The 54,597-nt window shown below is 50.6% G+C and carries 49 protein-coding genes; 32 read left to right on the forward strand and 17 right to left on the reverse strand.

Annotated elements, in window-relative coordinates; genetic code table 11:
• Positions 1-41 precede the first annotated feature (41 nt).
• The 6 genes from ynfE (at position 42) to clcB (ending at position 8,544) form a co-directional block, all read left to right on the forward strand.
• Positions 42-2,468 carry a selenate/tellurate reductase subunit YnfE gene (gene ynfE / locus E0D98_RS02665; protein WP_000041556.1) on the forward strand — a complete coding sequence of 809 codons (2,427 nt, stop codon included), beginning with the start codon at positions 42-44 and terminating at the stop codon, positions 2,466-2,468.
• Between the two features lie 60 nt (positions 2,469-2,528).
• On the forward strand, positions 2,529-4,952 hold the full coding sequence (gene ynfF / locus E0D98_RS02670; RefSeq protein WP_072095381.1) for a selenate/tellurate reductase subunit YnfF: 2,424 nt from the start codon (positions 2,529-2,531) through the stop codon (positions 4,950-4,952).
• Between the two features lie 10 nt (positions 4,953-4,962).
• Positions 4,963-5,580: a DMSO reductase like molybdoenzyme iron-sulfur subunit YnfG gene (gene ynfG / locus E0D98_RS02675; protein WP_000213028.1), complete on the forward strand. Its 618-nt coding sequence runs from the start codon at positions 4,963-4,965 to the stop codon at positions 5,578-5,580.
• Position 5,581: 1 nt separating this feature from the next.
• A complete protein-coding gene (ynfH, locus tag E0D98_RS02680; RefSeq protein WP_000526492.1) occupies positions 5,582-6,436 on the forward strand; it encodes a selenate reductase membrane anchor subunit YnfH in 855 nt (284 codons plus the stop codon).
• Positions 6,437-6,478: 42 nt separating this feature from the next.
• Complete coding sequence (gene dmsD, locus E0D98_RS02685) at positions 6,479-7,093, forward strand: Tat proofreading chaperone DmsD (protein ID WP_000148710.1); 615 nt, start codon at positions 6,479-6,481, stop codon at positions 7,091-7,093.
• A 158-nt stretch (positions 7,094-7,251) separates the two neighbouring features.
• Positions 7,252-8,544 carry a voltage-gated ClC-type chloride channel ClcB gene (gene clcB, locus E0D98_RS02690; protein ID WP_001315626.1) on the forward strand — a complete coding sequence of 431 codons (1,293 nt, stop codon included), beginning with the start codon at positions 7,252-7,254 and terminating at the stop codon, positions 8,542-8,544.
• Here clcB and bioD read toward each other — a convergent pair.
• The 3 genes from bioD to E0D98_RS02705 form a co-directional block, all read right to left on the reverse strand.
• Positions 8,497-9,192 (reverse strand): dethiobiotin synthase, encoded by a 696-nt coding sequence (bioD, locus tag E0D98_RS02695; RefSeq protein WP_000919226.1) that lies wholly within the window; start codon positions 9,190-9,192, stop codon positions 8,497-8,499. The two genes, clcB and bioD, sit on opposite strands and share 48 nt — an antisense overlap.
• 124 nt (positions 9,193-9,316) lie before the next feature.
• Positions 9,317-10,537, reverse strand: coding sequence for a sugar metabolism global transcriptional regulator Mlc (gene mlc, locus E0D98_RS02700; RefSeq protein ID WP_000225276.1), 1,221 nt, complete (start codon positions 10,535-10,537; stop codon positions 9,317-9,319).
• Between the two features lie 134 nt (positions 10,538-10,671).
• Positions 10,672-11,565 carry a LysR family transcriptional regulator gene (locus E0D98_RS02705; protein ID WP_001019530.1) on the reverse strand — a complete coding sequence of 298 codons (894 nt, stop codon included), beginning with the start codon at positions 11,563-11,565 and terminating at the stop codon, positions 10,672-10,674.
• Between the two features lie 106 nt (positions 11,566-11,671).
• Here E0D98_RS02705 and E0D98_RS02710 point away from each other — a divergent pair, with 106 nt between their 5' ends.
• The 4 genes from E0D98_RS02710 (at position 11,672) to E0D98_RS02725 (ending at position 14,754) form a co-directional block, all read left to right on the forward strand.
• Positions 11,672-12,925 carry an MFS transporter gene (locus E0D98_RS02710; RefSeq protein WP_000091849.1) on the forward strand — a complete coding sequence of 418 codons (1,254 nt, stop codon included), beginning with the start codon at positions 11,672-11,674 and terminating at the stop codon, positions 12,923-12,925.
• Positions 12,926-13,348: 423 nt separating this feature from the next.
• On the forward strand, positions 13,349-13,657 hold the full coding sequence (gene asr / locus E0D98_RS02715) for an acid resistance repetitive basic protein Asr (RefSeq protein WP_001342195.1): 309 nt from the start codon (positions 13,349-13,351) through the stop codon (positions 13,655-13,657).
• 92 nt (positions 13,658-13,749) lie between these two features.
• Positions 13,750-13,833: a hypothetical protein gene (locus tag E0D98_RS02720; protein ID WP_000233090.1), complete on the forward strand. Its 84-nt coding sequence runs from the start codon at positions 13,750-13,752 to the stop codon at positions 13,831-13,833.
• Positions 13,834-13,932: 99 nt separating this feature from the next.
• Positions 13,933-14,754: a serine protease gene (locus E0D98_RS02725; protein ID WP_001260849.1), complete on the forward strand. Its 822-nt coding sequence runs from the start codon at positions 13,933-13,935 to the stop codon at positions 14,752-14,754.
• Positions 14,755-14,792: 38 nt separating this feature from the next.
• On the opposite strand, the gene mdtI is transcribed toward E0D98_RS02725, so the two are convergent.
• Complete coding sequence (gene mdtI, locus E0D98_RS02730; RefSeq protein ID WP_000046661.1) at positions 14,793-15,122, reverse strand: multidrug/spermidine efflux SMR transporter subunit MdtI; 330 nt, start codon at positions 15,120-15,122, stop codon at positions 14,793-14,795.
• Positions 15,109-15,474, reverse strand: a complete 366-nt coding sequence (gene mdtJ / locus E0D98_RS02735; protein WP_000276149.1) for a multidrug/spermidine efflux SMR transporter subunit MdtJ — start codon at positions 15,472-15,474, stop codon at positions 15,109-15,111. The genes mdtI and mdtJ overlap by 14 nt, the downstream gene beginning before the upstream one ends.
• Positions 15,475-15,885: 411 nt before the next feature.
• Between mdtJ and tqsA the strand changes: the two genes are divergently transcribed.
• Positions 15,886-16,920 (forward strand): AI-2 transporter TqsA, encoded by a 1,035-nt coding sequence (tqsA, locus tag E0D98_RS02745; protein WP_001118241.1) that lies wholly within the window; start codon positions 15,886-15,888, stop codon positions 16,918-16,920.
• A gap of 24 nt (positions 16,921-16,944) precedes the next feature.
• On the opposite strand, the gene pntB is transcribed toward tqsA, so the two are convergent.
• Positions 16,945-18,333, reverse strand: coding sequence for a Re/Si-specific NAD(P)(+) transhydrogenase subunit beta (pntB, locus tag E0D98_RS02750; RefSeq protein WP_000014036.1), 1,389 nt, complete (start codon positions 18,331-18,333; stop codon positions 16,945-16,947).
• A gap of 10 nt (positions 18,334-18,343) precedes the next feature.
• Positions 18,344-19,876, reverse strand: coding sequence for a Re/Si-specific NAD(P)(+) transhydrogenase subunit alpha (gene pntA / locus E0D98_RS02755; RefSeq protein WP_001295398.1), 1,533 nt, complete (start codon positions 19,874-19,876; stop codon positions 18,344-18,346).
• A 523-nt stretch (positions 19,877-20,399) separates the two neighbouring features.
• On the opposite strand from pntA, the gene ydgH reads away from it, so the two are divergent.
• The 3 genes from ydgH (at position 20,400) to folM (ending at position 23,671) form a co-directional block, all read left to right on the forward strand.
• The gene (gene ydgH, locus E0D98_RS02760) at positions 20,400-21,344 is read left to right on the forward strand and encodes a DUF1471 family protein YdgH (protein ID WP_000769322.1); all 945 of its coding nucleotides are present in this window, start codon (positions 20,400-20,402) and stop codon (positions 21,342-21,344) included.
• A gap of 185 nt (positions 21,345-21,529) precedes the next feature.
• Positions 21,530-22,912, forward strand: a complete 1,383-nt coding sequence (locus tag E0D98_RS02765) for an amino acid permease (RefSeq protein WP_000412392.1) — start codon at positions 21,530-21,532, stop codon at positions 22,910-22,912.
• A 36-nt stretch (positions 22,913-22,948) separates the two neighbouring features.
• Entirely contained in the window at positions 22,949-23,671 is a 723-nt protein-coding gene (gene folM / locus E0D98_RS02770) for a dihydromonapterin reductase (RefSeq protein WP_000513673.1), read from the forward strand.
• On the opposite strand, the gene E0D98_RS02775 is transcribed toward folM, so the two are convergent.
• A complete protein-coding gene (locus E0D98_RS02775) occupies positions 23,668-24,003 on the reverse strand; it encodes a GlpM family protein (RefSeq protein ID WP_050877205.1) in 336 nt (111 codons plus the stop codon). The two genes, folM and E0D98_RS02775, sit on opposite strands and share 4 nt — an antisense overlap.
• 128 nt (positions 24,004-24,131) lie before the next feature.
• Between E0D98_RS02775 and rstA the strand changes: the two genes are divergently transcribed.
• The 3 genes from rstA to tus all read left to right on the forward strand — a co-directional run bounded on the left by rstA (position 24,132) and on the right by tus (position 27,161).
• Positions 24,132-24,851, forward strand: a complete 720-nt coding sequence (gene rstA / locus E0D98_RS02780; RefSeq protein ID WP_001092504.1) for a two-component system response regulator RstA — start codon at positions 24,132-24,134, stop codon at positions 24,849-24,851.
• A gap of 3 nt (positions 24,852-24,854) precedes the next feature.
• Positions 24,855-26,156, forward strand: coding sequence for a two-component system sensor histidine kinase RstB (gene rstB / locus E0D98_RS02785; protein ID WP_000732487.1), 1,302 nt, complete (start codon positions 24,855-24,857; stop codon positions 26,154-26,156).
• A 75-nt stretch (positions 26,157-26,231) separates the two neighbouring features.
• Entirely contained in the window at positions 26,232-27,161 is a 930-nt protein-coding gene (gene tus / locus E0D98_RS02790; protein ID WP_000135179.1) for a DNA replication terminus site-binding protein, read from the forward strand.
• On the opposite strand, the gene fumC is transcribed toward tus, so the two are convergent.
• Both fumC and fumB read right to left on the reverse strand, forming a co-directional pair.
• Entirely contained in the window at positions 27,158-28,561 is a 1,404-nt protein-coding gene (fumC, locus tag E0D98_RS02795) for a class II fumarate hydratase (protein ID WP_001099124.1), read from the reverse strand. The two genes, tus and fumC, sit on opposite strands and share 4 nt — an antisense overlap.
• 142 nt (positions 28,562-28,703) lie before the next feature.
• Positions 28,704-30,350: a class I fumarate hydratase gene (gene fumB, locus E0D98_RS02800; protein ID WP_000066628.1), complete on the reverse strand. Its 1,647-nt coding sequence runs from the start codon at positions 30,348-30,350 to the stop codon at positions 28,704-28,706.
• A 198-nt stretch (positions 30,351-30,548) separates the two neighbouring features.
• Here fumB and manA point away from each other — a divergent pair, with 198 nt between their 5' ends.
• Together manA and E0D98_RS02810 are read left to right on the forward strand one after the other, a co-directional pair.
• Positions 30,549-31,724: a mannose-6-phosphate isomerase gene (manA, locus tag E0D98_RS02805; RefSeq protein WP_001170701.1), complete on the forward strand. Its 1,176-nt coding sequence runs from the start codon at positions 30,549-30,551 to the stop codon at positions 31,722-31,724.
• A 100-nt stretch (positions 31,725-31,824) separates the two neighbouring features.
• On the forward strand, positions 31,825-33,333 hold the full coding sequence (locus E0D98_RS02810; RefSeq protein WP_001043339.1) for a YdgA family protein: 1,509 nt from the start codon (positions 31,825-31,827) through the stop codon (positions 33,331-33,333).
• 225 nt (positions 33,334-33,558) lie between these two features.
• Here E0D98_RS02810 and uidC read toward each other — a convergent pair whose 3' ends face one another.
• From uidC to malI, 6 genes are all read right to left on the reverse strand, one after another.
• The gene (gene uidC, locus E0D98_RS02815; RefSeq protein WP_001227018.1) at positions 33,559-34,824 is read right to left on the reverse strand and encodes a glucuronide uptake porin UidC; all 1,266 of its coding nucleotides are present in this window, start codon (positions 34,822-34,824) and stop codon (positions 33,559-33,561) included.
• Between the two features lie 38 nt (positions 34,825-34,862).
• A complete protein-coding gene (gene uidB, locus E0D98_RS02820) occupies positions 34,863-36,236 on the reverse strand; it encodes a glucuronide transporter (RefSeq protein WP_001075893.1) in 1,374 nt (457 codons plus the stop codon).
• Positions 36,233-38,044 carry a beta-glucuronidase gene (gene uidA, locus E0D98_RS02825; RefSeq protein ID WP_000945878.1) on the reverse strand — a complete coding sequence of 604 codons (1,812 nt, stop codon included), beginning with the start codon at positions 38,042-38,044 and terminating at the stop codon, positions 36,233-36,235. Before uidA ends, uidB begins: the two co-directional genes overlap by 4 nt.
• Before the next feature lie 388 nt (positions 38,045-38,432).
• Entirely contained in the window at positions 38,433-39,023 is a 591-nt protein-coding gene (gene uidR, locus E0D98_RS02830; RefSeq protein WP_000969095.1) for a DNA-binding transcriptional regulator UidR, read from the reverse strand.
• Between the two features lie 228 nt (positions 39,024-39,251).
• On the reverse strand, positions 39,252-40,019 hold the full coding sequence (hdhA, locus tag E0D98_RS02835) for a 7-alpha-hydroxysteroid dehydrogenase (protein ID WP_000483362.1): 768 nt from the start codon (positions 40,017-40,019) through the stop codon (positions 39,252-39,254).
• A 111-nt stretch (positions 40,020-40,130) separates the two neighbouring features.
• Positions 40,131-41,159: a mal regulon transcriptional regulator MalI gene (gene malI, locus E0D98_RS02840; RefSeq protein ID WP_000179513.1), complete on the reverse strand. Its 1,029-nt coding sequence runs from the start codon at positions 41,157-41,159 to the stop codon at positions 40,131-40,133.
• Positions 41,160-41,333: 174 nt separating this feature from the next.
• Here malI and malX point away from each other — a divergent pair, with 174 nt between their 5' ends.
• The 3 genes from malX (at position 41,334) to add (ending at position 45,213) form a co-directional block, all read left to right on the forward strand.
• On the forward strand, positions 41,334-42,926 hold the full coding sequence (gene malX, locus E0D98_RS02845; RefSeq protein WP_050877206.1) for a PTS maltose transporter subunit IICB: 1,593 nt from the start codon (positions 41,334-41,336) through the stop codon (positions 42,924-42,926).
• Between the two features lie 9 nt (positions 42,927-42,935).
• On the forward strand, positions 42,936-44,108 hold the full coding sequence (gene malY / locus E0D98_RS02850) for a bifunctional maltose regulon transcriptional repressor/cystathionine beta-lyase MalY (RefSeq protein WP_000459406.1): 1,173 nt from the start codon (positions 42,936-42,938) through the stop codon (positions 44,106-44,108).
• Positions 44,109-44,211: 103 nt separating this feature from the next.
• Positions 44,212-45,213, forward strand: coding sequence for an adenosine deaminase (gene add / locus E0D98_RS02855; protein ID WP_000567490.1), 1,002 nt, complete (start codon positions 44,212-44,214; stop codon positions 45,211-45,213).
• 34 nt (positions 45,214-45,247) lie between these two features.
• Here add and E0D98_RS02860 read toward each other — a convergent pair whose 3' ends face one another.
• The gene (locus E0D98_RS02860) at positions 45,248-46,288 is read right to left on the reverse strand and encodes an oxidoreductase (RefSeq protein WP_131890486.1); all 1,041 of its coding nucleotides are present in this window, start codon (positions 46,286-46,288) and stop codon (positions 45,248-45,250) included.
• A gap of 242 nt (positions 46,289-46,530) precedes the next feature.
• Here E0D98_RS02860 and blr point away from each other — a divergent pair, with 242 nt between their 5' ends.
• The 10 genes from blr (at position 46,531) to nth (ending at position 54,138) form a co-directional block, all read left to right on the forward strand.
• Positions 46,531-46,656 (forward strand): division septum protein Blr, encoded by a 126-nt coding sequence (blr, locus tag E0D98_RS02865; RefSeq protein WP_001300888.1) that lies wholly within the window; start codon positions 46,531-46,533, stop codon positions 46,654-46,656.
• A gap of 272 nt (positions 46,657-46,928) precedes the next feature.
• Positions 46,929-47,144 (forward strand): transcription modulator YdgT, encoded by a 216-nt coding sequence (ydgT, locus tag E0D98_RS02870; protein ID WP_000217950.1) that lies wholly within the window; start codon positions 46,929-46,931, stop codon positions 47,142-47,144.
• Between the two features lie 85 nt (positions 47,145-47,229).
• Positions 47,230-47,670 (forward strand): DUF2569 domain-containing protein, encoded by a 441-nt coding sequence (locus E0D98_RS02875; RefSeq protein ID WP_000214176.1) that lies wholly within the window; start codon positions 47,230-47,232, stop codon positions 47,668-47,670.
• Between the two features lie 76 nt (positions 47,671-47,746).
• Positions 47,747-48,328, forward strand: a complete 582-nt coding sequence (gene rsxA / locus E0D98_RS02880; RefSeq protein WP_000133193.1) for an electron transport complex subunit RsxA — start codon at positions 47,747-47,749, stop codon at positions 48,326-48,328.
• A complete protein-coding gene (rsxB, locus tag E0D98_RS02885) occupies positions 48,328-48,906 on the forward strand; it encodes an electron transport complex subunit RsxB (protein WP_000991809.1) in 579 nt (192 codons plus the stop codon). Before rsxA ends, rsxB begins: the two co-directional genes overlap by 1 nt.
• The gene (gene rsxC, locus E0D98_RS02890) at positions 48,899-51,121 is read left to right on the forward strand and encodes an electron transport complex subunit RsxC (RefSeq protein WP_096955445.1); all 2,223 of its coding nucleotides are present in this window, start codon (positions 48,899-48,901) and stop codon (positions 51,119-51,121) included. The genes rsxB and rsxC overlap by 8 nt, the downstream gene beginning before the upstream one ends.
• Complete coding sequence (rsxD, locus tag E0D98_RS02895) at positions 51,122-52,180, forward strand: electron transport complex subunit RsxD (RefSeq protein ID WP_000231922.1); 1,059 nt, start codon at positions 51,122-51,124, stop codon at positions 52,178-52,180. It abuts the gene before it with no gap.
• 3 nt (positions 52,181-52,183) lie between these two features.
• Positions 52,184-52,804, forward strand: a complete 621-nt coding sequence (gene rsxG / locus E0D98_RS02900; RefSeq protein WP_000920784.1) for an electron transport complex subunit RsxG — start codon at positions 52,184-52,186, stop codon at positions 52,802-52,804.
• 3 nt (positions 52,805-52,807) lie between these two features.
• Complete coding sequence (rsxE, locus tag E0D98_RS02905) at positions 52,808-53,503, forward strand: electron transport complex subunit RsxE (RefSeq protein WP_001289669.1); 696 nt, start codon at positions 52,808-52,810, stop codon at positions 53,501-53,503.
• Positions 53,503-54,138 carry an endonuclease III gene (gene nth, locus E0D98_RS02910; protein ID WP_001030339.1) on the forward strand — a complete coding sequence of 212 codons (636 nt, stop codon included), beginning with the start codon at positions 53,503-53,505 and terminating at the stop codon, positions 54,136-54,138. The genes rsxE and nth overlap by 1 nt, the downstream gene beginning before the upstream one ends.
• Positions 54,139-54,597 lie beyond the last annotated feature (459 nt).

Here is a 54,597-nt window from a genome sequence, read left to right on the forward strand (position 1 = left end):
ATATAAACATTTATATAACGATAAAGAACAGGGAGTGAGTTATGTCCAAAAATGACCGAATGGTGGGCATCAGCCGCAGAACACTCGTTAAATCAACCGCGATAGGTTCTCTGGCGCTGGCTGCAGGCGGTTTTTCTTTACCGTTCACCCTGCGCAGTGCAGCGGCAACGGTACAACAGGCCAGCGAAAAAGTGATCTGGGGTGCCTGTTCCGTCAACTGTGGTAGCCGCTGTGCACTTCGTCTACATGTTAAAGATAATGAAGTGACCTGGGTGGAAACTGACAATACCGGCAGCGATGAGTACGGCAACCATCAGGTACGCGCCTGTTTGCGCGGTCGCTCCATCCGCCGGCGTATTAATCATCCCGATCGCTTGAATTACCCAATGAAACGCGTGGGTACACGCGGTGAAGGCAAATTCGAACGGATTAGCTGGGATGAAGCCCTGGATACTATCGCCAGTAGCCTGAAAAAAACCGTCGAACAATATGGCAATGAGGCTGTATATATTCAGTACTCTTCGGGGATTGTTGGCGGCAATATGACCCGCTCTTCGCCATCAGCCTCGGCGGTCAAACGCCTGATGAACTGCTACGGCGGTTCACTCAATCAGTATGGCTCCTACAGCACCGCGCAAATTTCCTGTGCCATGCCCTACACCTACGGCAGTAATGATGGCAACAGCACCACGGATATTGAAAACAGCAAGCTGGTCGTGATGTTTGGTAACAACCCGGCAGAAACCCGCATGAGCGGCGGTGGCATCACTTATCTTCTTGAAAAAGCGCGCGAGAAATCGAACGCCAAAATGATTGTTATCGATCCGCGATATACCGATACGGCTGCTGGTCGTGAAGATGAATGGCTCCCTATTCGCCCGGGCACCGATGCCGCGCTGGTTGCGGGTATTGCCTGGGTATTGATTAACGAAAATCTCGTTGATCAACCTTTTCTCGATAAATACTGCGTCGGCTATGACGAAAAAACCTTACCCGCAGATGCACCCAAAAATGGTCACTATAAAGCCTATATTCTTGGTGAAGGTGATGATAACACAGCGAAAACGCCGCAGTGGGCTTCGCAAATTACCGGTATCCCGGTAGACCGTATCATCAAACTGGCGCGTGAAATTGGCACAGCAAAACCCGCTTATATCTGCCAGGGCTGGGGGCCGCAACGCCAGGCAAACGGCGAACTGACTGCACGCGCTATTGCTATGTTACCTATTTTGACGGGCAATGTCGGCATCAGCGGCGGAAATAGTGGCGCGCGTGAATCGACCTATACCATTACCATAGAACGCCTGCCGGTGCTGGATAATCCGGTCAAAACGTCAATCTCCTGCTTCAGCTGGACAGATGCTATCGATCATGGTCCGCAAATGACGGCAATCCGCGACGGCGTCCGCGGCAAAGATAAACTGGATGTGCCCATTAAGTTCATCTGGAACTACGCGGGAAATACCCTCGTTAATCAGCATTCTGACATCAACAAAACGCATGAAATTCTGCAAGACGAATCGAAATGCGAAATGATTGTGGTCATCGAAAACTTTATGACCTCATCGGCAAAATATGCCGACATTCTGCTGCCAGACCTGATGACCGTTGAGCAGGAAGATATTATTCCTAACGACTACGCCGGTAACATGGGATATCTCATTTTCCTCCAGCCAGTCACCAGCGAAAAATTCGAACGTAAACCGATTTACTGGATCCTGAGTGAAGTCGCGAAACGTCTTGGACCTGACGTCTATCAAAAGTTCACTGAAGGTCGCACGCAGGAACAATGGTTACAACATCTGTACGCCAAAATGCTTGCCAAAGATCCGGCGTTACCGTCTTACGACGAACTGAAAAAAATGGGTATCTATAAGCGTAAAGATCCCAATGGTCATTTTGTCGCCTACAAAGCATTTCGTGACGACCCCGAGGCAAATCCACTTAAAACACCTTCCGGTAAGATTGAAATTTATTCCAGCAAGCTGGCGGAAATTGCCCGTACCTGGGAACTGGAAAAAGATGAAGTGATAAGCCCACTGCCAGTTTATGCCTCTACCTTTGAAGGCTGGGACTCCCCTGAACGTAGAACCTTCCCACTTCAACTGTTTGGTTTCCATTACAAATCCCGTACTCACTCGACCTACGGCAATATTGATCTCCTGAAGGCTGCCTGCCGTCAGGAGGTGTGGATCAACCCTATAGATGCGCAGAAACGTGGGATTGCCAACGGCGATATGGTGCGGGTGTTTAACCATCGTGGCGAAGTTCGGCTACCAGCCAAAGTGACACCACGTATTCTCCCTGGAGTTAGCGCTATGGGCCAGGGAGCCTGGCACGAGGCCAATATGTCTGGCGATAAAATCGACCATGGCGGCTGTGTGAATACGCTAACCACTCTGCGCCCTTCACCACTGGCGAAGGGAAACCCGCAGCACACTAATCTGGTCGAGATCGAAAAAATATAACCCACTACAACCATAAATTCTGGCATGACATTTTGTTTGAAAAGCAATAAGTGAGTAATTATGAAAATCCATACCACAGAGGCGCTCATGAAGGCTGAAATCAGCCGTAGAAGTCTGATGAAAACCTCCGCACTTGGCAGTCTCGCGCTGGCAAGCAGTGCTTTCACTCTGCCATTTTCCCAAATGGTTCGGGCGGCAGAGGTTCCGGTAGAAGAGAAAGCGGTCTGGAGTTCCTGCACCGTTAACTGCGGGAGCCGCTGTCTGTTACGTTTGCATGTGAAAGATGACACCGTGTACTGGGTGGAGTCTGATACGACAGGTGACGACGTCTACGGTAATCATCAGGTTCGCGCGTGTTTACGCGGGCGCTCTATCCGCCGACGGATGAATCATCCTGATAGGTTGAAATATCCCATGAAGCGCGTCGGCAAGCGCGGTGAAGGTAAATTTGAACGGATAAGTTGGGACGAAGCCCTGGATACCATCAGTGATAATCTTCGGCGGATCCTAAAAGATTACGGCAATGAGGCTGTACATGTCCTGTACGGAACAGGTGTAGATGGCGGAAATATCACCAACTCAAACGTCCCGTACCGTCTGATGAACTCTTGCGGTGGTTTTCTCAGTCGCTATGGCAGCTACAGTACCGCACAGATCAGTGCCGCAATGAGTTATATGTTCGGTGCCAATGATGGCAACAGCCCGGATGATATCGCCAATACGAAACTGGTCGTTATGTTCGGAAATAACCCGGCAGAAACGCGGATGAGCGGCGGTGGTGTCACTTACTACGTCGAGCAAGCCCGCGAACGTTCAAACGCACGCATGATCGTCATCGATCCACGTTATAACGACACTGCTGCCGGGCGTGAAGATGAATGGCTGCCCATTCGCCCTGGCACCGATGGCGCACTGGCCTGTGCGATTGCCTGGGTACTGATTACTGAAAACATGGTCGATCAGCCATTTCTCGACAAATATTGTGTTGGTTACGATGAAAAAACGCTGCCCGCCAACGCACCACGTAACGCGCATTATAAAGCCTATATTCTGGGCGAAGGGCCTGACGGCATAGCTAAAACGCCGGAATGGGCAGCAAAAATCACCAGCATCCCGGCAGAAAAAATTATCCAGTTGGCACGAGAGATCGGTTCAGCAAAACCTGCTTATATTTGTCAGGGTTGGGGGCCACAACGACATTCCAACGGCGAGCAAACATCCCGCGCTATTGCCATGCTTTCCGTTCTCACCGGCAACGTCGGCATAAACGGCGGCAACTCAGGCGTACGCGAAGGTAGCTGGGATCTGGGGGTAGAATGGTTCCCGATGCTCGAGAATCCTGTTAAAACGCAGATTTCCGTCTTTACATGGACAGATGCCATCGACCATGGTACGGAAATGACCGCGACCCGTGATGGTGTTCGTGGAAAAGAAAAACTGGATGTCCCCATCAAGTTTTTATGGTGCTACGCCAGTAACACATTGATCAATCAACATGGCGACATCAATCACACCCATGAGGTGCTTCAGGATGACAGCAAGTGCGAGATGATTGTTGGCATTGACCACTTCATGACGGCCTCGGCTAAGTATTGCGATATCCTGTTGCCCGACCTGATGCCAACAGAGCAAGAAGACCTTATCTCTCATGAATCTGCAGGGAATATGGGCTATGTGATCCTCGCCCAACCCGCAACCTCAGCAAAATTTGAACGCAAACCCATCTACTGGATGCTGAGTGAAGTCGCCAAACGCTTAGGACCAGACGTTTATCAAACCCTTACTGAAGGTCGCAGTCAGCATGAATGGATCAAATATCTCCATGCGAAAACGAAGGAACGTAACCCTGAGATGCCCGACTACGAGGAGATGAAAACGACCGGGATCTTTAAGAAAAAATGCCCGGAAGAACACTACGTCGCTTTCCGCGCATTCCGTGAAGATCCACAGGCAAACCCGTTGAAAACACCTTCGGGGAAAATCGAAATTTATTCTGAACGACTGGCGAAGATTGCAGATACCTGGGAATTGAAAAAAGATGAAATTATTCATCCCCTTCCTGCGTATACCCCAGGTTTTGATGGCTGGGACGATCCCCTGCGGAAAACCTATCCACTGCAGTTAACGGGCTTCCATTACAAAGCGCGTACCCACTCCAGCTACGGCAATATTGATGTGTTACAGCAGGCCTGCCCACAAGAGGTGTGGATCAACCCCATTGATGCTCAGGCACGCGGTATCCGTCATGGCGATACCGTGCGGGTATTTAACAATAATGGAGAAATGCTGATTGCCGCAAAAGTGACTCCGCGTATTCTGCCTGGCGTTACCGCCATCGGGCAAGGTGCGTGGCTTAAAGCGGATATGTTTGGTGACCGGGTCGATCACGGCGGCAGTATCAATATTCTGACCTCTCACCGCCCTTCACCGCTGGCAAAGGGAAACCCGTCGCACAGCAATCTTGTCCAGATCGAAAAGGTTTAAGGAGTAGCCCATGACCACACAATATGGATTTTTTATCGATTCCAGCCGCTGTACTGGCTGTAAAACCTGCGAACTGGCGTGCAAAGATTTTAAAGATCTTGGCCCGGAAGTCAGTTTCCGCCGTATTTATGAATACGCTGGCGGCGACTGGCAGGAAGATAATGGCGTCTGGCACCAGAACGTGTTCGCTTATTATCTCTCCATCTCCTGTAACCATTGCGATGACCCCGCATGTACAAAAGTCTGCCCCAGCGGCGCAATGCATAAGCGTGAAGATGGCTTTGTGGTGGTTGATGAAGATGTTTGTATCGGCTGCCGCTACTGCCACATGGCTTGTCCGTACGGCGCGCCACAGTACAATGCTGAAAAAGGGCACATGACGAAGTGCGATGGTTGTTATTCGCGCGTCGCCGAGGGGAAACAACCCATATGTGTCGAATCCTGCCCGCTGCGTGCACTTGAGTTCGGTCCAATTGAAGAGCTGCGCCAGAAGCACGGCACTCTTGCTGCCGTCGCGCCACTGCCGCGCGCGCATTTCACAAAACCCAATATCGTTATCAAACCTAACGCCAACAGCCGCCCGACCGGCGATACCACTGGTTATCTGGCTAATCCGGAGGAAGTGTAAAATGGGAAATGGATGGCATGAGTGGCCACTGGTTATCTTTACCGTATTGGGTCAATGCGTAGTAGGCGCGCTGATTGTTAGCGGAATTGGCTGGTTCGCCGCCAAAAATGACGCAGACCGTCAGCGTATTGTCCGTGGCATGTTTTTCCTCTGGCTGTTGATGGGCATCGGGTTTATTGCCTCTGTCATGCACCTGGGATCGCCACTGCGAGCGTTTAACTCGCTGAATCGAATCGGAGCTTCTGGTCTGAGTAACGAGATTGCTGCCGGTTCCATATTTTTTGCCGTTGGCGGACTATGGTGGCTGGTGGCGGTCATCGGTAAAATGCCGCAAGCGTTGGGGAAACTCTGGTTACTTGTCAGCATGGCGCTCGGCGTCATTTTCGTCTGGATGATGACCTGCGTGTATCAAATCGACACCGTGCCAACCTGGCATAACGGTTACACTACGCTGGCTTTCTTCCTGACGGTATTGTTGAGCGGTCCAATACTTGCTGCCGCAATTCTGCGGGCAGCCCGCGTTACATTTAATACCACACCATTTGCCATCATTAGCGTTCTGGCGCTGATCGCTTGTGCCGGGGTGATTGTGCTGCAAGGTTTGTCTCTGGCGTCTATTCACTCATCCGTGCAACAAGCCAGCGCACTGGTACCAGATTACGCCTCCTTACAGGTCTGGCGTGTGGTATTGTTATGCGCAGGTCTTGGATGCTGGCTTTGCCCGCTCATTCGTCGCCGTGAACCTCACGTTGCCGGACTTATTCTGGGGCTAATCCTCATACTTGGCGGTGAGATGATCGGGCGTGTGCTCTTTTATGGCCTGCACATGACAGTAGGAATGGCTATTGCAGGTTAACAAATTGGTGCGGGGCAACCCGCACATTTCAGGATGTTAGGAATGACCCATTTTTCACAGCAAGATAATTTTTCTGTCGCGGCGCGCGTGTTGGGCGCGCTGTTTTATTACGCTCCAGAGAGTGCGGAAGCCGCACCTCTGGTTGCGGTACTCACCAGTGACGGCTGGGAAACTCAGTGGCCTCTACCAGAAGCGTCATTAGCGCCGCTGGTGACGGCTTTTCAGACACAGTGTGAAGAGACTCACGCCCAGGCCTGGCAGCGTTTGTTTGTCGGCCCGTGGGCACTGCCGTCTCCGCCGTGGGGGTCGGTCTGGCTGGATCGCGAATCTGTGCTGTTTGGCGATTCAACATTGGCACTTCGTCAGTGGATGCGCGAGAAAGGCATTCAGTTTGAAATGAAGCAAAACGAACCGGAAGATCATTTTGGTTCACTGCTGTTGATGGCTGCGTGGTTGGCGGAAAATGGTCGCCAGACAGAATGCGAAGAATTGCTGGCATGGCACCTTTTTCCGTGGTCAACACGTTTTCTTGATGTTTTTATCGAAAAAGCAGAACACCCTTTCTACCGTGCACTGGGTGAACTGGCTCGCTTAACGCTGGCGCAATGGCAATCACAACTGTTAATTCCTGTCGCGGTTAAACCGCTGTTTCGATAGGATCACCGTAATATTGCCGGATGGTGACGATTACGCGCAATCCGGCAATAATAGGTTACAGTGTCACGTTTTTTTATCTCTTAAAGCACGCACTGCTTTTGCGGCTGGCCTCTTTTGCCGCAAAATAGTCGCCCGTGTTTCATTGCCCATTTCTGCTCATGCATCATCTACACATCTATCCGGATCTGCGCACTATGTTCCGCCGTCTGCTTATCGCAACAGTCGTCGGTATTCTCGCGGCCTTTGCCGTTGCCGGGTTTCGTCATGCGATGCTGCTACTGGAGTGGTTGTTCCTCAATAATGACTCCGGCAGTCTGGTCAATGCAGCGACAAACCTTTCCCCCTGGCGACGGTTGCTAACTCCGGCGCTCGGCGGACTGGCGGCGGGTTTGTTGCTGATGGGCTGGCAGAAATTTACCCAACAACGCCCTCATGCGCCGACCGATTACATGGAAGCGTTGCAAACCGATGGACAGTTCGATTACGCAGCAAGCCTGGTTAAATCGCTTGCCTCGCTGCTGGTAGTAACCAGCGGCAGTGCAATTGGTCGCGAAGGTGCGATGATTCTTTTAGCTGCCCTTGCCGCCTCCTGTTTTGCCCAACGTTTTACGCCACGCCAGGAGTGGAAATTATGGATCGCCTGTGGGGCCGCGGCGGGAATGGCTGCGGCCTATCGTGCCCCGCTTGCTGGCAGTTTATTTATCGCCGAAGTGCTGTTTGGCACTATGATGTTGGCCTCTCTCGGCCCGGTGATTATTTCCGCCGTCGTGGCATTGCTGGTTAGCAATCTGATTAATCATAGCGACGCGTTACTCTACAACGTACAACTCTCAGTGACGGTTCAGGCTCGTGACTATGCGCTGATTATCAGTACAGGTGTGCTGGCAGGTCTGTGCGGACCACTGTTGTTAACGTTAATGAACGCCTGCCATCGTGGATTTGTGAGTCTCAAACTTGCGCCGCCCTGGCAACTGGCACTAGGCGGGTTGATCGTGGGTCTGCTTTCCCTGTTCACACCTGCAGTGTGGGGCAACGGCTATAGCACCGTACAATCCTTTTTAACCGCCCCACCACTGTTAATGATCATTGCCGGGATCTTCCTTTGTAAACTGTGTGCCGTGCTGGCGAGTAGCGGTTCCGGCGCACCCGGTGGGGTCTTTACACCGACGCTATTTATCGGTCTTGCCATTGGCATGTTGTATGGTCGTAGCCTGGGATTATGGTTCCCTGATGGCGAAGAAATTACGCTTTTACTCGGATTGACCGGGATGGCGACACTGTTGGCGGCAACCACGCACGCGCCGATTATGTCGACGTTGATGATATGTGAAATGACTGGGGAGTATCAGCTACTCCCCGGTTTATTGATTGCCTGCGTCATTGCGTCGGTAATTTCGCGGACGTTACACCGTGACTCTATCTACCGCCAGCACACTGCGCAGCATAGCTAAGCGGATGTATTGCCCCAGTTCTCGCTGTTCGGCGCGCGGCAGATAAGGCAGTTCACCAATGAGCGGTGCCGGAAGTTTTTTACCCAGCACATCAATGATTTCCGCATAATGCGCCAGTCCTGGGTTGATTCGGTTAGCCACCCAGCCAATGAGCGGCAGCCCGTCGTTGGCAATCGCCTGAGCTGTTAGCAGTGCATGGTTAATGCAACCTTCCTGAATACCGACAACCATCAACACCGGCAACTGTTCCTGCACCACCCATTCAGAGAGTGGACGCAAATCATTCATCAGACTGCGCCAGCCGCCAGTCCCTTCTACCACGACATGATCGACTTTATCGGTCAGGTTTGCCAGGCCGTTTGAAATGAGGGTGTAATTGATTGGGCAACTGTGCGCCACGCTACTTTCTTCTTCGCTTAACGCGATAGGATTAACTGCTTCATAAGGCAGTTCGATGGTTGAAACACTCTGCAACACCAGGGCATCTTTATTACGCAGCCCTTCGGGTGTCTCTTTGCTCCCCTTCGCTACGGGTTTATATCCCGCAACCGTTTTTCCCTGGGAGGCTAACGCTTGTAGCAATGCGCGGGAAACCACCGTTTTCCCTACAGAAGTGTCTGTACCGGTAATAAAGAAACGCTTCAGCATCACTAACTCCACCGTTATGCTTCACAAATATAAACCAGGAAAATAATTAACCTTGAAAGTCTAAGTTATGCTTTCCTGGCCCAAATTGAGATAGCGCAAATTTTGGTAGAACAGTTAAAAAATGTTAACCCTGCAACAGACGAATCAACAAAGAACCGTTATACATCGCGTCTTTTACCAGTGCAGCGCCTGCCATCGTGCCCTGGTTAGAAAACTGAGTACTCTCAACGCTAATGTGCTGACTATACGCAGGAAGGGCCTGCTGACGGATGCTGTCTGAGATGACCGGGAAGAGGATATCTGCCGCTTTACTTAACGGTGAACCAATCAGTATTTTTTGTGGGTTAAATAAATTCACCATGATGGCAAGAATGCGCCCTACATGCGCGCCCACCCCGGTAATGATGTCTTTTGCCAACAGATCGCCGCGCAATGCCGCCTGACACAATGAGTCCACGGTTAACGGTTGTCCATGTAACATCGAGCTCATGGATTGATTAAGACGCAGCTGTGCCAGCTCAAGAATACTGTCCACACTGGCGATGGTTTCGAGGCAGCCGTGATTCCCGCAATAACAGCGTTTCCCATACGGGTCGACCTGTGTGTGGCCTATTTCCACGAGACTACTGCTGCCTGCGTGTAGCAGATGACCATCGGTAATGACGCCCGCCCCCACGTTGTGATCGATAACCACCTGAATCACATCGCGCGCCCCGCGTGAGGCACCAAACAAGGCCTCTGCCATCGTCCATGCGCTGATATCATGCTGAATATAAACCGGAACGCCGGTATGCTGCTCCAGCGCCTCGCCGAGCGGCATCTCTTTTACATCCTCATAGAACGGCATGCGATGTACAATGCCATTTTCCGTATCAATAATTCCCGGCAGGGTTATGGCAATCGAAGTTAGACGCTCAAGTTTTTTCTGGTGGCGGATAAAAAACTGATCGATATGGGAAATGATACGATCCAGCAATGGCGAGTCATCTTTTAACGCCAGTTCCTGCGACTCTTCCACCACCAGTTTGCTGCTCAGATCGCGCAGAGCAAGGAAAATCTCCCCGCGACTAATGCGCAGAGAAAGATAGTGCCAGGCTTCAGTTTCAACCACCAGCCCCACCGCCGGACGGCCACGGTTCCCCGCTTCTTTGATTTCCAGCTCTTGCACCAGGTGTGCTTCGAGCATCTCACGGACAATTTTAGTGATACTGGCAGGAGCCAGCTGCGCCAGACGGGAAAGATCGATACGCGAGACTGGACCAAGCTGATCAATCAGGCGATATACCGCGCCCGCGTTGGTCTGCTTTATTTGATCAATGTGCCCAGGCTGGTTTTCAGCAACCACCGCATACTCCCTATATTTTCGCGCTCCGAAATAATCTGTAGGGTATGGTGAAGCACTTCAATACGTGTCGTCAAATTTTTACTTAGGCATGTGATTAACAGCACATTTTTCGGGCTTTTTCGCTGAAATTTCCCTCACCTGAGAGCATTCAGCAGATGAATACGAAAGTTACGCGCAGCTGGACTTTGTTCATGATGTTTCGGCCAGACCAACCACATTTCAGAAACCGCATCCTCTTCAGCAATCGGCACCCAGCGCATTTCGTTGAGCTGAACACGTTTAAATGAAGCAGGCAAAATTGAAACACCCAGACCGGCGGAAACCAGACCGATGATGGTCATTGCCTCGCCCACCTCCTGAGTGATGACGGGCGTCAAATGGTAACGTCGCATCAGTCCGAGAATATCGTCATACAGCCCTGTCCCGACGTGCGGATCAAAAAAGACAAAGGGTTCTTTCGCCAGTTCAGCCAGCGTTACATTCGGGTTATTTGCCAGGGGATGATCGTGCGGGATCATCGCCATAAGCGGTTCATGGACGATGACTGCGTGTTCAAGCGTCTCCGGTAACGCTGTGTTACGCAGCAATCCCATATCCAGCGTTCCTTCAATGAGCGGAGCGATTTGCTCACGAGTGTTCATTTCGCGAGTTTGTAAATGGACATCAGGATAATCACGGCGAAACAGCGATAACGTATCGGACACCGCCCGAATAAAAGGAGCGGACGAAGTAAAACCAATACGCAACTCCCCCGCTTCACCCTGATGCAGCCTTTCAGCGCGAGCGGCAGCGTCATCCACCATAGACAGGATTTGCCGACTATCTGCAAGAAACTGTTTTCCTGCTGCCGTCAGCAATACACTGCGATTGGTTCGTGCCAGCAGTCGGGCACCAATTTGTTGCTCCAGCGCCTGAATCTGCTGACTTAGCGGCGGTTGCGAAATATTCAGGCGGGCAGCGGCGCGCCCGAAATGCAGCTCTTCCGCAACAGCAACAAAGTAACGCAGATGACGAAGTTCAATATTCATATTTAAAACATCTTATTTGAGATTATTAATATATTAGACAGAACAATTCGATTTTCCTACCCTATGTATAAGCCTGATCCACAGGCATATTTAGCAAGGATTTCAAGTGAGCCGTACTACAACTGTTGATGGCGCTCCGGCAAGCGACACTGACAAGCAAAGCATTTCTCAGCCAAATCAATTTATTAAACGCGGTACGCCGCAATTTATGCGCGTCACCCTGGCGCTGTTCTCTGCCGGACTGGCAACCTTCGCACTTCTCTATTGTGTGCAACCTATCCTTCCGGTGCTTTCGCAGGAGTTTGGCTTAACGCCCGCGAACAGTAGTATTTCACTGTCCATTTCCACGGCGATGTTGGCTATTGGTTTGCTGTTTACTGGCCCCCTATCCGATGCCATTGGTCGCAAACCAGTGATGGTCACGGCGCTACTGTTGGCCTCCATTTGTACGTTACTTTCGACAATGATGACCAGCTGGCACGGCATTTTGATTATGCGCGCCTTGATTGGGCTTTCGTTAAGTGGCGTGGCAGCTGTTGGCATGACTTATCTTAGCGAGGAAATCCACCCCAGTTTCGTGGCCTTTTCGATGGGGTTGTATATCAGCGGCAACTCAATTGGCGGCATGAGCGGACGCTTAATTAGTGGTGTCTTCACGGACTTTTTCAACTGGCGAATTGCTCTGGCGGCAATCGGTTGTTTCTCGCTGGCCTCGGCGTTGATGTTCTGGAAAATCCTCCCTGAATCACGCCATTTTCGCCCGACTTCGCTGCGCCCTAAGACGTTGTTTATCAACTTTCGTCTGCACTGGCGTGACCGGGGATTACCGTTATTGTTCGCAGAAGGCTTTTTGCTGATGGGGTCGTTCGTCACGCTGTTTAATTACATCGGCTATCGGTTGATGCTCTCCCCCTGGCATGTCAGTCAGGCCGTGGTTGGCTTATTATCGCTGGCTTATTTGACCGGTACATGGAGCTCACCCAAAGCCGGAACCATGACCACCCGCTATGGGCGCGGTCCGGTGATGTTGTTTTCGACGGGAGTTATGCTATTTGGTTTACTGATGACCTTATTTAGCTCGCTGTGGCTGATCTTTGCCGGAATGTTACTCTTCTCAGCAGGATTCTTCGCAGCCCACTCAGTTGCCAGCAGCTGGATCGGCCCCCGCGCAAAACGCGCTAAAGGCCAGGCCTCCTCGCTGTATCTGTTCAGTTACTATCTGGGATCGAGTATTGCCGGGACGCTGGGTGGTGTTTTCTGGCATAACTATGGCTGGAACGGCGTCGGCGCATTTATTGCTCTGATGCTGGTCATTGCTCTGCTGGTCGGGACGCGTTTGCATCGTCGTCTGCACGCCTGAAAAATAAGTCCGGACTGCGGTAAATACCCGTCCGGACTTATTGCCTGCTCAAACCAACGTTAATAGCCATCCTAAAATAGACGAAGCGCCAGCCAATTCCCGCAGCGCGTCTAGCGTCATCAGGATTATAAGTACCCAAATAAACGGATTCATTTTGCTGTGTGTCATTTATTACTGATGCGCAGTTATTCTACCGCTTTGTAAGTAGTAAAATAGTTAACCCGATCAAGACTACTATTATTGGTAGCTAAATTTCCCTTAAGTCACAATACGTTATTATCAACGCTGTAATTTATTCAGCGTTTGTACATATCGTTACACGCTGAAACCAACCACTCACGGAAGTCTGCCATTCCCAGGGATATAGTTATTTCAACGGCCCCGCAGTGGGGTTAAATGAAAAAACAAATTGAGGGTATGACAATGAAAAAAGTATTAGCTCTGGTTGTTGCCGCTGCTATGGGTCTGTCTTCTGCCGCCTTTGCTGCAGAGACTGCGACCACACCTGCTCCGACTGCGACGACCACCAAAGCAGCGCCGGCGAAAACTACACATCATAAAAAACAGCATAAAGCAGCACCTGCCCAGAAAGCGCAGGCGGCTAAAAAGCATCATAAAAATACGAAAGCTGAACAGAAAGCCCCTGAACAAAAAGCGCAGGCAGCGAAGAAACACGCCGGGAAACACAGCCATCAGCAACCGGCAAAACCTGCTGCACAACCCGCAGCGTAAGTTTTCAACAGTAATGCTGGCGCGCCCCCTCGCGCCTGAAAATTACGGTGCTAAGCGGATAACGTTTAGCACCGCCTTTAGCGGAGGGTAGTATGGTGGGCCGTTATCGCTTTGAGTTCATTCTTATCATCCTTATTTTATGCGCACTGATTGCCGCCCGTTTTTATCTTTCCTGACTGTAGTTATCTGATTTTACTCCCACTTTCATCCCGTCCCGTCTATAGTATTTATGAGGGTTTGCTTTTAATAATCATAATTACCCACCAGAGTGTGATATGCGTACAACCATTGCTGTAGTGTTGGGTGCAATTAGTTTGACGTCTGCTTTTGTGTTTGCAGATAAACCAGACGTTGCCAAATCGGCAAACGATGAGGTCAGCACCCTGTTTTTTGGTCATGATGATCGTGTGCCAGTGAATGACACGACCCAATCACCGTGGGATGCGGTTGGGCAACTGGAAACGGCCAGCGGCAATTTATGTACGGCGACGCTGATTGCACCCAATCTGGCATTAACGGCAGGACACTGTTTATTGACACCTCCAAAGGGTAAAGCCGATAAAGCAGTGGCGCTGCGTTTTGTGTCAAATAAAGGTCTTTGGCGCTATGAGATCCACGACATAGAAGGCCGCGTTGATCCGACACTGGGAAAGCGGTTAAAAGCAGATGGGGATGGTTGGATTGTACCTCCCGCAGCCGCGCCGTGGGACTTCGGATTGATTGTGCTACGTAATCCCCCTTCTGGCATTACGCCGTTGCCGTTATTTGAGGGAGATAAAGCCGCGCTTACCGCCGCATTGAAAGCGGCAGGTCGTAAAGTGACTCAGGCAGGATACCCTGAAGATCATCTCGATACGTTGTACAGTCATCAAAACTGTGAAGTGACTGGCTGGGCGCAAACGTCGGTGATGTCACATCAGTGCGATACCTTGCCGGGTGACAGCGGTTCGCCTCTGATGTTGCATACCGATGACGGCTGGCAATTAATTGGGGTGCAAAGTTCGGCTCCTGCCGCGAAAGATCGCTGGCGCGCCGATAACCGGGCCATTTCTGTTACCGGTTTTCGCGACAAGCTGGATCAACTGTCGCAAAAATAATGTTCAAACGCTGCCCGACAGCGCGGGCAGCGTCTTCATCAGGCAAGTTTCACCATGATCATTCCAGCCAACAGCAAGACCAGGCCAATCCAGCCTTTACGATTTAACCGTTGACCAAACAAGATCCAACCTGCGGCTAACGTGGCGGCAATACCAAACCCGCCCCACAATGCATAAGCGACAGACAAGTCGATCCCTTTAACGGCCTGAGAAAGCGCACTAAAGGCAGCCAGCACCGCCGCCAGGGAGAGCAAGCCAAATATTTTGCGACGAAAGCCGTCAGAAAATTTCAAAAAGACGTTAGCAACGATTTCCAGCACGATTGCCAATGCCAGCCAGGCGGCGTGAACCCATTCAAACTGCGCCATGGTTCACCTCCAGTTCAGGTTTACGCGCTTTACGGGTACCTGATTTTATCAACACAATCCCGGCGACCAGGGTGGTTAACCCGGCAATTTTCATCAGCGATAAACTTTCGTCGAATAACAAAACGCTGAACAAGGTAATAAATAAAATACCGATACCTTCCCACAACGCATAAGCTACGCCTAAGGCGATTTTTTTAACGGCGAAAGAGAGAAATATATACGACAGAGAAATCATCACCAGCATTAAAATAAAGCCGCCATTTCCCTCACTGACGCTCGCCCATTTCATTGACAGCGTACCGGTAATTTCTGTAGCAATAGCCAGACCTAATAAAATCCAATAAATATACATTGTCCTTCTCCTGCAAGAGAATTATTTTAATTTTCGCTTAATTCAGCGAAACCAAAGTAAAGTGGTCAAGCCCCGCGCATAGGGCAAGCTTAGGCAGAAGAAAGGACTAAAGCGCGTTGCGCCAGTGCTGCTCACCTACGAGCAAGATAGTGGATGAGGTACGAAGATGGGTAAATGTAGAAAATAACGTCCTGAACAAATTGTCCATAATATTACAATTATCCGCAGTGTTGCTTCTCGTCATCGCGGATGATAATTGTCCTCGGTAGTTGAACACGCCTGATTTGTATCATAGCTTAAGAATTAACTCAAAATATTTTCACTTCTTTACCTGAGCGGTTTGATTTTCGTTATGATGACGGAGCGAAAAAGACATTATTATTAGCAAAGGAAGAAAAACCGGGGACAAGCATGGCAAAGCCGATCATCACGCTCAATGGCCTAAAAATCGTCATTATGTTGGGAATGCTGGTCATTATTCTCTGCGGTATCCGTTTTGCCGCCGAGATCATCGTGCCGTTTATTCTCGCATTATTTATTGCTGTTATTCTTAACCCGCTGGTGCAACACATGGTCCGCTGGCGAGTGCCGCGTGTACTGGCGGTGTCGATTTTGATGACCATCATCGTGATGGCGATGGTGTTGCTATTAGCTTATCTGGGTTCCGCGCTCAACGAGTTGACGCGGACGTTACCGCAATATCGCAACTCTATTATGACGCCGCTGCAAGCTCTTGAGCCGTTGTTGCAACGCGTAGGGATTGACGTCTCAGTTGACCAGCTGGCGCATTACATTGATCCGAACGCGGCGATGACGTTGCTCACCAACTTATTGACGCAGTTATCTAATGCCATGTCATCAATATTTTTATTGCTGCTGACGGTGCTGTTTATGCTGCTCGAAGTGCCACAATTGCCCGGAAAATTTCAGCAAATGATGGCGCGTCCGGTTGAAGGGATGGCGGCGATTCAACGTGCAATTGACAGTGTTTCTCATTATCTGGTGCTAAAAACAGCCATCAGCATCATCACCGGCCTGGTCGCCTGGGCGATGCTCGCCGCACTCGATGTTCGCTTCGCTTTTGTCTGGGGATTGCTGGCCTTTGCGCTTAATTACATCCCTAATATTGGTTCAGTTCTCGCGGCAATCCCCCCTATCGCTCAGGTACTGGTGTTTAATGGCTTCTACGAAGCGTTGCTGGTGCTGGCGGGATATCTGCTGATTAATCTGGTCTTCGGCAATATTCTGGAGCCGCGCATCATGGGACGTGGGCTGGGGCTTTCCACATTGGTGGTATTTTTGTCGTTGATTTTTTGGGGATGGTTGTTAGGACCGGTGGGTATGCTGCTTTCCGTGCCGTTAACAATTATTGTCAAAATTGCGCTTGAACAAACAGCGGGAGGTCAAAGCATCGCCGTTCTGTTAAGCGATCTCAATAAAGAGTGACGGCCTCCGCAGAGGCCGTCAGGGTTACAGAGCTTTCAGGATTGCATCCACGCTGGCTTTGGCGTCACCAAACAGCATGTGGGTGTTTTCCTTGAAGAACAGCGGGTTTTGCACACCAGCATAGCCAGTGTTCATCGAACGTTTAAAGACAATCACGTTCTGCGCTTTCCACACTTCCAGAACAGGCATACCAGCAATAGGACTCTTCGGATCATCCTGCGCCGCCGGGTTAACCGTATCGTTAGCACCAATCACCAGTACGGTATCGGTATCAGCAAAGTCATCGTTGATCTCGTCCATTTCCAGCACGATGTCATACGGTACTTTTGCTTCAGCCAGCAATACGTTCATATGTCCAGGCAAACGCCCCGCAACCGGGTGGATACCGAAACGCACGTTGATACCACGAGCGCGCAGTTTCTCGGTAATTTCAGCGACAGGATATTGCGCCTGCGCGACTGCCATGCCGTACCCCGGAGTAATGATCACTGAATGGGAGTTTTTCAGCAGTTCCGCTGTCTCTTCTGCGGTGATTTCGCGGTGCTCGCCCACTTCCTGATCATCGCCAGTAGAAGAGCCGTCGGTGCCGAAACCACCCGCAATAACGCTGATAAAGGAACGGTTCATCGCCTTACACATAATGTAAGAAAGGATAGCCCCCGAAGAACCGACCAGCGCACCGGTCACAATCAGCAGGTCGTTGCTGAGCATAAAGCCCGCAGCCGCAGCCGCCCAGCCGGAGTACGAGTTCAGCATCGACACCACCACTGGCATATCTGCACCACCGATGGAGGCGACTAAATGCCAGCCGAATACCAGCGCAATTGCGGTCATTATCAGCAATGCCAGCACTTGCAGGCCGACGCTGTCCGTGCGAACAAATACAATCAGCAGCAGGAAGGAAACGACCAGAGCCGCCAGGTTCATTTTGTGACGGTTTGGCAGCATCAACGGTTTAGACGAAATCTTGCCACATAGTTTGCCGAACGCCACCACCGAACCCGTGAACGTTACCGCCCCGATGAAGATACCGAGGAACACTTCCGTCAGGTGAATATTGACCAGAATCGGTGCCATTCCCGCGTCATGATGCAGATAACTGTTAAAGCCAACCAGCACTGCCGCCAGACCCACGAAGCTATGCAGGATCGCCACCAGTTCTGGCATTTCGGTCATTTCAACTTTCTTCGCCAGACGGATACCAATTGCCCCACCAATGACCATCGCCAGCAAGATCCAGCCAACATTACCCGTATCCGGTCCAAAAATGGTTGCGATTAACGCAATCGCCATCCCGGCGATACCGAAGTTGTTACCCTGGCGAGACGTTTCATGTTTCGAAAGACCGGCCAGACTGAAGATAAACAGGATCGCGGCAACAATGTATGCAGCTGTAACTAATCCTCCAGACATATGTTACCCCTTAATTTTTGCGGAACATTTTCAGCATGCGCTGAGTCACGGTGAAGCCACCGAAAATATTAATGCTGGCTATAAGCACCGCGATAAAACTAAGGAAGCTAACCCAGCCGCCCTGGCCAATCTGCAACAGTGCTCCGACAACAATAATCCCTGAAATCGCGTTGGTGACCGACATCAACGGTGTATGCAGCGCGTGCGATACATTCCACACCACGTAATAACCGACAACGCAGGCCAGCGCGAAAACGGTGAAGTGCCCAAGAAACTCTTTCGGCGCAACGCTTGCCAGCCAACCGAAAAGGATGATTGCCAGCGCCATCAACGCGTATTTACGCCACGGTGAGCAGGCACATTTTTCCTCAGTTTTCACTTCCGGTGCCGCTTTTTGTGCCGCCTGCGGCTGAGCTGATACCTGAATCGGCGGTGCCGGCCAGGTAATTTCGCCCGCACGGATCACGGTCACGCCGCGAATCACCACATCATCAAAATCAACAGTGATATTGCCGTCTTTCTCTTTGCACAACAGTTTCAGCAGATTAACGAGGTTAGTACCGTAAAGCTGTGAGGATTGCGTCGGCAGACGGCCCGGAAGATCGGTATAACCAATCACTTTGACACCATTTTCCGTAGTGAAGATTTCACCCGGCACGGTGTATTCACAGTTGCCACCGTTTTGGGCTGCCAGGTCGACAATCACACTGCCCGCCTTCATGGAGTCAACCATTTCACGGGTAATTAGCTTCGGCGCTGGTTTGCCTGGAATAAGCGCGGTGGTGACAATGATATCGACCTCTTTTGCCTGGGCGGCAAAGAGTTCCATTTCCGCTTTAATGAACGCGTCCGACATCACTTTGGCATAGCCATCGCCGCTGCCCGCTTCCTCTTTAAAATCCAGCTCGAGGAATTCCGCGCCCATACTTTGAACTTGTTCTTTCACTTCCGGACGGGTGTCGAATGCACGCACAATCGCGCCGAGACTGTTTGCTGCGCCAATGGCGGCCAGACCTGCAACACCCGCACCAATCACCATCACTTTTGCCGGTGGCACTTTCCCGGCCGCAGTAATTTGCCCGGTAAAGAAGCGCCCAAATTCATGTGCCGCTTCAACAATGGCGCGATAACCGGCGATGTTCGCCATCGAGCTTAGTGCGTCCAGCGATTGTGCGCGTGAGATACGCGGCACAGAATCCATCGCCATCACGGTCACGTTACGTTCCGCAAGTTTTTGCATTAATTCCGGATTCTGCGCAGGCCAGATAAAACTCACCAGCGTTGTCCCTGGATTCAGTAACGCAATTTCATCATCTAACGGCGCATTGACCTTCAGAATGATCTCTGACTGCCAGACGCTATTCCCTTCTACAATTTCAGCGCCCGCTTGCACAAACGCTTTATCGTCAAAACTTGCCAGTTGACCCGCGCCGCTCTCTACCGCGACGGTAAAACCCAGTTTCAGCAGCTGTTCCACTGTTTTTGGCGTTGCTGCAACACGGGTTTCATTGGTTAACCGTTCTCTTGGTATGCCAATTCGCATGATATTCCCTTCCATCGGTTTTATTGATGATGGTTTGCCTGTGTCAGGAGCCACACAAGCCGCTCATGTACGAGCTAAATGTTACTCCGTTAAAATAAATTAGTAACAAACGCCCTATAACGTACTGAAAATTATGCCTGTGATCTAGCGCCAAAAATCAGTATTTCGGCGTGAACTCGCAAAATATTAACGATTCAGCCGTGATAGTGGGATAAACACCTTAGAACGCCGGATAAAGACTGATAATTGTCTTCGACGGTCGGGTAAAACGAGACATCGCCCCGGCACGAATCACTACTTAACATTAAATTAACTTATATAATTCAGTTGCTTCAGTAGTAATGATGCTGATACGGCTGTTTTTTAAGCATAGACGGTCATTTGAGCAGGATTAAAATTGGCTTAAAGAATGTGATATGAAAAATGACGCAGACAGTTACACCGTTTAAATGCAATAATCAGCCACGTTTCTCGTTAATAACAATACCAGTACCTGGTTTGCGCAAGGCGAAGGATTATTTTTATGAAGCTTAAGAACACCCTCCTGGCGTCGGCACTGCTTTCTGCTACGGCATTCTCCGTTAACGCAGCAACAGAACTGACACCGGAGCAAGCGGCAGCGGTTAAACCTTTTGACCGTGTAGTGGTTACCGGTCGTTTTAATGCTATTGGCGAAGCGGTGAAAGCCGTTTCTCGTCGCGCAGATAAAGAAGGTGCCGCCTCTTTTTATGTTGTCGACACTTCTGATTTTGGTAACAGCGGTAACTGGCGTGTGGTCGCTGACCTCTATAAAGCCGATGCTGAAAAAGCAGAAGAAACAAGTAATCGCGTAATTAACGGTGTTGTCGAACTGCCGAAAGATCAGGCTGTTCTGATTGAACCGTTTGACACGGTCACCGTCCAGGGCTTCTATCGTAGCCAGCCAGAAGTCAATGATGCCATCACCAAAGCGGCAAAAGCGAAAGGTGCCTACTCTTTCTACATCGTTCGTCAAATCGATGCCAACCAGGGCGGCAACCAGCGTATTACTGCATTCATCTATAAAAAAGATGCTAAGAAACGTATCGTCCAGAGCCCGGATGTGATCCCGGCAGATTCCGAAGCAGGACGTGCAGCTCTGGCTGCCGGTGGCGAAGCCGCGAAGAAAGTTGAGATCCCAGGTGTTGCGACTACCGCATCACCAAGTTCTGAAGTCGGTCGTTTCTTTGAAACCCAGTCATCAAAAGGCGGGCGTTACACCGTCACGCTCCCGGATGGCACTAAAGTCGAAGAACTGAACAAAGCGACCGCAGCGATGATGGTCCCGTTCGACAGCATCAAATTCTCTGGCAACTACGGCAACATGACCGAAGTCTCCTATCAGGTTGCGAAACGTGCCGCGAAGAAAGGTGCTAAGTATTACCACATCACCCGCCAGTGGCAGGAACGTGGTAATAACCTGACCGTCAGCGCAGATCTGTATAAATAACTATTCAGTTACTCCTATAAGGCGGCTTGATGCCGCCTTTCGCATTTTTAGTCACAAATTTCCCCGCGACCATTGCATGCAGACACATCTCTTCGTAAAATCCCGCGCTTCAGTGGCAAACTCCATTTTTATGCGTTTTGCCCTAATATTTATTCTTCTTATCACGTTTTAATCACTGGATATCGATGGAAAAGAAACTGGGACTGAGCGCACTCACCGCGCTGGTATTAAGCTCAATGCTGGGCGCGGGTGTTTTCAGTCTGCCGCAAAATATGGCGGCAGTTGCCAGCCCGGCAGCACTGCTCATCGGCTGGGGTATTACTGGCGCTGGCATTTTATTGCTGGCCTATGCCATGCTGATCCTCACGCGCATTCGTCCCGAACTTGACGGCGGTATCTTTACCTATGCCCGCGAAGGGTTTGGCGAGCTAATCGGCTTTTGTTCCGCATGGGGATACTGGCTGTGCGCAGTCATCGCCAACGTCTCCTATCTGGTGATCGTTTTTTCCGCGTTAAGCTTTTTTACGGACACGCCGGAATTGCGCCTGTTCGGCGATGGTAATACCTGGCAATCGATCGTCGGTGCATCGGCTTTATTGTGGATTGTTCACTTTTTGATCCTGCGCGGGGTGCAAACCGCTGCCAGCATTAACCTGGTGGCGACACTGGCAAAATTGTTGCCGCTGGGTCTGTTTGTTGTGCTGGCGATGATGATGTTCAAACTGGATACCTTCAAGCTCGACTTCACCGGACTTGCACTTGGCGTACCCGTTTGGGAACAGGTGAAAAACACCATGCTGATCACCCTGTGGGTTTTCATTGGTGTGGAAGGTGCCGTGGTTGTTTCTGCGCGTGCGCGTAATAAACGTGATGTTGGCAAAGCGACACTGCTGGCGGTTCTCTCCGCTCTGGGCGTTTACTTGCTGGTAACGCTGCTTTCGCTGGGTGTGGTGGCACGTCCTGAACTGGCTGAAATTCGTAACCCGTCAATGGCCGGTCTGATGGTGGAAATGATGGGACCATGGGGCGAAATCATCATCGCTGCCGGTTTGATCGTTTCCGTTTGCGGCGCGTACTTAAGCTGGACCATCATGGCGGCAGAAGTTCCGTTCCTGGCTGCCACTCATAAAGCATTCCCACGCATTTTTGCGCGCCAGAACGCACAAGCTGCGCCATCCGCCTCACTGTGGTTGACCAACATCTGCGTGCAAATTTGTCTGGTACTCATCTGGCTGACCGGTTCCGATTACAACACGTTGCTGACCATCGCCTCAGAAATGATTCTGGTGCCCTATTTCCTGGTCGGCGCGTTCTTGCTGAAAATCGCAACCCGTCCACTGCATAAAGCGGTAGGTGTCGGTGCCTGCATTTATGGCTTATGGTTATTGTACGCCTCTGGTCCAATGCACTTGCTGTTATCCGTTGTTCTGTATGCGCCGGGGCTGCTGGTTTTCCTGTATGCGCGCAAAACGCATACACATGATAATGTACTGAACCGTCAGGAAATGGTGCTGATTGGCATGCTGTTAATTGCCTCAGTTCCGGCGACCTGGATGCTGGTGGGATAACGTTCATCCCATCGTTGGATAGCAAAGGAGATAACGATGGGTAAAGCCCAGCCCTTGCCAATATTAATTACTGGCGGAGGTCGTCGCATCGGCCTCGCCCTCGCCTGGCATTTCATTAATCAAAAGCAACCGGTGATTGTCAGCTATCGGACGCACTATCCAGCCATTGATGGACTGATTAAGGCAGGTGCGCAGTGTATTCAGGCTGATTTTTCGACCAACGACGGTGTGATGGCGTTTGCCGATGAAGTACTAAAAAGCACCCATGGTCTGCGTGCTATTTTGCATAACGCCAGTGCGTGGATGGCAGAAAAACCAGGTACACCACTGGCCGACGTACTGGCTTGCATGATGCAGATCCACGTTAATACCCCATACCTGCTCAACCATGCGCTGGAAAGATTACTGCGTGGGCACGGACACGCCGCCAGCGATATCATTCACTTTACCGATTATGTGGTGGAGCGCGGTAGCGACAAACATGTTGCGTATGCTGCAAGCAAAGCGGCACTGGATAATATGACCCGCTCGTTTGCCCGCAAGCTGGCACCGGAAGTGAAAGTGAATTCTATTGCGCCATCGCTGATCCTGTTTAATGAACATGATGATGCCGAATATCGACAACAGGCGCTGAATAAATCACTGATGAAAACCGCGCCTGGCGAGAAAGAAGTGATCGACCTGGTCGATTACTTACTTACCAGTTGCTTTGTCACCGGACGCAGTTTCCCACTTGATGGCGGTCGTCATCTGCGTTAATGCAGCTTTATCCAGCATATAATCAACACCCATGCGCTTATCCCCCAACACGCAACAGAACCAACAAAAGCGGCGGGCAAGCGCATCATTCCGGTGAAATACCACAGCGACACCAGGTAAACAAAATAGGGAATAATCGACCACATACTAAAAATGATGGTTGCGCGTAAGGCTTCAATGCCGCGTTCGCTGGCAACAATATAATGCGCGATAAGCGCAAAGGTCGGGAAAAGTGGAATCAGCCCGGAGATATAATAATTTTTCGTTTTTGCTAAAACACCAATCAACAGCACTACCAGCGCACCGAGCGCGGCTTTGATTACCAGCCCCATTTTTTTACCTTAACACTTCCATAACAAGTCATCAGTAGAATACCTGATGAAAACTTGTTTAGAAACGATTGATAGTAAGTAAAAACAGCGCGGTGTATTGTGACGTTTTTATATCTACCGTGAATGTTATGAACACTATCGTATTTGTGGAAGATGATGCGGAAGTCGGTTCACTGATTGCCGCGTACCTGGCAAAACATGATATGCAGGTTACCGTAGAGCCGCGCGGCGACCAGGCCGAAGAAACCATTTTGCGAGAAAATCCGGATTTGGTGTTACTCGACATCATGCTACCAGGCAAGGACGGCATGACCATTTGTCGTGATTTACGCGCAAAGTGGTCTGGACCGATTGTTCTTCTAACCTCTCTCGATAGCGATATGAACCACATCCTGGCACTGGAAATGGGTGCCTGCGACTATATTCTCAAAACGACGCCCCCTGCTGTTTTGCTAGCGCGTTTACGTTTGCATTTGCGTCAGAATGAGCAAGCCACACTGAGCAAAGGTCTTCAGGAAACGTCTCTGACTCCCTACAAAGCCCTGCATTTCGGCACGTTGACCATCGATCCCATCAACCGCGTAGTCACCCTGGCTAACACTGAAATCTCGCTCTCGACAGCTGATTTCGAATTATTGTGGGAATTAGCTACCCATGCCGGGCAAATCATGGACCGCGATGCATTGCTGAAAAATTTACGCGGCGTCAGTTATGACGGACTGGATCGTAGCGTGGACGTGGCTATTTCGCGGTTAAGAAAAAAACTGCTCGATAACGCCGCAGAACCTTATCGCATTAAAACTGTGCGTAACAAAGGCTATCTTTTTGCGCCTCATGCATGGGAATAAGCGATGAAAAAACTGTTTATCCAGTTTTACCTGTTATTGTTTGTCTGCTTCCTTGTGATGTCTCTGCTGGTTGGGTTGGTGTACAAATTTACCGCCGAACGCGCGGGCAAACAGTCGCTGGATGATTTGATGAACAGTTCGCTGTATCTGATGCGCAGCGAATTGCGTGAGATCCCCCCACACGACTGGGGTAAGACGCTGAAAGAGATGGATTTAAATCTCTCTTTCGATCTGCGTGTCGAGCCATTGAGTAAATACCATCTTGATGATATTTCCATGCACCGACTGCGTGGCGGCGAAATTGTCGCCCTGGACGATCAGTACACGTTTTTGCAGCGTATCCCGCGCAGCCACTACGTGCTGGCAGTTGGTCCTGTTCCTTATCTTTATTATCTCCATCAGATGCGATTGCTGGATATCGCCCTGATCGCTTTTATTGCTATTTCCCTCGCCTTTCCGGTGTTTATCTGGATGCGTCCGCACTGGCAGGATATGTTAAAACTGGAAGCAGCGGCGCAACGATTTGGCGATGGGCATCTCAATGAGCGTATCCACTTTGATGAGGGTTCGAGCTTTGAACGACTTGGTATCGCATTTAACCAGATGGCGGACAATATCAACGCCTTGATTGCCAGCAAAAAACAGCTTATTGACGGTATCGCTCACGAACTGCGAACACCGTTAGTGCGCCTGCGTTATCGACTGGAGATGAGCGATAACCTGAGCGCCGCCGAATCCCAGGCGTTGAATCGTGATATCAGTCAACTTGAAGCTTTAATTGAAGAGCTGCTGACTTATGCCCGACTCGATCGCCCACAAAACGAGCTTCATCTTAGCGAACCAGACCTGCCGTTGTGGCTGTCAACGCATCTGGCAGACATTCAGGCAGTAACGCCCGATAAAACGGTACGGATTAAAACGCTCGCGCAAGGCCATTATGCGGCGTTGGATATGCGCTTAATGGAGCGCGTGCTGGATAATTTGCTCAATAACGCCCTGCGGTACTGCCATTCAACGGTTGAAACCAGCCTGCTACTGTCGGGGAATAGAGCGACATTAATTGTTGAGGATGATGGCCCAGGGATTGCCCCAGAAAACCGCGAACATATCTTTGAACCTTTTGTTCGCCTCGATCCCAGCCGGGATCGCTCAACCGGCGGCTGCGGGCTGGGGCTGGCAATTGTCCACTCTATAGCACTGGCAATGGGCGGTACGGTTAATTGTGACACCAGCGAACTGGGTGGTGCTCGCTTCTCGTTTAGCTGGCCGTTATGGCATAACATCCCGCAATTTACCTCTGCCTGACACTACGCGCACGATGGTCAAGTCACCACGACTGTGCTATAAAATAAGTATGTTGTAACTAAAGTGGTTAATATTATGGCGCGTTACGATCTCGTAGACCGACTCAACACTACCTTTCGCCAGATGGAACAAGAGCTGGCTGCATTTGCCGCTCATCTTGAGCAACACAAGCTATTGGTTGCCCGCGTGTTCTCTTTGCCGGAGGTAAAAAAAGAGGATGAGCATAATCCGCTTAATCGTATTGAGGTAAAACAACATCTCGGCAACGACGCGCAGTCGCTGGCGTTGCGTCATTTCCGCCATTTATTTATTCAACAACAGTCCGAAAATCGCAGCAGCAAGGCCGCTGTCCGTCTGCCTGGCGTGTTGTGTTACCAGGTCGATAACCTTTCGCAAGCAGCGTTGGTCAGTCATATTCAGCACATCAATAAACTCAAGACCACGTTCGAGCATATCGTCACGGTTGAATCAGAACTCCCCACCGCGGCACGTTTTGAATGGGTGCATCGTCATTTGCCGGGGCTGATCACCCTTAATGCTTACCGCACGCTCACCGTTCTGCACGACCCCGCCACTTTACGCTTTGGTTGGGCTAATAAACATATCATTAAGAATTTGCATCGTGATGAAGTCCTGGCACAGCTGGAAAAAAGCCTGAAATCACCACGCAGTGTCGCACCGTGGACGCGCGAGGAGTGGCAAAGAAAACTGGAGCGAGAGTATCAGGATATCGCTGCCCTGCCACAGAACGCGAAGTTAAAAATCAAACGTCCGGTGAAGGTGCAGCCGATTGCCCGCGTCTGGTACAAAGGAGATCAAAAACAAGTCCAACACGCCTGCCCTACACCGCTGATTGCACTGATTAATCGGGATAATGGCGCGCGCGTGCCGGACGTTGGTGAGTTGTTAAATTACGATGCCGACAATGTGCAGCACCGTTATAAACCACAGGCGCAGCCGCTTCGTTTGATCATTCCACGGCTGCACCTGTATGTTGCGGATTAACGCCCGGCTTTCATACTGCCGACCATCTGTTCTGGCCGTACCCAGCTATCAAACTCGGCTTCGCTAAGATACCCCAGCGCAAGGGCCGCAGCTTTTAAGGTCAGCCCTTCTTTATGCGCTTTTTTGGCGATCTCCGCGGCTTTGTCATAACCAATGTGGGTGTTAAGCGCAGTCACCAGCATCAGCGATTCATTGAGTAATTGATTGATTCGCTCACGATTCGGTTCAATACCCACTGCGCAGTGTTTGTTAAAACTTTCCATGCCATCTGCCAGCAAGCGCACCGATTGCAGGAAATTGTGGATCACCATTGGACGGAAGACGTTCAGTTCAAAGTTACCGGAAGCGCCCCCCATGTTGATCGCCACGTCGTTCCCCATCACCTGACAGCAGAGCATGGTTAATGCCTCACACTGTGTTGGATTCACTTTCCCCGGCATGATTGAGCTGCCCGGCTCATTTTCCGGGATTGAGATTTCACCAATTCCGCAGCGCGGGCCAGAGGCCAGCCAGCGGACATCATTGGCGATTTTCATCAGTGACGCAGCCAACCCTTTCAACGCGCCATGCGCCTGAACCAGGGCATCACAGGTCGCAAGCGCTTCAAATTTGTTCGGCGCGGTAACAAACGGTGCACAGGTAATGACTGCCAGTTCATCTGCTACGCGACGCGCATACTCCGGATGGGTATTTAGTCCAGTACCCACCGCTGTACCGCCAAGAGCCAGTTCCGCTACGTGAGGCAGGCTGTATTCGATATGTTTGAGATTATGCTCGAGCATCGCTACCCAGCCGGAAATCTCCTGCCCTAGTGTTAGCGGCGTGGCGTCCTGCAAGTGGGTTCGACCGATTTTGACGATATCGGCAAATGCACGCGATTTTTCACTCAGCGTCTGTGTCAGGGTTTTAAGCTGCGGAATGAGTTGCTTGCGCAGCGCCAGCAGCGCCGCAACGTGCATCGCCGTCGGAAAGACATCGTTGGAACTTTGGCTTTTGTTCACGTCGTCGTTAGGGTGAACTTTACGTTCCATCCCGCGCACGCCGCCGAGTAATTCACTGGCCCGGTTAGCCAGCACTTCGTTCATGTTCATGTTACTTTGCGTGCCGGAGCCGGTCTGCCAGATAGCCAGCGGGAATTCGTCGTCATGCTGTCCTGCCAGTACTTCATCCGCCGCCTGCCGAATGGCGCTCGCTTTCTCTTCAGACAACAAGCCTAAATCTTCATTAACTTTTGACGCTGCGCGCTTGGTTAGCGCCAGCGCATGAATCAGTGAGGTGGGCATTTTCTCCGTCGAAATGCGGAAATGCTCCAGCGAGCGTTGAGTTTGTGCGCCCCACAGCTTATCTGCCGGGACATCAATCGCCCCCATCGAATCTTTTTCGCTGCGTACTGTATTCATGGCCTGCACCTCACCTGTTTAATTTTTTCTTTCTGTTTTGCTTTCGTTAAGCAACTTTTAGCTCACTTATTATTTACTATTTGATAACAAATGTTTGGTCTTTCGTGCCATGTAAAAAAACCGCCCCGAAGGGCGGCTCTGTTTATTTCACACAGCGAGTGCACTGTGTGAGTTGTATCTGCTGGAAGAAGTCATTTCCTTTATCATCCACAAGGATAAACGCCGGGAAATCTTCCACTTCAATTTTCCAGATGGCTTCCATTCCCAGTTCCGGATATTCAACACATTCCAGGCTCTTAATACTTCCCTGCGCCAATACAGCGGCCGGACCACCGATACTGCCAAGGTAGAAGCCGCCGTGTTTTTTACAGGCATCCGTCACCTGCTGGCTGCGGTTGCCTTTCGCCAGCATGATCATACTTCCGCCCTGCGCTTGCAGTTGATCGACATAAGAATCCATCCGTCCGGCGGTCGTTGGGCCAAGAGAACCGGAGGCATAACCTTCCGGCGTTTTGGCCGGACCCGCGTAGTAAATCGGATGATCTTTAATGTACTGCGGCAGCCCTTCACCGTTATCCATCCGCTCTTTCAGTTTGGCGTGAGCAATATCACGACCGACGATAATCGTGCCGTTAAGCGATAAGCGTGTAGAAACGGGATACTGCGACAACTGTGCGAGGATCTCTTTCATCGGACGGTTAAGGTCAACGCGCACCGCTTCGCCTTCTCCCGCTTTACGCAGCTCTTCAGGGATATATTTACCTGGATTATGTTCCAGTTTTTCGATCCAGATCCCCTGACGGTTGATCTTCGCTTTGATATTACGGTCAGCAGAGCAGGAAACACCCATACCAACCGGACAGGATGCGCCGTGACGTGGCAGGCGAATCACGCGTATGTCGTGAGCGAAGTATTTACCACCAAACTGCGCACCCAGACCGAGATTTTGCGCTTCGATCAGCAATTCTTTTTCCAGTTCCACATCGCGGAATGCCTGACCGTGCTCATTCCCTTCCGTTGGCAGTTCGTCATAGTATTTAGCGGAAGCCAGTTTCACTGTTTTAAGGTTAGTTTCTGCAGAAGTTCCACCAATTACGAACGCAATATGATACGGAGGACAGGCCGCCGTACCCAGCGTGCGCATCTTCTCAACCAGGTAATTTTTCAGTTTCCCCGGCGTTAGTAACGCTTTGGTTTCCTGATAGAGATACGTCTTGTTTGCCGAACCACCACCTTTGGCGATACAGAGGAATTTGTACTCGTCGCCATCAACGGCATAAAGATCGATCTGCGCTGGCAGATTGGTGCCGGTATTCACCTCTTTATACATATCCAGCGGCGCGTTTTGCGAGTAGCGCAAATTATCTTCGATATAAGTGTTATAGACACCGCGCGCCAGCGCCGCTTCATCACAGCCACCGGTCCATACACGCTGCCCTTTTTTACCAACAATAATCGCAGTGCCGGTATCCTGACAGGTTGGCAGAACACCTTTCGCCGCGATGTCGGAGTTGCGCAGGAATTGCAGCGCCACATATTTATCATTTTCGCTGGCTTCCGGGTCACGCAGAATGTCGGCCACCTGTTGTTGGTGAGCCGGACGCAGCATAAATGACGCATCATGAAATGCCTGACGCGCCAACAGAGTTAACGCTTCGGGTGCGACTTTCAAAATCTCCTGCCCTTCAAATTCAGATACGCTAACGTGTTCGCTGGTTAGCAGGTAATACTCAGTATCATCTTTTTTGAGTGGAAAAGGAGCCTGATAATGAAAGGGTTTGTTTGACATTGTTCTCTCACTTACTGCCTGGTTTGGTTATGCTCTGGGCGGGTGTTCCGTTGCCCTGTTAAAAGCGAGTAACAATATCCTACACACTTTTTTAACAAAAACTGAGACTAGTACGACTTTTTGCGGCTCCAGGTTACTTCCCGTAGGATTCTTGCTTTAATAGCGGGATTAATTTCCACATTAAAACAGGGATTGATCATGCAAAAACTCATTAACTCAGTGCAAAACTATGCCTGGGGCAGCAAAACGGCGTTGACTGAACTTTATGGTATGGAAAATCCGTCCAGCCAGCCGATGGCCGAGCTGTGGATGGGCGCACATCCGAAAAGCAGTTCACGGGTGCAGAATGCCGCCGGAGATATCGTTTCACTGCGTGATGTGATTGAGAGTAATAAATCGACTCTGCTCGGAGAGGCCGTTGCCAAACGCTTTGGCGAACTGCCTTTCCTGTTCAAAGTATTATGCGCAGCACAGCCGCTCTCCATTCAGGTTCATCCAAACAAACGCAATTCTGAAATCGGTTTTGCCAAAGAAAATGCCGCAGGTATCCCGATGGATGCTGCCGAGCGTAACTATAAAGATCCTAACCACAAGCCGGAGCTGGTTTTTGCGCTGACGCCTTTCCTTGCGATGAACGCGTTTCGTGAGTTTTCCGAGATTGTCTCCCTACTCCAGCCAGTCGCAGGTGCACATCCGGCAATTGCTCACTTTTTACAACAGCCTAATGCCGAACGTTTAAGCGAACTGTTCGCCAGCCTGTTGAATATGCAGGGTGAAGAAAAATCCCGCGCGCTGGCGATTTTAAAATCGGCGCTCGACAGTCAGCAGGGTGAACCGTGGCAAACGATTCGTTTAATTTCTGAATTTTACCCGGAAGACAGCGGCCTGTTCTCCCCGCTGTTACTGAATGTGGTGAAATTGAATCCTGGCGAAGCGATGTTCCTGTTCGCTGAAACACCGCACGCTTACCTGCAAGGCGTGGCGCTGGAAGTGATGGCGAACTCCGATAACGTGCTGCGTGCGGGTCTGACGCCTAAGTACATTGATATTCCGGAACTGGTTGCCAATGTGAAATTCGAAGCCAAACCGGCTAACCAGTTGTTGACCCAGCCGGTGAAACAAGGTGCAGAACTGGACTTCCCGATTCCAGTGGATGATTTTGCCTTCTCGCTGCATGACCTTAGTGATAAAGAAACCACCATTAGCCAGCAGAGTGCCGCCATTTTGTTCTGCGTCGAAGGCGATGCAACGTTGTGGAAAGGTTCTCAGCAGTTACAGCTTAAACCGGGTGAATCAGCGTTTATTGCCGCCAACGAATCACCGGTGACTGTCAAAGGCCACGGCCGTTTAGCGCGTGTTTACAACAAGCTGTAAGAGCTTACTGAAAAAATTAACATCTCTTGCTAAGCTTATTAAAGGCTTATAACACCTTCAGGCGGCCAGTCCGCCTGATTTCATTTTATGGATAATCATTATGAATAAATCGCTGGTAGCGGTAGGCGTCATTGTTGCGCTAGGCGTAGTCTGGACAGGCGGCGCATGGTATACAGGCAAGAAGATTGAAACCCATCTCGAAGACATGGTCGCGCAGGCGAACGCGCAACTCAAACTGACCGCTCCTGAATCCAACCTGGAAGTGAGTTATCAAAACTATCATCGCGGCGTATTCAGCAGTCAGCTGCAACTGTTGGTGAAACCCATTGCCGGGAAAGAAAATCCGTGGATTAAAAGCGGTCAGAGCGTCATCTTCAACGAATCGGTTGATCATGGTCCCTTCCCGCTTGCCCAGCTTAAAAAACTGAACCTGATCCCGTCGATGGCATCAATTCAAACCACGCTGGTTAATAACGAAGTAAGCAAACCACTGTTTGATATGGCAAAAGGTGAAACGCCTTTTGAGATTAACTCGCGCATTGGTTACAGCGGTGATTCCAGTTCCGATATTTCGCTCAAGCCACTGAATTACGAGCAAAAGGATGAAAAAGTCGCCTTTAGCGGCGGCGAGTTCCAGTTAAATGCGGACAGAGACGGCAAAGCTATCTCCCTTTCCGGGGAGGCGCAAAGTGGTCGGATAGACGCAGTTAACGAATACAACCAGAAAGTGCAGTTGACCTTTAATAATCTGAAAACCGACGGTTCCAGCACGCTGGCAAGTTTTGGTGAGCGCGTAGGAAACCAAAAACTGTCACTGGAAAAAATGACCATTTCGGTGGAAGGCAAAGAACTGGCACTGCTGGAAGGCATGGAGATCAGCGGTAAATCGGATCTGGTCAATGATGGTAAAACGATCAATAGCCAACTGGATTACTCGCTAAACAGCCTGAAGGTACAGAATCAGGATCTGGGCAGCGGCAAGCTGACTTTAAAAGTCGGCCAGATTGATGGTGAAGCCTGGCATCAGTTTAGCCAGCAATATAACGCGCAAACTCAGGCGCTGCTGGCACAGCCAGAAATTGCCAACAATCCCGAACTTTATCAGGAGAAAGTGACGGAAGCCTTCTTTAGCGCCCTGCCGCTGATGTTGAAAGGCGATCCGGTGATTACTATCGCGCCGCTAAGCTGGAAAAACAGTCAGGGTGAAAGTGCGCTGAATCTGTCGCTGTTCCTGAAAGATCCGGCAACGACTAAAGAAGCGCCGCAAACGCTGGCGCAGGAAGTGGACCGCTCGGTTAAATCTCTGGATGCGAAACTGACCATTCCGGTGGATATGGCAACTGAGTTTATGACTCAGGTAGCGAAGCTGGAAGGTTATCAGGAAGATCAAGCGAAAAAACTGGCGAAACAGCAAGTTGAAGGTGCATCAGCAATGGGGCAGATGTTCCGTCTGACCACCTTGCAGGACAATACCATCACCACCAGCCTGCAATATGCTAACGGTCAGATAACGTTAAATGGGCAGAAAATGTCGTTAGAAGATTTTGTTGGCATGTTTGCGATGCCAGCTCTTAACGTTCCGGCTGTACCGGCAATTCCGCAGCAGTAATTCACGACCAAAACGCCGGAGAATTTTCACTCCGGCGTTTTCATCTGAAAACAAACCAGAGATTGCCTGATGCGCTACGCTTATCAGGCCTACCTTTACCTGCAACACTTTGAATTTATGAGTTTTTGTAGGCTGGATAAGGCGTTTACGCCGCATCCGGCATAAAAAACGCGCACTTTGTCAACAATCTGAAACGCCGGAGGTTTTTCTCTCCGGCGTTATTTCTTACTTCAGCATAAAGTCATACTGAATACTCATTTTCACATCCCAGTAATTCAGGCGATCGCCCAGCGTACTGCCATCGCGCTTTTCCCGCCCTTTATCGGCAGCAAGAAAGAAATTCATCCCTTGTAACGGCCCTTCGCTGACCCGATAGTTCATACCACCTAAGATACCCATGCCTTCAATCCGCACATCTCGTTTACTGGATTCATAGCCGCGAGTCACAATCGGTGCAAATGTCAGTGTAAATTGCGGCGTTAAACGATAGTTGACGCCCAATTGCCAGGACTGCATTCCTTCACGGTTACGATCAAGACTTAATGAAAAGGGATAGCCAATGTCGGTATCCACCACGGCACCATTCATTGCATGGCGCAAATAACCACCACTGCCAAATACGCTTCCCCACGGCGCATTCCAGGTCAATTGTCCACTAACCAACGCCGTTTCATTGGGCTGGCTGGTATTACGACTTAAACCTTCGAGCTGCGCGTAAAAGCCGAGCAACTCCCCTTTCAACGTATAATTCGGGTCGAGCGGTATGCTTTTCTCGAGAATACTTTGTATCTGATTGGAAACATCTTTCTGTACCGATGCCCCCAGAGAATAGCGACTGGTATCATCATGCCAACTGGCGGCTAAAAAAGAACGTGCGCGATGTTTATCGTATTTTCCCGTCTGGCTGTTATACACCCCTTCATCACGAATACCGGTTGTTGAATCAGTCCATAAAAATACTCGTGAACGCCACATTCCCCACAGATCAATATTTGGTGTTAAAGCCCAATAACCTAATGCTCCTTCAGAAACTGTCGGTAATGTACGTTGCGAACTGCCAGCCATTAACGGAATACGATAAGGTAAGCTACCATAACTATAATCCGTCCCGAAGCGACCTAATTTAAGCAGGCTATTTTCACTGGGTTTTATTTTTACTGCCCCCAGGGCAAAGCCAAAACTTTTATCACCATCAAGATACCACCGGGTACTCATATCAGCACGAGCACCTAATTTATAAACATAATACGCCCCGCCTTCAACGCCAATAATATTGGAATAATAACCACTATTGAAATCGAGCAATCCTCCCTGTACCCATGCGTAAATATCTCTTCCCGCGCCAGCACTGGGCTTATCCGCCCTGCGCAATTCGTTTTTCAGTCTGATGCGTAGTCCCGCTTCATCGTCAGCCAGTTGCGCCGCATAAGCAGAGGTAAGGCCAGAGGCAGCCGTCAGGCAAATAACGGCCATGGCCACTATTTTTCTCATAGTTGCACCTTTGATGTTCTGATTATTTTTATTGAATATTAATTAGTGATATCGCTGATTAATTGCTGCTGCACTTTTTTACGATTATCAATTTCAACCACGATTTCTTTGAATTTTTTATCCGTGAGCGGATAAAACCAGATAATAACGAATGCCAGTAGCATAAATCCGCAAGGTACTAAGGCAATTGATGTGCGGATGCCCATAATAACTTCCGGCGTTTGCACCTGATTGGCGATATATCCGCTTAATCCCAAAATAAAGGCAGGAATTGAACCTCCGATTGCCTGACCGCATTTACGGGTAAATGAGAATAGTGAATAGGTGAGCCCTTCAATTCGCACGCCGGTCAGGTATTCACCGTATTCTACGGTATCAGCTTCCAGTGCCCACATCACAGTCATAGTAACGCCCTGACCAATTGAAGCGATGGCCAACGCAACCAACGCCACCGGCAGTGACCAGACGGAAACCCAGAAGAATAGCAGATAACCGCAGGTTCCCAGCAAAGCGCCAATCAGGAAGGTATTCTTTTTACCGATCCTCGCGACCATCCCCGGCACCAGCGGTGCCGATGCCACAGTACCAACCAGGTTTTGCACCAGTACCAGCACAGTGAACAGCCCGGTATCATTTAACACATAGCGCACGTAGAACAACGACGAGGCGCTGACCGCGAAGGTCGAAATCAGCACACACAGCGCACCGATGCACAACATAAACAGCGGGCGATTCCGTTTCAGGGTTTGCAGACTGATCTTCAATGACGGCTGCGCCACGATACGTACCACATTCTCACGCGTCGATTTGAAGCAGATGAAGTAAAGCACCATTCCGGCAATCGCCAGCACAATCGTCCAGAAATGGTATACCGACACCATCTCTTCCGGGCTGGAGTTCTTAATGCTCGGTCCTATCAGAAATGCCAGGCAGACAAAGGTTAATGAAGCGGCAATCCCGCGAGCCGCGCCCAGACGGGCGCGGGATTGTGGTTGTTGGGTCATCGCGGTAGCAAGTGAACCATAAGGAATATTCACCAGGCTGTAGCAAAGCCCGAGGCCCATGTAGGTCAAATATGCATACACTACTTTGCTGCTATGGCTCCAGTCGGTCGGTACCCAGAATACCAGCACGCTGAAGATCATTAACGGCGCAGTACCGAAGAGTAAAAACGGGCGGAATTTTCCCCAGCGGGTATTCACACTGTCCACCACTCGTCCGGCAAAGACGTCGGCGAAGGCATCGAATACCCGCACCAGTAACAGCATGGTGCCCGCCGCAGCGGCACCGACGCCAGCGACGTCGGTGTAGTAACTCAATAGGAAGAGCGCCCCCATTGCGAAGGCGAAGTTATTGGCGACGTCACCGAGGCTGTAGCCGACGATGGTGCGCCAGGAGAGTTGTTGATTCATTGTTTGCCTCCCTGCTGCGGTTTTTCACCGAAGTTCATGCCAGTCCAGCGTTTTTGCAGCAGAAAAGCCGCCGACTTCGGTTTGCGGTCGCGAGTGAAGATCCCTTTCTTGTTACCGCCAACGCGCAATATGCCTTGCGAGGTCGCAAAATCGGCGAAATTCCATACCTGTTCACCGACGACGGCGCTGACGCGATCAAAGACGCGGTGATACATATCCAGCCATGCACACTGATACTCTTCACTCCACATGTCGGTGTACATTGAGTGCAGCCCGGCTAACGTATCCACGCCGTATTCGGTGATGATAATCGGCTGATGCAGTTTCTCCTGCCAGGCCAGAAGTTCTTTTTCCAGTACCTTCTCTGCCGTTTCCAAATCGCCGCTTTGGACATACCATCCGTAATAACGGTTCAGGCACAGCACATCAAAGAGATCGCTGATGGTATCGGTGTGAGCGTCGCAGAACATTACATTGACGCAGGTGATCGGACGCGTCGGGTCGAGTTTACGCGTTGCTTCCGCCAGTGGCGCGAAATATTCCCGTGCACCTTGCGGACGGGTATCCGGTTCGTTGGCAATACTCCACATCACCACGCTTGGGTGGTTTTTGTCACGCGCTATCAGCTCTTTAATCGCCTGTAAGTGCGCTTGCTGAGTTTCCCCGTTGACTGCCTCTTCGCTGTACAGTTCTTTCGGCTTGTTGCCCGCTTCGAAACCAATGCCTAAAGAGAGGTTAAAGCCGACAGCAGCAGTTTCATCAATCACCACGATGCCATGTTCATCTGCCCAGTCGAGCATCTCTTCAGCGTAAGGGTAATGCGAGGTACGGTAGGAGTTGGCCCCAATCCAGTCCATTAATGCGTGGTCGTGCACCATCAGCACGTTATCGAATCCTTTGCCACGCAAGTCCGCATCTTCATGACGACCAAAGCCAGTAAAGTAGAACGGTTTGTGGTTAATCAGGAACTGTTCGCCCTTCACTGCCACTGACCGGATGCCGACGCGAAGCGGGTAGATATCACACTCTGTCTGGCTTTTGGCTGTGACGCACAGTTCATAGAGATAACCTTCACCCGGTTGCCAGAGGTGCGGATTCACCACTTGCAAAGTCCCGCTAGTGCCTTGTCCAGTTGCAACCACCTGTTGATCCGCATCACGCAGTTCAACGCTGACATCACCATTGGCCACCACCTGCCAGTCAACAGACGCGTGGTTACAGTCTTGCGCGACATGCGTCACCACGGTGATATCGTCCACCCAGGTGTTCGGCGTGGTGTAGAGCATTACGCTGCGATGGATCCCGGCATAGTTAAAGAAATCATGGAAGTAAGACTGCTTTTTCTTGCCGTTTTCGTCGGTAATCACCATTCCCGGCGGGATAGTCTGCCAGTTCAGTTCGTTGTTCACACAAACGGTGATACGTACACTTTTCCCGGCAATAACATACGGCGTGACATCGGCTTCAAATGGCGTATAGCCGCCCTGATGCTCCATCACTTCCTGATTATTGACCCACACTTTGCCGTAATGAGTGACCGCATCGAAACGCAGCACGATACGCTGGCCTGCCCAACCTTTCGGTATAAAGACTTCGCGCTGATACCAGACGTTGCCCGCATAATTACGAATATCTGCATCGGCGAACTGATCGTTAAAACTGCCTGGCACAGCAATTGCCCGGCTTTCTTGTAACGCGCTTTCCCACCAACGCTGATCAATTCCACAGTTTTCGCGATCCAGACTGAATGCCCACAGGCCGTCGAGTTTTTTGATTTCACGGGTTGGGGTTTCTACAGGACGTAACATAAGGGACTCCTCATTAAGATAAAAATACTGGTCAACCTTTAATCTGATTAGTTAACCAATTCTGTGTTGCACACAGTTATCTGTGAGAAACCCATGGAAGAGAAATGGAAATAAAAAGAACTGACACCGCGATCAAAAAACCAAAAACTGCAATACCCACAGCGTGATATTGATCGCATTAATCTTTAAAACGGCGTTGACAGAAGCCATAAAATAAGCAACCGAACGTTCGTTCGAGTATATTGGGAACGATAAACTCTCATGACATATGGCTACGGTGAATATTTTTGGGGGGGAATTCTCCGATCCCGGCTAGATTGTATTTTGTACAGGGAAATTAAAGTATGAAACGCGGGCACAGTTATCACCAGCCCGCGAAATGAGAGGATCAGGATGCGGTTAAGATACCGCCAATCATCGCGCGTAATCCCTGAGCAAACGACGCTTCACGCGCCAGATCTTCCGCTTCGATATCGGCCAGTACACCGTAGGTCAGATCCAGCAGTAAACGTGAAGTCATTGACGTGTTGATGTCTGGGCTTATCTCGCCTTTTTGCTGGGCATCACGCATCCGCTGGGCAACAAATTCAGTGATCGTCATATGCTTATTTTTAAGCATGGCGGCGACCTGTGGGTTACGCATCCCTTCCGCCATAATTTCGACCACCAGCGCCCGTTGCCCAAAGGCTTCATGGGTGAGAGAGACAATAGACTCGACCATATAGTCAACAAAATGAATCCCTTCAATCGGTTCCCGGAAACGGGCCAGCGCCCTCTCCTGGTCCTGTAAGATAATCGCCTGAATCAAGGCTTCTTTGGAGATGAAATGGTGATAGAGCGTCCCGGGACTAATGGCGCAGGATTTACAGATGGCTTTCATCGAGGCACTGTGAAATCCATTTTCTGAAAAAATCTCTCTGGCAGCATTGAGGATCCGGGTCCGTGTCGGTTGTGCTTCAGTCTGCATGTTATCCATCATTAAACCATTATAGTTAGCGTGAATAACTAGTTTACCGCGTTGTCAGGTGAGCGCCTATCATTGCTGTTGAATAGTGCGAAGGCACACTCTATTCGTATGCTTTTCATCCAGCTATTGGTTAACCAATAGCCGTGATTTGGCTGCCAGTTGTTTAGCAGAGACGTTGATGAATTGCACACGCTATCCCGGTAAACAACACATACGGCTGTTTACCGGTTCGTTAGTGTATTAATTGAGCTCCTGTACCCCACCACCGGAGACGGTGAGAATTTGTCCGCTTACCCAGCTGGCTGCAGGCGAGCAAAGGAACAGCGCCGCGTTAGCAATATCTTGCGGTTGGCCCAGACGTCTGATCGGCGTGTGCTGTAACATTTTTTGTTCAATTTCTGGTGTAATAACGGATTTCAGGGCATCGGTTAATATTGCCCCCGGCGCAATGCCATTCACCCGAATATTTTTTTCACCCAGGTCAAATGCCATATTTCTGACCAGATGACTGGCCGCAGCTTTAGATGATGCATAGGAAGTCATGTTTATATTTTTATTTTCTGCCGCCATAGAAGTGATGGTCAGAATAACGCCACCGCCATTTTTTTCCATTTCTGGCGCAACAAGTTGTGACAGATGGAAAAAAGAAAACACATTCAGTTCATAAGCACGGCGAAAATCTGCCATTGGCATATCAAACGGTTTAGGACCACCGCCACCGGCGTTGTTAACCAGGATATCAACTTTACCCAGCTTACTGACGGCAAAGTCTGCCAGTGCAGAGAGTTCCTGTTCGGAAGTAATATCACAACGGCAGGCAAATGCCTGACCACCCAGTTGTTGAATTTCGTCTACAACATGGTTAGCTGCGTCGGCGTTAATATCACTGACCACCACAGATGCGCCAGCTGTCGCGAATGTAATGGCGATTTCTTTACCAATACCTGCACCCGCACCTGTGATGATGGCGCATTTTCCGTCGAGTCTCAGGTTGTCAGAATTAAACACATAAACCTCCTGTGAACTTCAGTAAAAATAAAAGGCACCGCCTGTGTGCCACATTTTTTATCATTAACCTTGAGGAAAGGACACTACCAGGTATAGCAGATAAAGAGAGGATTATTTCGCCGCAATGAGCCGGGCGGGAATAATAAGATTGCGTGAATGCGTCTCTTCATGGGTGATTTTTTGCATCATGCGATCCGCAAGTGTGGTACCAAGTTCCCGCGCAGGCGTGCTGGCCCAGGTAACGGGTATATCATCAAGTGTGGTTGGTGTCGCATCGGTAAATGCCGCCAGCGAAACTTGTTGCTCAAAGTAACGATCGACTCCGCTTTCCCCGCTTTGCCGCCCTGCTTTGAGCAAACCAAACCATGCCCCCATCGCAATAGTTTCGTTATAGCAAACCACAGCACTGATGGTCGGGTTATGACGTAAAAGCGCCGTGATAGCTTCCGCGGCTTGCTTCTGGCTGGATGTGCACTCCAGCACCCAATCGCTGTGAAACGGCAGGCCAAATTTTAGTAGAGTTGCACAATAGCCCCCCACCCGTTCTGCACGGGTTAATGAGGAACTTTGCCCTCCCAGCCAGGCGATCCGCTGATGCCCATTGCGAATGAGATGCTCCGTCAACAACTGTGCAGCCTGCATGTTGTCCGGGCGAACCGTATCAACATCATCAAGATAACTGGCACGGGAAGCGAAAATCACCGGGATAGCTTTTTCTTCTGCCATCCGTCGCAGGTCATCGCTGCTTCCTGCAGCCCCGGCAATTACCACACCATCCACACCCTGATTCAGTAACAGTGAAAACCGCTGTGCCAGCTGCTCGCCGTCTTTACCGCCGTGAAGCAAAAAAACCATCCGTCCCTGCGCTTCCAGAGCTTCCGTCAATCCGGCCGTCAATTCGGCGTAAAACGGCGCAGATAAATCACGGACGATCAAACCAATGACGCCGCTTTGCCCGCCGCGCAGCGCCGACGCCTGGCGATTGCGCACAAATCCCAGCTCTTCAATGGCGGCGTTAACGCGTTCTCCTGTGGCGGTAGAGATTCGCCCTTTGCCACTAAGCACCAGCGAAACGGTACTTACCGACACGCCCGCAGCCAGCGCAACATCATGAATGGTTATTTTTTTGGCGGTAGCCATGCAGATGACCTACTCCCTGATTATGTGACAGATAAAACGTTTTACCTTTTATTTATCTTATACCCGCTATTATCGTTGCGTAATGTGATTTATGCCTCACTAAAATTTGATAAAACGTTTTATCTTCTCGCGCAATTTACTGAATCCAGATTGTTCTCTACGAGGAGTCGTTTTATGACGGCGAAAACAGCACCGAAAGTCACGCTGTGGGAGTTCTTCCAGCAGTTAGGCAAAACCTTCATGTTACCCGTGGCATTATTGTCGTTCTGCGGCATTATGCTCGGCATTGGTAGTTCTCTTAGCAGCCATGATGTCATAACCCTGATCCCGGTCCTGGGCAACCCCGTGTTGCAGGCTATCTTTACCTGGATGAGTAAGATTGGCTCGTTTGCTTTTAGTTTCCTGCCTGCCATGTTCTGTATCGCCATCCCGCTGGGCCTGGCACGCGAAAATAAAGGCGTAGCGGCATTCGCTGGCTTCGTCGGTTATGCGGTAATGAACCTCGCGGTAAACTTCTGGTTGACCAATAAAGGCATTCTGCCAACCACGGATGCCGCGGTTCTGAAAGCCAATAACATCCAGAGCATTCTTGGGATCCAGTCGATCGATACCGGGATCCTCGGTGCGGTGATCGCCGGTATTATCGTCTGGATGCTGCATGAGCGTTTCCATAATATCCGCCTGCCGGATGCGCTGGCATTCTTCGGCGGTACGCGCTTCGTACCAATTATCTCCTCGCTGGTGATGGGCCTTGTCGGCCTGGTGATTCCATTAGTCTGGCCGATTTTCGCCATGGGTATTAGCGGCTTGGGCCATATGATAAACAGCGCGGGTGATTTCGGACCGATGCTGTTTGGTACCGGTGAACGTCTGCTGTTGCCGTTTGGTCTGCATCACATTCTGGTAGCATTAATTCGCTTTACCGACGCAGGCGGCACGCAGGAAGTCTGCGGTCAAACCGTCAGCGGCGCACTGACCATCTTCCAGGCGCAATTGAGTTGCCCGACCACTCACGGTTTTTCTGAAAGCGCCACGCGTTTCCTTTCGCAAGGTAAAATGCCTGCGTTTCTCGGCGGTCTGCCGGGTGCAGCGTTAGCTATGTATCACTGCGCGCGCCCGGAAAATCGCCATAAAATTAAAGGTCTGCTGATTTCTGGCCTGATCGCCTGCGTCGTTGGCGGCACTACCGAACCGCTGGAATTCCTGTTCCTGTTCGTAGCGCCAGTTCTGTATGTCATCCACGCGCTGTTAACCGGCCTCGGCTTCACCGTCATGTCTGTGCTCGGCGTCACCATCGGTAATACCGACGGCAATATCATCGACTTCGTGGTGTTCGGTATTTTGCATGGTCTGTCAACCAAGTGGTACATGGTGCCAGTGGTGGCGGCAATCTGGTTTGTCGTTTACTACGTCATCTTCCGTTTCGCTATCACCCGCTTCAATCTGAAAACCCCGGGGCGCGATAGCGAAGTTGCCAGCTCAATCGAAAAAGCCGTTGCCGGTGCGCCGGGTAAATCAGGTTACAACGTTCCTGCAATCCTCGAAGCATTAGGCGGTGCCGACAATATTGTCAGCCTCGATAACTGCATTACCCGTCTGCGTTTGTCTGTGAAAGATATGTCGCTTGTTAATGTGCAGGCACTGAAGGACAATCGGGCAATTGGCGTAGTAGAACTTAATCAACATAACCTGCAGGTTGTTATCGGGCCACAAGTTCAGTCAGTAAAAGATGAAATGGCCGGTCTGATGCATACTGTCCAGGCATAAGGATAAGATATGTTCGATTTTTCAAAGGTCGTGGATCGTCATGGCACATGGTGTACACAGTGGGATTATGTCGCTGACCGTTTCGGCACTGCTGACCTGTTACCGTTCACGATTTCAGACATGGATTTTGCCACTGCCCCCTGCATTATCGAGGCGCTGAATCAGCGCCTGATGCACGGCGTATTTGGCTACAGCCGCTGGAAAAACGATGAGTTTCTCGCGGCTATTGCCCACTGGTTTTCCACCCAGCATTACACCGCAATTGATACGCAGACGGTGGTGTATGGCCCTTCTGTCATCTATATGGTTTCAGAACTGATTCGTCAGTGGTCTGAAACAGGTGAAGGCGTGGTGATCCACACGCCCGCCTATGACGCATTTTACAAGGCCATTGAAGGTAACCAGCGCACAGTAATGCCCGTTGCTTTAGAGAAGCAGGCTGACGACTGGTTTTGCGATATGGGCAAGCTGGAAGCCGTGTTGGCGAAACCAGAATGTAAAATTATGCTCCTGTGTAGCCCACAGAATCCTACCGGGAAAGTGTGGACGTGCGATGAGCTGGAGATCATGGCTGACCTGTGCGAGCGTCATGGTGTGCGGGTTATTTCCGATGAAATCCATATGGATATGGTCTGGGGCGAGCAGCCGCATATTCCCTGGAGTAATGTGGCGCGGGGAGACTGGGCGTTGCTGACGTCGGGCTCGAAAAGTTTCAATATTCCCGCGCTGACCGGTGCTTACGGGATTATAGAAAATAGCAGCAGCCGTGATGCCTATTTATCGGCACTGAAAGGACGTGATGGGCTTTCTTCCCCTTCGGTACTGGCGTTAACTGCCCATATCGCCGCCTATCAGCAAGGTGCACCGTGGCTGGATGCCTTACGCGTCTATCTGAAAGATAACCTGACGTATATCTCAGATAAAATGAACGCCGCGTTTCCTGAACTCAACTGGCAGATCCCGCAATCCACTTATCTGGCCTGGCTTGATCTACGTCCGTTGAATATTGACGACAACGCGTTGCAAAAAGCGCTTATCGAGCAAGAAAAAGTCGCGATCATGCCGGGGTATACCTATGGTGAAGAAGGTCGTGGTTTTGTCCGTCTCAATGCCGGCTGCCCACGTTCGAAACTGGAAAAAGGTGTGGCTGGATTAATAAACGCCATCCGCGCTGTTCGCTAACCCCAATTGCGCAACGTAAAAAATCGTTGCGCAATCGTGGATTTTTACCCTGCTTTGTTTTTATAATGGTGCGCACTTTTATATTCAGAAAAAGAGTGCGACCATGATTGATACCACCCTGCCATTAACTGATATCCATCGCCACCTTGATGGCAACATTCGTCCCCAGACCATTCTTGAACTTGGCCGCCAGTATAATATCTCGCTTCCTGCACAATCCCTGGAAACACTGATTCCCCACGTTCAGGTCATTGCCAACGAACCCGATCTGGTGAGCTTTCTGACCAAACTTGACTGGGGCGTTAAAGTTCTCGCCTCTCTTGATGCCTGTCGCCGCGTGGCATTTGAAAACATTGAAGATGCAGCCCGTCACGGCCTGCACTATGTCGAGCTGCGTTTTTCACCAGGCTACATGGCAATGGCACATCAGCTGCCTGTAGCGGGTGTTGTCGAAGCGGTGATCGATGGCGTACGTGAAGGTTGCCGCACCTTTGGTGTGCAGGCGAAGCTTATCGGCATTATGAGCCGGACCTTCGGCGAAGCCGCCTGTCAGCAAGAGCTGGAGGCCTTTTTAGCCCACCGTGACCAGATTACCGCACTTGATTTAGCCGGTGATGAACTTGGTTTCCCGGGAAGTCTGTTCCTTTCTCACTTCAACCGCGCGCGTGATGCGGGCTGGCATATTACCGTCCATGCAGGCGAAGCTGCCGGGCCGGAAAGCATCTGGCAGGCGATTCGTGAACTGGGTGCGGAGCGTATTGGACATGGCGTAAAAGCCATTGAAGATCGGGCGCTGATGGATTTTCTCGCCGAGCAACAAATTGGTATTGAATCCTGTCTGACCTCCAATATTCAGACCAGCACCGTAGCAGAGCTGGCTGCACATCCGCTGAAAACGTTCCTTGAGCATGGCATTCGTGCCAGCATTAACACTGACGATCCCGGCGTACAGGGAGTGGATATCATTCACGAATATACCGTTGCCGCGCCAGCTGCTGGGTTATCCCGCGAGCAAATCCGCCAGGCACAGATTAATGGTCTGGAAATGGCTTTCCTCAGCGCTGAGGAAAAACGCGCACTGCGAGAAAAAGTCGCCGCGAAGTAACAAAATGGATGGTGCAAATTGCACCATCCATTTTTCATGCAAGGCACAAAGTCGCGCGATGTTTGGCGGATTCGATGCCCAGCTCAATCAACTCCATTACCTGGATTGCCTGGCTTGCCGGAACCGGATTTTCACCATCGCCATTTAACGCATCACGAATAGCCGCATAGTAAGCCGGATAATTCCCAGGCACCGTCAACAGCGTTTCTTCGACACGTTCCTCACCTTCCACGCGGGTAAGTACGCCATCACGCATATCGTAGCCCCAGTCTTCCTGCGGTAGACGCTCGCCATTTTTCAGACGTTCTTCCTGTGGATCGAGGCCATATTTCACATAACTGCCTCGGGATCCATGCACGATATACCGTGCTGACTCAGCGGCTGCCAGCATGGTACCGTGTAAAATGACTCGCCGCTGTGGATAGGACAAGATGGCGTGGAAATAATCGGTCGACTGCGCTCCGGGCCGTAACTGTGCCAAATCTACCGTCATGCTGACCGGTAAACCAAAAAGCGTAATGGCCTGATCAAGAAGATGTGGTGCTAAATCGTACCAGATACCGCTGCCTGGGCCGCCCTGTTCACGCCAACGATCGCGCACCTGCGGACGGAAGCGGTCAAAATGAGACTCAAAGTAAGCAACTTCACCCAGCACGCCTTCCGCGAGTAAACCTTTTAGCGTCAAGAAATCGCTATCCCAGCGACGGTTATGGAATACAGACAGCACACGCCCCAGGCTTTTTGCCAGCGCATCCAGCTCTCGCGCTTGTGACAGTGTCACGGTAAAGGGTTTATCAACGACCACATGTTTACCCGCCTCAAGCGCCGCTTTGGCTAACGGGAAATGGGTATCGTTGGGTGTAGGAATGACAATCAGGTCTATGTTGGGATCGTTAAACAGATGCTTCGGCTCAGAGACAACCGTAACCGTTGGCCACTCGGCTTTTACTTTTGTTTCATCACTGCTGGAGATTACCGCCAGTTCCAGCCCGGGCGTGCCCGCAATCAGGGGCGCATGGAAGGTTTTGCTCGCATAACCATACCCAATCAACCCAACACGGATGTTGTCGCTCATGTCATTGCCTCTCATTGAAGTATGATGGCTATTTGACACTATCCTTTACCCACGCTCAACAGTTTAATAACCTGCCAGCAATAAGGGATGTTGTTTAACTTAAGTCAAAAAAATAGCGAATTTTCCAACGACAAAAGCTAAATATCGCAAAAACCTCAGTAAAAATCTTGCTGGAGCTATTATTGCTAAGTAACATTTACCCCCTGAAGTTAATGGATCAATCAAGAGAGATGTGGGCTGTAATGAATCGTCTTATTGAATTAACAGGTTGGATCGTTCTTGTCGTTTCAGTCATTCTTCTTGGCGTGGCGAGTCACATTGACAACTATCAGCCACCTGAACAGAGTGCTTCGGTACAACACAAGTAAGCTCTGCACTTGTGGAGCGACATGCTGCCCGTCCGGGTGCATGTTTTCACTTGTCGGATATTAAACCAGGAATTTATTATCTTGTTCGATGTTGTTGGTGATTGTCAGGGATAGTAAAGCGCGTTACTCTTTTCAGAGCAGTTTTTCATCCCTGAATATTTGCCATCAGCGCATTCTTATTATTGTAATAACACAAGCGTTCACTTTTGGTGAAATTTTATCATCACTAATAATACCTACCCCTTTGGTATTAATTATTTTATGGACCTTTTATGACTGTTCAGGACTACTTATTAAAATTTCGCAAAATCAGTTCACTCGAAAGTCTGGAAAAACTCTACGACCATCTTAATTACACCCTGACGGACGATCAGGAACTGATCAATATGTATCGTGCTGCCGATCACCGTCGCGCAGAGCTGGTTTCTGGCGGGCGTTTGTTTGACCTCGGCCAGGTACCGAAGTCCGTCTGGCACTATGTCCAATAAAGAAAGTAGCGATCGGTTATAAAAGCCTTATAATAACGCCCCTAAAATTAGATTTGCCTGTTTGCGTCGCTATTCTGGAGAACCTATGACCACCACAACGCCACAACGTATTGGAGGCTGGTTGCTTGGCCCGTTGGCCTGGCTTTTAGTCGCTCTGTTGAGTACGACGCTGGCGTTGTTGCTGTATACCGCTGCGTTATCTTCTCCGCAAACATTTCAAACGCTCGGCGGACAAGCACTGACGACACAAATCTTATGGGGCGTTTCTTTTATTACCGCTATCGCCATGTGGTATTACACACTGTGGTTGACCATCGCTTTCTTTAAACGTCGGCGTTGTGTTCCTAAACACTATATTATCTGGCTGCTTATTTCCGTATTGCTGGCAGTAAAAGCATTCGCTTTTTCACCCGTGGAAGATGGCATAGCCGTTCGCCAGTTGCTGTTTACTTTGTTGGCAACCGCATTGATCGTCCCCTATTTCAAACGCTCGTCGCGGGTAAAAGCGACGTTTGTGAATCCGTAATAACCTTACAGTTAACCTGTTGTCGCCTGCTCTGGATTAACGGATAATAGGCGGCTTTTTTATTTCAGGCCGAAAAATGACTGACTACCTGTTACTGTTTGTCGGAACTGTACTGGTCAATAACTTTGTACTGGTCAAGTTTCTCGGTCTCTGTCCGTTTATGGGGGTTTCCAAAAAACTGGAAACCGCGATGGGCATGGGGCTGGCAACAACGTTTGTGATGACGCTGGCGTCTATTTGCGCCTGGCTTATCGATACGTGGATTTTGATCCCACTTAATCTGATTTACCTGCGCACCCTGGCATTTATTCTGGTGATTGCTGTGGTCGTGCAGTTCACCGAGATGGTGGTGCGCAAAACCAGCCCGGTGCTTTACCGTCTGCTGGGGATTTTTTTGCCGCTTATCACCACCAACTGTGCAGTGCTCGGCGTGGCGTTGCTGAATATCAATCTCGGGCACAATTTCTTGCAGTCGGCGCTGTACGGTTTTTCCGCCGCTGTCGGTTTCTCGCTGGTGATGGTGCTCTTCGCCGCCATCCGCGAACGCCTTGCTGTGGCTGATGTCCCGGCACCTTTTCGCGGTAATGCCATTGCGTTAATTACCGCAGGTCTTATGTCTCTGGCCTTTATGGGCTTTAGTGGTTTGGTGAAGTTGTAATGAATGCTATCTGGATTGCCGTTGCCGCCGTGAGCCTGCTGGGCCTGGCGTTTGGCGCCATTCTGGGTTATGCCTCCCGCCGTTTTGCGGTGGAAGACGATCCGGTCGTTGAGAAAATTGACGAAATCTTACCGCAGAGCCAGTGTGGTCAGTGCGGTTATCCCGGCTGTCGCCCCTACGCGGAAGCCATCAGCTGTAACGGTGAAAAAATCAACCGTTGCGCCCCAGGTGGCGAAGCTGTGATGCTAAAAATTGCCGAGTTGCTTAATGTCGAGCCGCAGCCGCTGGATGGCGAAGCGCAAGAGCTAACGCCTGCGCGGATGGTGGCGGTTATTGATGAAAATAACTGTATTGGCTGCACTAAATGTATTCAGGCTTGTCCGGTAGACGCCATCGTTGGCGCTACCCGTGCCATGCATACGGTAATGAGTGATCTCTGTACGGGCTGCAATTTATGTGTTGATCCGTGCCCGACGCACTGCATCTCGTTGCAACCGGTCGCAGAAACACCTGACTCCTGGAAATGGGATCTGAACACCATTCCCGTGCGTATCATTCCCGTGGAACACCATGCTTAAGTTATTCTCTGCATTCAGAAAAAATAAAATCTGGGATTTCAACGGCGGCATCCATCCACCGGAGATGAAAACCCAGTCCAACGGTACACCCCTGCGCCAGGTACCACTGGCGCAGCGTTTTGTTATTCCACTGAAACAGCATATTGGCGCTGAAGGTGAGTTGTGCGTTAGCGTCGGCGATAAAGTATTGCGCGGCCAGCCGCTTACCCGTGGTCGCGGCAAAATGCTGCCTGTTCACGCGCCCACCTCGGGTACCGTTACGGCTATTGCGCCCCACTCTACGGCTCATCCTTCAGCTTTAGCTGAATTAAGCGTGATTATTGATGCCGATGGTGAAGACTGCTGGATCCCGCGCGACGGCTGGGCCGATTATCGCACTCGCAGTCGCGAAGAGTTAATCGAGCGCATACATCAGTTTGGTGTTGCCGGGCTGGGCGGTGCAGGATTCCCGACAGGCGTTAAATTGCAGGGTGGCGGAGATAAGATTGAAACGTTGATTATCAACGCGGCTGAGTGCGAGCCGTACATTACCGCCGATGACCGTTTGATGCAGGATTGCGCGGCTCAGGTCGTAGAGGGTATTCGCATTCTTGCGCATATTCTGCAGCCACGCGAAATTCTTATCGGCATTGAAGATAACAAACCGCAGGCGATTTCCATGCTGCGCGCGGTGCTGGCGGACTCTAACGATATTTCTCTGCGGGTGATTCCAACCAAATATCCTTCTGGCGGTGCTAAACAATTAACCTACATTCTGACCGGGAAGCAGGTTCCACATGGCGGGCGTTCATCCGATATCGGCGTATTAATGCAAAACGTCGGCACTGCTTATGCAGTGAAACGTGCCGTTATTGATGGCGAGCCGATTACCGAGCGTGTTGTAACCCTGACTGGCGAAGCAATCGCTCGCCCGGGCAACGTCTGGGCACGGCTGGGGACGCCAGTGCGTCATTTATTGAATGATGCCGGATTCTGCCCCTCTGCCGATCAAATGGTGATTATGGGTGGCCCGCTAATGGGCTTTACCTTGCCATGGCTGGATGTCCCGGTCGTAAAGATTACCAACTGTCTGTTGGCTCCCTCTGCCAATGAACTTGGCGAACCACAGGAAGAACAAAGCTGCATCCGGTGTAGCGCCTGTGCTGACGCCTGCCCTGCGGATCTTTTGCCGCAACAGTTGTACTGGTTCAGCAAAGGTCAGCAACACGATAAAGCTACCACGCATAACATTGCTGATTGCATTGAATGTGGGGCTTGCGCGTGGGTTTGCCCGAGCAATATTCCCCTGGTGCAATATTTCCGTCAGGAAAAAGCTGAAATTGCGGCTATTCGTCAGGAAGAAAAGCGCGCCGCAGAAGCCAAAGCGCGTTTCGAAGCGCGCCAGGCTCGTCTGGAGCGCGAAAAAGCGGCTCGCCTTGAACGACATAAGAGCGCAGCCGTTCAACCTGCAGCCAAAGATAAAGATGCGATTGCTGCCGCTCTGGCGCGGGTGAAAGAGAAACAGGCCCAGGCTACACAGCCTATTGTGATTAAAGCGGGCGAACGCCCGGATAACAGTGCAATTATTGCAGCACGGGAAGCCCGTAAAGCGCAAGTCAGAGCGAAACAGGCAGAACTGCAGCAAACTAACGACGCAGCAACCGTTGCTGATCCACGTAAAACTGCCGTTGAAGCAGCTATCGCCCGCGCCAAAGCGCGCAAGCTGGAACAGCAACAGGCTAATGCGGAACCAGAAGAACAGGTCGATCCGCGCAAAGCCGCCGTCGAAGCCGCTATTGCCCGTGCCAAAGCGCGCAAGCTGGAACAGCAACAGGCTAATGCGGAACCAGAAGAACAGGTCGATCCGCGCAAAGCCGCCGTCGAAGCCGCTATTGCCCGTGCCAAAGCGCGCAAGCTGGAACAGCAACAGTCTAATGCGGAACCAGAAGAACAGGTTGATCCGCGCAAAGCCGCCGTCGAAGCCGCTATTGCCCGAGCCAAAGCGCGCAAACTGGAACAGCAACAGGCTAATGCGGAACCAGAAGAACAGGTTGATCCGCGCAAAGCCGCCGTCGAAGCCGCTATTGCCCGTGCCAAAGCGCGCAAGCTGGAACAGCAACAGACTAACGCAGAACCAGAAGAACAGGTTGATCCGCGCAAAGCGGCAGTTGCCGCGGCTATTGCCCGCGCTCAGGCCAAAAAAGCCGCCCAGCAGAAGGTTGTAAACGAGGACTAAATGGTATTCAGAATAGCTAGCTCCCCTTATACCCATAACCAGCGCCAGACATCGCGCATTATGCTGTTGGTGTTGCTCGCAGCCGTGCCAGGAATCGCAGCGCAACTGTGGTTTTTTGGTTGGGGTACTCTCGTTCAGATCCTGTTGGCATCGGTTAGTGCTCTGTTAGCCGAAGCTCTCGTACTCAAACTACGCAAGCAGTCGGTAGCCGCAACGTTGAAAGATAACTCAGCATTGCTGACAGGCTTATTGCTGGCGGTAAGTATTCCCCCCCTCGCGCCATGGTGGATGGTCGTGCTGGGTACGGTGTTTGCGGTGATCATCGCTAAACAGTTGTATGGCGGTCTGGGGCAAAACCCGTTTAATCCAGCAATGATTGGTTATGTGGTCTTACTGATCTCCTTCCCGGTGCAGATGACCAGCTGGTTACCGCCACATGAAATTGCGGTCAACATCCCTGGTTTTATCGACGCCATACAGGTTATTTTCAGCGGGCATACCGCCAGTGGTGGTGATATGAACACACTACGCTTAGGTATTGATGGCATTAGTCAGGCGACACCGCTGGATACATTTAAAACCTCTGTCCGTGCCGGTCATTCGGTTGAACAGATTATGCAATATCCGATCTACAGCGGTATTCTGGCGGGCGCTGGTTGGCAATGGGTAAATCTCGCCTGGCTGGCTGGCGGCCTGTGGTTGCTATGGCAGAAAGCGATTCGCTGGCATATTCCCCTCAGCTTCTTAGTAACGCTGGCGTTATGCGCAACGTTGGGCTGGTTGTTCTCACCAGAAACACTGGCAGCACCGCAAATTCATCTGCTGTCTGGTGCGACCATGCTCGGCGCATTCTTTATTTTGACTGACCCGGTTACCGCTTCTACGACCAATCGTGGTCGTCTTATTTTCGGCGCGCTTGCGGGCTTATTAGTCTGGTTGATCCGCAGTTTCGGCGGCTATCCTGACGGCGTGGCTTTTGCCGTCCTGCTGGCGAACATCACGGTTCCTCTGATCGATTACTACACGCGTCCGCGCGTCTACGGCCATCGCAAAGGGTAAACCATGCTGAAAACTATCCGAAAACACGGCATTACGTTAGCGCTATTTGCAGCGGGTTCAACAGGGTTAACTGCGGCCATCAACCAGATGACCAAAACGACGATTGCTGAACAGGCCAGTCTGCAACAAAAGGCATTATTTGATCAGGTGCTGCCAGCCGAACGCTATAACAATGCGCTGGCACAGAGTTGCTATCTGGTAACTGCGCCAGAGTTAGGTAAAGGTGAGCATCGGGTTTACATCGCCAAACAGGATGACAAACCGGTAGCCGCCGTTCTGGAAGCAACCGCGCCAGATGGCTATTCCGGTGCGATTCAGCTGCTGGTGGGAGCCGATTTTAACGGCACGGTACTTGGCACGCGCGTGACAGAGCACCACGAAACGCCAGGGCTTGGCGATAAAATCGAACTGCGCCTTTCTGACTGGATCACCCATTTTGCGGGTAAAAAAATCAGTGGTGCAGATGATGCGCACTGGGCGGTGAAGAAAGATGGTGGTGATTTCGACCAGTTCACCGGCGCGACGATTACTCCCCGCGCGGTGGTTAATGCGGTAAAACGCGCCGGATTGTACGCTCAGACGTTACCGGCACAACTTTCTCAACTTCCTGCCTGTGGAGAATAAAGCGTGAGCGAAATTAAAGACGTTATTGTTCAGGGGTTGTGGAAAAACAACTCTGCGCTGGTCCAGTTGCTCGGCCTTTGTCCTCTGTTGGCGGTCACGTCCACTGCCACTAACTCTCTGGGTTTAGGACTTGCGACTACGCTGGTACTGACGCTGACCAACCTGACCATTTCGACGCTGCGTCACTGGACGCCAGCCGAGATCCGCATTCCCATTTACGTGATGATCATCGCCTCGGTGGTCAGCGCTGTACAGATGCTGATCAACGCCTACGCCTTTGGCCTGTATCAATCATTAGGGATTTTTATTCCGCTGATTGTCACTAACTGTATCGTTGTGGGCCGCGCTGAAGCCTTCGCCGCCAAAAAAGGTCCGGCGCTTTCGGCACTGGACGGCTTTTCAATTGGTATGGGCGCAACCTGCGCCATGTTCGTGCTGGGTTCACTACGCGAAATTATCGGCAATGGCACATTGTTTGACGGTGCAGATGCGCTGTTAGGTAGCTGGGCAAAAGTATTACGCGTGGAAATTTTCCACACCGACTCCCCTTTCCTGCTGGCGATGCTGCCTCCAGGTGCATTTATTGGCCTGGGACTGATGCTGGCAGGAAAATACCTGATTGATGAAAGAATGAAAAAGCGCCGTGCTGAAGCAACTGCCGAACGTGCATTGCCAAACGGTGAAACAGGGAATGTCTGATGAACAAAGCAAAACGCCTGGAGATCCTCACTCGCCTGCGTGAGAACAATCCTCATCCCACCACCGAGCTTAATTTCAGTTCGCCTTTTGAATTGCTGATTGCCGTACTGCTTTCCGCTCAGGCGACCGATGTCAGTGTTAATAAGGCGACGGCGAAACTCTACCCGGTGGCGAATACGCCTGCAGCGATGCTTGAACTGGGCGTTGAAGGGGTGAAAACCTATATCAAAACGATTGGGCTTTATAACAGCAAAGCAGAAAATATCATCAAAACCTGCCGTATCTTGCTGGAGCAGCATAATGGCGAGGTTCCGGAAGATCGTGCTGCGCTTGAAGCCCTGCCCGGCGTAGGTCGTAAAACAGCCAACGTCGTATTAAACACTGCATTCGGCTGGCCGACTATTGCTGTCGACACGCACATTTTCCGCGTTTGTAATCGTACTCAATTTGCGCCGGGGAAAAACGTCGAACAGGTAGAAGAAAAGCTACTGAAAGTGGTTCCGGCAGAGTTTAAAGTCGACTGCCACCATTGGTTGATCCTGCACGGGCGTTATACCTGCATTGCCCGCAAGCCCCGCTGTGGCTCTTGTATTATTGAAGATCTTTGTGAATACAAAGAGAAAGTTGACATCTGAAGAAAAGGGGTAACACCGATTACCCCATTGATAACCTTTCTTTATCCTCTTTTAAAACATCTTTTTAACGTGAATGATGCCATTGCTTAGCGTTATCATCAGGTAATCCGTTTGCGGATAACCAAAAATGCAGGTTAATTGTTTTTTTAATAGCGAAATTTTCTATTCATTCGTGATCAAGATCACGATGCTGTCGCAATGTAAAAACATTGCAAGAATCAGGTTAAAATCATTTAAATTTACACACGCAACAAATATTGACCTACAAAACATTACACTGGCTATTTTTCAGAAACTGGACTATCTCACTAGTAAAAACGCTAAATAGCAGAACATATCGCCGTTAAGCCATCACCCCCCTCTCAGTGCAGTGAAAAAATCTGCCGTTACGTTTTTTGAAAAATTTAACGCTGGATAACATTTCCCGGAATGGTTGAATTCCCCGCCTCAGTTATATGT

This window comes from Escherichia sp. KCJ4928 (assembly GCF_004352695.1).
Classification (GTDB): domain Bacteria; phylum Pseudomonadota; class Gammaproteobacteria; order Enterobacterales; family Enterobacteriaceae; genus ECMA0423.

Excerpts from the sequence above, each read along its gene's own strand:
- rsxD (WP_000231922.1), top strand. The coding sequence starts at position 51,122 with ATGGTATTCAGAATAGCTAGCTCCCCTTATACCCATAACCAGCGCCAG.
- ynfF (WP_072095381.1), top strand. The coding sequence starts at position 2,529 with ATGAAAATCCATACCACAGAGGCGCTCATGAAGGCTGAAATCAGCCGT.
- uidB (WP_001075893.1), bottom strand. The coding sequence starts at position 36,236 with ATGAATCAACAACTCTCCTGGCGCACCATCGTCGGCTACAGCCTCGGT.
- ydgH (WP_000769322.1), top strand. The coding sequence starts at position 20,400 with ATGAAGCTTAAGAACACCCTCCTGGCGTCGGCACTGCTTTCTGCTACG.
- manA (WP_001170701.1), top strand. The coding sequence starts at position 30,549 with ATGCAAAAACTCATTAACTCAGTGCAAAACTATGCCTGGGGCAGCAAA.
- rstA (WP_001092504.1), top strand. The coding sequence starts at position 24,132 with ATGAACACTATCGTATTTGTGGAAGATGATGCGGAAGTCGGTTCACTG.
- ynfG (WP_000213028.1), top strand. The coding sequence starts at position 4,963 with ATGACCACACAATATGGATTTTTTATCGATTCCAGCCGCTGTACTGGC.
- blr (WP_001300888.1), top strand. The coding sequence starts at position 46,531 with ATGAATCGTCTTATTGAATTAACAGGTTGGATCGTTCTTGTCGTTTCA.
- rsxB (WP_000991809.1), top strand. The coding sequence starts at position 48,328 with ATGAATGCTATCTGGATTGCCGTTGCCGCCGTGAGCCTGCTGGGCCTG.
- clcB (WP_001315626.1), top strand. The coding sequence starts at position 7,252 with ATGCATCATCTACACATCTATCCGGATCTGCGCACTATGTTCCGCCGT.
- mdtI (WP_000046661.1), bottom strand. The coding sequence starts at position 15,122 with ATGGCGCAGTTTGAATGGGTTCACGCCGCCTGGCTGGCATTGGCAATC.
- mdtJ (WP_000276149.1), bottom strand. The coding sequence starts at position 15,474 with ATGTATATTTATTGGATTTTATTAGGTCTGGCTATTGCTACAGAAATT.
- folM (WP_000513673.1), top strand. The coding sequence starts at position 22,949 with ATGGGTAAAGCCCAGCCCTTGCCAATATTAATTACTGGCGGAGGTCGT.
- ynfH (WP_000526492.1), top strand. The coding sequence starts at position 5,582 with ATGGGAAATGGATGGCATGAGTGGCCACTGGTTATCTTTACCGTATTG.
- malI (WP_000179513.1), bottom strand. The coding sequence starts at position 41,159 with ATGGCTACCGCCAAAAAAATAACCATTCATGATGTTGCGCTGGCTGCG.
- E0D98_RS02775 (WP_050877205.1), bottom strand. The coding sequence starts at position 24,003 with ATGGGGCTGGTAATCAAAGCCGCGCTCGGTGCGCTGGTAGTGCTGTTG.
- ynfE (WP_000041556.1), top strand. The coding sequence starts at position 42 with ATGTCCAAAAATGACCGAATGGTGGGCATCAGCCGCAGAACACTCGTT.
- dmsD (WP_000148710.1), top strand. The coding sequence starts at position 6,479 with ATGACCCATTTTTCACAGCAAGATAATTTTTCTGTCGCGGCGCGCGTG.
- fumB (WP_000066628.1), bottom strand. The coding sequence starts at position 30,350 with ATGTCAAACAAACCCTTTCATTATCAGGCTCCTTTTCCACTCAAAAAA.
- rsxC (WP_096955445.1), top strand. The coding sequence starts at position 48,899 with ATGCTTAAGTTATTCTCTGCATTCAGAAAAAATAAAATCTGGGATTTC.
- tqsA (WP_001118241.1), top strand. The coding sequence starts at position 15,886 with ATGGCAAAGCCGATCATCACGCTCAATGGCCTAAAAATCGTCATTATG.
- pntB (WP_000014036.1), bottom strand. The coding sequence starts at position 18,333 with ATGTCTGGAGGATTAGTTACAGCTGCATACATTGTTGCCGCGATCCTG.
- bioD (WP_000919226.1), bottom strand. The coding sequence starts at position 9,192 with ATGCTGAAGCGTTTCTTTATTACCGGTACAGACACTTCTGTAGGGAAA.
- rsxA (WP_000133193.1), top strand. The coding sequence starts at position 47,747 with ATGACTGACTACCTGTTACTGTTTGTCGGAACTGTACTGGTCAATAAC.
- asr (WP_001342195.1), top strand. The coding sequence starts at position 13,349 with ATGAAAAAAGTATTAGCTCTGGTTGTTGCCGCTGCTATGGGTCTGTCT.
- uidC (WP_001227018.1), bottom strand. The coding sequence starts at position 34,824 with ATGAGAAAAATAGTGGCCATGGCCGTTATTTGCCTGACGGCTGCCTCT.
- add (WP_000567490.1), top strand. The coding sequence starts at position 44,212 with ATGATTGATACCACCCTGCCATTAACTGATATCCATCGCCACCTTGAT.
- E0D98_RS02705 (WP_001019530.1), bottom strand. The coding sequence starts at position 11,565 with ATGAATATTGAACTTCGTCATCTGCGTTACTTTGTTGCTGTTGCGGAA.
- ydgT (WP_000217950.1), top strand. The coding sequence starts at position 46,929 with ATGACTGTTCAGGACTACTTATTAAAATTTCGCAAAATCAGTTCACTC.
- uidR (WP_000969095.1), bottom strand. The coding sequence starts at position 39,023 with ATGATGGATAACATGCAGACTGAAGCACAACCGACACGGACCCGGATC.
- E0D98_RS02765 (WP_000412392.1), top strand. The coding sequence starts at position 21,530 with ATGGAAAAGAAACTGGGACTGAGCGCACTCACCGCGCTGGTATTAAGC.
- uidA (WP_000945878.1), bottom strand. The coding sequence starts at position 38,044 with ATGTTACGTCCTGTAGAAACCCCAACCCGTGAAATCAAAAAACTCGAC.
- E0D98_RS02860 (WP_131890486.1), bottom strand. The coding sequence starts at position 46,288 with ATGAGCGACAACATCCGTGTTGGGTTGATTGGGTATGGTTATGCGAGC.
- nth (WP_001030339.1), top strand. The coding sequence starts at position 53,503 with ATGAACAAAGCAAAACGCCTGGAGATCCTCACTCGCCTGCGTGAGAAC.
- E0D98_RS02810 (WP_001043339.1), top strand. The coding sequence starts at position 31,825 with ATGAATAAATCGCTGGTAGCGGTAGGCGTCATTGTTGCGCTAGGCGTA.
- rstB (WP_000732487.1), top strand. The coding sequence starts at position 24,855 with ATGAAAAAACTGTTTATCCAGTTTTACCTGTTATTGTTTGTCTGCTTC.
- E0D98_RS02720 (WP_000233090.1), top strand. The coding sequence starts at position 13,750 with ATGGTGGGCCGTTATCGCTTTGAGTTCATTCTTATCATCCTTATTTTA.
- E0D98_RS02725 (WP_001260849.1), top strand. The coding sequence starts at position 13,933 with ATGCGTACAACCATTGCTGTAGTGTTGGGTGCAATTAGTTTGACGTCT.
- pntA (WP_001295398.1), bottom strand. The coding sequence starts at position 19,876 with ATGCGAATTGGCATACCAAGAGAACGGTTAACCAATGAAACCCGTGTT.
- fumC (WP_001099124.1), bottom strand. The coding sequence starts at position 28,561 with ATGAATACAGTACGCAGCGAAAAAGATTCGATGGGGGCGATTGATGTC.
- rsxG (WP_000920784.1), top strand. The coding sequence starts at position 52,184 with ATGCTGAAAACTATCCGAAAACACGGCATTACGTTAGCGCTATTTGCA.
- tus (WP_000135179.1), top strand. The coding sequence starts at position 26,232 with ATGGCGCGTTACGATCTCGTAGACCGACTCAACACTACCTTTCGCCAG.
- E0D98_RS02875 (WP_000214176.1), top strand. The coding sequence starts at position 47,230 with ATGACCACCACAACGCCACAACGTATTGGAGGCTGGTTGCTTGGCCCG.
- malY (WP_000459406.1), top strand. The coding sequence starts at position 42,936 with ATGTTCGATTTTTCAAAGGTCGTGGATCGTCATGGCACATGGTGTACA.
- malX (WP_050877206.1), top strand. The coding sequence starts at position 41,334 with ATGACGGCGAAAACAGCACCGAAAGTCACGCTGTGGGAGTTCTTCCAG.